Source organism: Actibacterium sp. MT2.3-13A, from assembly GCF_018139985.1.
Classification (GTDB): Bacteria; Pseudomonadota; Alphaproteobacteria; order Rhodobacterales; family Rhodobacteraceae; genus JAGSOU01.
Map to the genome: position 1 here is coordinate 1 of NZ_JAGSOU010000016.1, position 53,543 is coordinate 53,543.

58 protein-coding genes, 2 tRNA genes and 1 other RNA gene (1 of these 61 running past the window's edge) are annotated in these 53,543 nt (G+C 66.6%); 23 read left to right on the top strand and 38 right to left on the bottom strand.

The window, feature by feature from the left end:
• Nucleotides 1-3: 3 nt before the first annotated feature.
• On the top strand, nucleotides 4-222 hold the full coding sequence (locus KCI33_RS13790; protein ID WP_249139069.1) for a hypothetical protein: 219 nt from the start codon (nucleotides 4-6) through the stop codon (nucleotides 220-222).
• Between the two features lie 16 nt (nucleotides 223-238).
• On the opposite strand, the gene KCI33_RS13795 is transcribed toward KCI33_RS13790, so the two are convergent.
• The 15 genes from KCI33_RS13795 to hisD form a co-directional block, all read right to left on the bottom strand.
• Nucleotides 239-736 carry a very short patch repair endonuclease gene (locus KCI33_RS13795; protein ID WP_212525385.1) on the bottom strand — a complete coding sequence of 166 codons (498 nt, stop codon included), beginning with the start codon at nucleotides 734-736 and terminating at the stop codon, nucleotides 239-241.
• 18 nt (nucleotides 737-754) lie between these two features.
• The gene (locus KCI33_RS13800; protein WP_212525386.1) at nucleotides 755-1,801 is read right to left on the bottom strand and encodes a hypothetical protein; all 1,047 of its coding nucleotides are present in this window, start codon (nucleotides 1,799-1,801) and stop codon (nucleotides 755-757) included.
• A 2-nt stretch (nucleotides 1,802-1,803) separates the two neighbouring features.
• Entirely contained in the window at nucleotides 1,804-3,969 is a 2,166-nt protein-coding gene (locus KCI33_RS13805) for a sensor histidine kinase (protein ID WP_212525387.1), read from the bottom strand.
• Entirely contained in the window at nucleotides 3,966-5,249 is a 1,284-nt protein-coding gene (locus KCI33_RS13810) for a DNA cytosine methyltransferase (protein ID WP_212525388.1), read from the bottom strand. Before KCI33_RS13810 ends, KCI33_RS13805 begins: the two co-directional genes overlap by 4 nt.
• A 253-nt stretch (nucleotides 5,250-5,502) precedes the next feature.
• Nucleotides 5,503-5,577 (bottom strand) — tRNA-Phe (locus KCI33_RS13815).
• Between the two features lie 79 nt (nucleotides 5,578-5,656).
• Entirely contained in the window at nucleotides 5,657-5,839 is a 183-nt protein-coding gene (yacG, locus tag KCI33_RS13820; RefSeq protein ID WP_212525389.1) for a DNA gyrase inhibitor YacG, read from the bottom strand.
• On the bottom strand, nucleotides 5,836-6,876 hold the full coding sequence (locus KCI33_RS13825; protein WP_212525390.1) for a ribonuclease E/G: 1,041 nt from the start codon (nucleotides 6,874-6,876) through the stop codon (nucleotides 5,836-5,838). The genes yacG and KCI33_RS13825 overlap by 4 nt, the downstream gene beginning before the upstream one ends.
• Nucleotides 6,873-7,451 carry a nucleoside triphosphate pyrophosphatase gene (locus KCI33_RS13830; RefSeq protein ID WP_212525391.1) on the bottom strand — a complete coding sequence of 193 codons (579 nt, stop codon included), beginning with the start codon at nucleotides 7,449-7,451 and terminating at the stop codon, nucleotides 6,873-6,875. The genes KCI33_RS13825 and KCI33_RS13830 overlap by 4 nt, the downstream gene beginning before the upstream one ends.
• Nucleotides 7,452-7,660: 209 nt before the next feature.
• Nucleotides 7,661-7,879, bottom strand: coding sequence for a translation initiation factor IF-1 (gene infA / locus KCI33_RS13840; protein WP_037209844.1), 219 nt, complete (start codon nucleotides 7,877-7,879; stop codon nucleotides 7,661-7,663).
• A gap of 75 nt (nucleotides 7,880-7,954) precedes the next feature.
• A complete protein-coding gene (locus KCI33_RS13845; RefSeq protein ID WP_212525393.1) occupies nucleotides 7,955-8,842 on the bottom strand; it encodes a carbon-nitrogen hydrolase family protein in 888 nt (295 codons plus the stop codon).
• Nucleotides 8,839-9,435: a GNAT family N-acetyltransferase gene (locus tag KCI33_RS13850; RefSeq protein ID WP_212525394.1), complete on the bottom strand. Its 597-nt coding sequence runs from the start codon at nucleotides 9,433-9,435 to the stop codon at nucleotides 8,839-8,841. The genes KCI33_RS13845 and KCI33_RS13850 overlap by 4 nt, the downstream gene beginning before the upstream one ends.
• Nucleotides 9,426-9,827, bottom strand: coding sequence for a ketosteroid isomerase-related protein (locus KCI33_RS13855; protein ID WP_212525395.1), 402 nt, complete (start codon nucleotides 9,825-9,827; stop codon nucleotides 9,426-9,428). The genes KCI33_RS13850 and KCI33_RS13855 overlap by 10 nt, the downstream gene beginning before the upstream one ends.
• On the bottom strand, nucleotides 9,808-10,290 hold the full coding sequence (locus KCI33_RS13860; RefSeq protein WP_212525396.1) for a low molecular weight phosphatase family protein: 483 nt from the start codon (nucleotides 10,288-10,290) through the stop codon (nucleotides 9,808-9,810). Before KCI33_RS13860 ends, KCI33_RS13855 begins: the two co-directional genes overlap by 20 nt.
• Before the next feature lie 4 nt (nucleotides 10,291-10,294).
• On the bottom strand, nucleotides 10,295-10,780 hold the full coding sequence (locus KCI33_RS13865) for a UPF0262 family protein (protein WP_212525397.1): 486 nt from the start codon (nucleotides 10,778-10,780) through the stop codon (nucleotides 10,295-10,297).
• Nucleotides 10,777-12,087, bottom strand: coding sequence for a histidinol dehydrogenase (gene hisD, locus KCI33_RS13870; RefSeq protein ID WP_212525398.1), 1,311 nt, complete (start codon nucleotides 12,085-12,087; stop codon nucleotides 10,777-10,779). The genes KCI33_RS13865 and hisD overlap by 4 nt, the downstream gene beginning before the upstream one ends.
• Before the next feature lie 247 nt (nucleotides 12,088-12,334).
• Between hisD and KCI33_RS13875 the strand changes: the two genes are divergently transcribed.
• The gene (locus KCI33_RS13875; protein WP_212525399.1) at nucleotides 12,335-12,745 is read left to right on the top strand and encodes a c-type cytochrome; all 411 of its coding nucleotides are present in this window, start codon (nucleotides 12,335-12,337) and stop codon (nucleotides 12,743-12,745) included.
• 42 nt (nucleotides 12,746-12,787) lie between these two features.
• Here the strand turns inward: KCI33_RS13875 and KCI33_RS13880 are convergent, their stop codons facing one another.
• Genes KCI33_RS13880 through KCI33_RS13890 form a run of 3 tightly spaced genes read right to left on the bottom strand, consistent with a single transcriptional unit; the run spans nucleotide 12,788 to nucleotide 14,689 of the window.
• A complete protein-coding gene (locus KCI33_RS13880; RefSeq protein WP_212525400.1) occupies nucleotides 12,788-13,261 on the bottom strand; it encodes a DUF2948 family protein in 474 nt (157 codons plus the stop codon).
• Nucleotides 13,258-14,526, bottom strand: coding sequence for a UDP-N-acetylglucosamine 1-carboxyvinyltransferase (gene murA / locus KCI33_RS13885; RefSeq protein WP_212525401.1), 1,269 nt, complete (start codon nucleotides 14,524-14,526; stop codon nucleotides 13,258-13,260). Before murA ends, KCI33_RS13880 begins: the two co-directional genes overlap by 4 nt.
• A gap of 16 nt (nucleotides 14,527-14,542) precedes the next feature.
• A complete protein-coding gene (locus tag KCI33_RS13890; protein ID WP_212525402.1) occupies nucleotides 14,543-14,689 on the bottom strand; it encodes a hypothetical protein in 147 nt (48 codons plus the stop codon).
• Nucleotides 14,690-14,775: 86 nt separating this feature from the next.
• On the opposite strand from KCI33_RS13890, the gene KCI33_RS13895 reads away from it, so the two are divergent.
• Nucleotides 14,776-14,850: transfer RNA gene (locus tag KCI33_RS13895), tRNA-Thr, on the top strand.
• A gap of 219 nt (nucleotides 14,851-15,069) precedes the next feature.
• On the opposite strand, the gene KCI33_RS13900 is transcribed toward KCI33_RS13895, so the two are convergent.
• Entirely contained in the window at nucleotides 15,070-15,633 is a 564-nt protein-coding gene (locus KCI33_RS13900; protein WP_212525403.1) for a 5-formyltetrahydrofolate cyclo-ligase, read from the bottom strand.
• Complete coding sequence (mgtE, locus tag KCI33_RS13905; protein ID WP_212525404.1) at nucleotides 15,630-17,018, bottom strand: magnesium transporter; 1,389 nt, start codon at nucleotides 17,016-17,018, stop codon at nucleotides 15,630-15,632. Before mgtE ends, KCI33_RS13900 begins: the two co-directional genes overlap by 4 nt.
• A gap of 125 nt (nucleotides 17,019-17,143) precedes the next feature.
• Here mgtE and guaD point away from each other — a divergent pair, with 125 nt between their 5' ends.
• Nucleotides 17,144-18,433: a guanine deaminase gene (guaD, locus tag KCI33_RS13910; protein WP_212525405.1), complete on the top strand. Its 1,290-nt coding sequence runs from the start codon at nucleotides 17,144-17,146 to the stop codon at nucleotides 18,431-18,433.
• 161 nt (nucleotides 18,434-18,594) lie between these two features.
• Here guaD and KCI33_RS13915 read toward each other — a convergent pair whose 3' ends face one another.
• The 3 genes from KCI33_RS13915 to KCI33_RS13925 form a co-directional block, all read right to left on the bottom strand.
• Complete coding sequence (locus tag KCI33_RS13915; RefSeq protein ID WP_212525406.1) at nucleotides 18,595-19,929, bottom strand: 8-oxoguanine deaminase; 1,335 nt, start codon at nucleotides 19,927-19,929, stop codon at nucleotides 18,595-18,597.
• Between the two features lie 3 nt (nucleotides 19,930-19,932).
• Entirely contained in the window at nucleotides 19,933-20,733 is an 801-nt protein-coding gene (gene hisN, locus KCI33_RS13920; protein ID WP_212525407.1) for a histidinol-phosphatase, read from the bottom strand.
• An 80-nt stretch (nucleotides 20,734-20,813) separates the two neighbouring features.
• Nucleotides 20,814-21,185, bottom strand: coding sequence for a helix-turn-helix transcriptional regulator (locus tag KCI33_RS13925; protein WP_212525408.1), 372 nt, complete (start codon nucleotides 21,183-21,185; stop codon nucleotides 20,814-20,816).
• 318 nt (nucleotides 21,186-21,503) lie between these two features.
• Between KCI33_RS13925 and KCI33_RS13930 the strand changes: the two genes are divergently transcribed.
• Together KCI33_RS13930 and KCI33_RS13935 are read left to right on the top strand one after the other, a co-directional pair.
• Complete coding sequence (locus KCI33_RS13930; RefSeq protein ID WP_212525409.1) at nucleotides 21,504-22,466, top strand: NADPH:quinone oxidoreductase family protein; 963 nt, start codon at nucleotides 21,504-21,506, stop codon at nucleotides 22,464-22,466.
• A gap of 190 nt (nucleotides 22,467-22,656) precedes the next feature.
• Entirely contained in the window at nucleotides 22,657-23,397 is a 741-nt protein-coding gene (locus KCI33_RS13935; protein WP_212525410.1) for a Bax inhibitor-1/YccA family protein, read from the top strand.
• A 231-nt stretch (nucleotides 23,398-23,628) separates the two neighbouring features.
• On the opposite strand, the gene rpmG is transcribed toward KCI33_RS13935, so the two are convergent.
• The 7 genes from rpmG to KCI33_RS13970 all read right to left on the bottom strand — a co-directional run bounded on the left by rpmG (nucleotide 23,629) and on the right by KCI33_RS13970 (nucleotide 28,166).
• Nucleotides 23,629-23,796 carry a 50S ribosomal protein L33 gene (gene rpmG, locus KCI33_RS13940; protein WP_022707377.1) on the bottom strand — a complete coding sequence of 56 codons (168 nt, stop codon included), beginning with the start codon at nucleotides 23,794-23,796 and terminating at the stop codon, nucleotides 23,629-23,631.
• Nucleotides 23,797-23,890: 94 nt separating this feature from the next.
• Nucleotides 23,891-24,283: RNase P RNA component class A (gene rnpB / locus KCI33_RS13945), an RNA gene on the bottom strand.
• Nucleotides 24,284-24,296: 13 nt separating this feature from the next.
• Nucleotides 24,297-24,926 (bottom strand): N-acetylmuramoyl-L-alanine amidase, encoded by a 630-nt coding sequence (locus KCI33_RS13950; RefSeq protein WP_212525411.1) that lies wholly within the window; start codon nucleotides 24,924-24,926, stop codon nucleotides 24,297-24,299.
• A 69-nt stretch (nucleotides 24,927-24,995) separates the two neighbouring features.
• Nucleotides 24,996-25,664 carry a hypothetical protein gene (locus tag KCI33_RS13955; protein WP_349252211.1) on the bottom strand — a complete coding sequence of 223 codons (669 nt, stop codon included), beginning with the start codon at nucleotides 25,662-25,664 and terminating at the stop codon, nucleotides 24,996-24,998.
• Between the two features lie 35 nt (nucleotides 25,665-25,699).
• Nucleotides 25,700-27,181: an Asp-tRNA(Asn)/Glu-tRNA(Gln) amidotransferase subunit GatA gene (gene gatA, locus KCI33_RS13960; RefSeq protein ID WP_212525412.1), complete on the bottom strand. Its 1,482-nt coding sequence runs from the start codon at nucleotides 27,179-27,181 to the stop codon at nucleotides 25,700-25,702.
• 3 nt (nucleotides 27,182-27,184) lie between these two features.
• On the bottom strand, nucleotides 27,185-27,472 hold the full coding sequence (gene gatC, locus KCI33_RS13965; protein WP_212525413.1) for an Asp-tRNA(Asn)/Glu-tRNA(Gln) amidotransferase subunit GatC: 288 nt from the start codon (nucleotides 27,470-27,472) through the stop codon (nucleotides 27,185-27,187).
• A gap of 31 nt (nucleotides 27,473-27,503) precedes the next feature.
• Nucleotides 27,504-28,166 carry a ceramidase domain-containing protein gene (locus tag KCI33_RS13970; protein WP_212525414.1) on the bottom strand — a complete coding sequence of 221 codons (663 nt, stop codon included), beginning with the start codon at nucleotides 28,164-28,166 and terminating at the stop codon, nucleotides 27,504-27,506.
• 55 nt (nucleotides 28,167-28,221) lie between these two features.
• On the opposite strand from KCI33_RS13970, the gene KCI33_RS13975 reads away from it, so the two are divergent.
• Nucleotides 28,222-28,914 carry a metal-dependent hydrolase gene (locus KCI33_RS13975; RefSeq protein ID WP_212525415.1) on the top strand — a complete coding sequence of 231 codons (693 nt, stop codon included), beginning with the start codon at nucleotides 28,222-28,224 and terminating at the stop codon, nucleotides 28,912-28,914.
• 82 nt (nucleotides 28,915-28,996) lie between these two features.
• On the opposite strand, the gene KCI33_RS13980 is transcribed toward KCI33_RS13975, so the two are convergent.
• Both KCI33_RS13980 and KCI33_RS13985 read right to left on the bottom strand, forming a co-directional pair.
• Entirely contained in the window at nucleotides 28,997-29,449 is a 453-nt protein-coding gene (locus KCI33_RS13980) for a nucleoside deaminase (RefSeq protein ID WP_249139067.1), read from the bottom strand.
• A gap of 61 nt (nucleotides 29,450-29,510) precedes the next feature.
• A complete protein-coding gene (locus tag KCI33_RS13985; protein WP_249139068.1) occupies nucleotides 29,511-30,101 on the bottom strand; it encodes a hypothetical protein in 591 nt (196 codons plus the stop codon).
• A gap of 203 nt (nucleotides 30,102-30,304) precedes the next feature.
• Here KCI33_RS13985 and KCI33_RS13990 point away from each other — a divergent pair, with 203 nt between their 5' ends.
• From KCI33_RS13990 to KCI33_RS14010, 5 genes are all read left to right on the top strand, one after another.
• Nucleotides 30,305-31,108: a pseudouridine synthase gene (locus KCI33_RS13990; protein WP_212525416.1), complete on the top strand. Its 804-nt coding sequence runs from the start codon at nucleotides 30,305-30,307 to the stop codon at nucleotides 31,106-31,108.
• Between the two features lie 72 nt (nucleotides 31,109-31,180).
• Entirely contained in the window at nucleotides 31,181-32,005 is an 825-nt protein-coding gene (locus KCI33_RS13995; RefSeq protein WP_212525417.1) for a tellurium resistance protein TerC, read from the top strand.
• 153 nt (nucleotides 32,006-32,158) lie between these two features.
• On the top strand, nucleotides 32,159-33,052 hold the full coding sequence (locus tag KCI33_RS14000; RefSeq protein ID WP_212525418.1) for a 5-bromo-4-chloroindolyl phosphate hydrolysis family protein: 894 nt from the start codon (nucleotides 32,159-32,161) through the stop codon (nucleotides 33,050-33,052).
• A 14-nt stretch (nucleotides 33,053-33,066) separates the two neighbouring features.
• Nucleotides 33,067-34,257: a toxic anion resistance protein gene (locus KCI33_RS14005; RefSeq protein ID WP_212525419.1), complete on the top strand. Its 1,191-nt coding sequence runs from the start codon at nucleotides 33,067-33,069 to the stop codon at nucleotides 34,255-34,257.
• Between the two features lie 26 nt (nucleotides 34,258-34,283).
• Entirely contained in the window at nucleotides 34,284-35,216 is a 933-nt protein-coding gene (locus KCI33_RS14010; RefSeq protein WP_212525420.1) for a DUF2927 domain-containing protein, read from the top strand.
• 42 nt (nucleotides 35,217-35,258) lie between these two features.
• Here KCI33_RS14010 and KCI33_RS14015 read toward each other — a convergent pair whose 3' ends face one another.
• Nucleotides 35,259-35,555 carry a hypothetical protein gene (locus KCI33_RS14015; RefSeq protein ID WP_212525421.1) on the bottom strand — a complete coding sequence of 99 codons (297 nt, stop codon included), beginning with the start codon at nucleotides 35,553-35,555 and terminating at the stop codon, nucleotides 35,259-35,261.
• Nucleotides 35,556-35,696: 141 nt separating this feature from the next.
• On the opposite strand from KCI33_RS14015, the gene KCI33_RS14020 reads away from it, so the two are divergent.
• Both KCI33_RS14020 and KCI33_RS14025 read left to right on the top strand, forming a co-directional pair.
• Nucleotides 35,697-36,803, top strand: a complete 1,107-nt coding sequence (locus KCI33_RS14020) for an SPFH domain-containing protein (protein ID WP_212525422.1) — start codon at nucleotides 35,697-35,699, stop codon at nucleotides 36,801-36,803.
• Between the two features lie 49 nt (nucleotides 36,804-36,852).
• Entirely contained in the window at nucleotides 36,853-37,962 is a 1,110-nt protein-coding gene (locus KCI33_RS14025; RefSeq protein WP_212525461.1) for a TFIIB-type zinc finger domain-containing protein, read from the top strand.
• 21 nt (nucleotides 37,963-37,983) lie between these two features.
• On the opposite strand, the gene KCI33_RS14030 is transcribed toward KCI33_RS14025, so the two are convergent.
• Complete coding sequence (locus tag KCI33_RS14030) at nucleotides 37,984-38,400, bottom strand: Hsp20/alpha crystallin family protein (RefSeq protein ID WP_212525423.1); 417 nt, start codon at nucleotides 38,398-38,400, stop codon at nucleotides 37,984-37,986.
• A 135-nt stretch (nucleotides 38,401-38,535) separates the two neighbouring features.
• Between KCI33_RS14030 and dtd the strand changes: the two genes are divergently transcribed.
• The 5 genes from dtd to lpdA all read left to right on the top strand — a co-directional run bounded on the left by dtd (nucleotide 38,536) and on the right by lpdA (nucleotide 46,087).
• Nucleotides 38,536-38,973, top strand: a complete 438-nt coding sequence (gene dtd / locus KCI33_RS14035) for a D-aminoacyl-tRNA deacylase (protein WP_212525424.1) — start codon at nucleotides 38,536-38,538, stop codon at nucleotides 38,971-38,973.
• A 73-nt stretch (nucleotides 38,974-39,046) separates the two neighbouring features.
• Nucleotides 39,047-40,210, top strand: a complete 1,164-nt coding sequence (locus KCI33_RS14040) for a pyridoxal phosphate-dependent aminotransferase (protein WP_212525425.1) — start codon at nucleotides 39,047-39,049, stop codon at nucleotides 40,208-40,210.
• Nucleotides 40,211-40,410: 200 nt separating this feature from the next.
• Nucleotides 40,411-43,068: a pyruvate dehydrogenase (acetyl-transferring), homodimeric type gene (gene aceE, locus KCI33_RS14045; RefSeq protein WP_212525426.1), complete on the top strand. Its 2,658-nt coding sequence runs from the start codon at nucleotides 40,411-40,413 to the stop codon at nucleotides 43,066-43,068.
• On the top strand, nucleotides 43,026-44,345 hold the full coding sequence (aceF, locus tag KCI33_RS14050) for a dihydrolipoyllysine-residue acetyltransferase (RefSeq protein ID WP_212525462.1): 1,320 nt from the start codon (nucleotides 43,026-43,028) through the stop codon (nucleotides 44,343-44,345). Before aceE ends, aceF begins: the two co-directional genes overlap by 43 nt.
• Nucleotides 44,346-44,356: 11 nt before the next feature.
• Entirely contained in the window at nucleotides 44,357-46,087 is a 1,731-nt protein-coding gene (gene lpdA, locus KCI33_RS14055) for a dihydrolipoyl dehydrogenase (protein WP_212525427.1), read from the top strand.
• A gap of 106 nt (nucleotides 46,088-46,193) precedes the next feature.
• Here lpdA and KCI33_RS14060 read toward each other — a convergent pair whose 3' ends face one another.
• On the bottom strand, nucleotides 46,194-46,865 hold the full coding sequence (locus KCI33_RS14060) for an SOS response-associated peptidase (protein WP_212525428.1): 672 nt from the start codon (nucleotides 46,863-46,865) through the stop codon (nucleotides 46,194-46,196).
• 127 nt (nucleotides 46,866-46,992) lie between these two features.
• Here KCI33_RS14060 and KCI33_RS14065 point away from each other — a divergent pair, with 127 nt between their 5' ends.
• Nucleotides 46,993-48,168: a hypothetical protein gene (locus KCI33_RS14065; protein WP_212525429.1), complete on the top strand. Its 1,176-nt coding sequence runs from the start codon at nucleotides 46,993-46,995 to the stop codon at nucleotides 48,166-48,168.
• Nucleotides 48,169-48,276: 108 nt separating this feature from the next.
• On the opposite strand, the gene KCI33_RS14070 is transcribed toward KCI33_RS14065, so the two are convergent.
• Entirely contained in the window at nucleotides 48,277-49,848 is a 1,572-nt protein-coding gene (locus KCI33_RS14070; protein ID WP_212525430.1) for a 5'-nucleotidase C-terminal domain-containing protein, read from the bottom strand.
• A 142-nt stretch (nucleotides 49,849-49,990) separates the two neighbouring features.
• On the opposite strand from KCI33_RS14070, the gene KCI33_RS14075 reads away from it, so the two are divergent.
• From KCI33_RS14075 to arsC, 3 genes are read left to right on the top strand one after another with little or no spacing between them, the layout of a single operon-like run.
• Complete coding sequence (locus tag KCI33_RS14075) at nucleotides 49,991-50,329, top strand: DUF952 domain-containing protein (RefSeq protein ID WP_212525463.1); 339 nt, start codon at nucleotides 49,991-49,993, stop codon at nucleotides 50,327-50,329.
• Nucleotides 50,326-51,384 carry a quinone-dependent dihydroorotate dehydrogenase gene (locus tag KCI33_RS14080; RefSeq protein ID WP_212525431.1) on the top strand — a complete coding sequence of 353 codons (1,059 nt, stop codon included), beginning with the start codon at nucleotides 50,326-50,328 and terminating at the stop codon, nucleotides 51,382-51,384. The genes KCI33_RS14075 and KCI33_RS14080 overlap by 4 nt, the downstream gene beginning before the upstream one ends.
• Nucleotides 51,385-51,389: 5 nt before the next feature.
• Nucleotides 51,390-51,728 carry an arsenate reductase (glutaredoxin) gene (gene arsC / locus KCI33_RS14085; RefSeq protein ID WP_212525464.1) on the top strand — a complete coding sequence of 113 codons (339 nt, stop codon included), beginning with the start codon at nucleotides 51,390-51,392 and terminating at the stop codon, nucleotides 51,726-51,728.
• Between the two features lie 21 nt (nucleotides 51,729-51,749).
• Here arsC and KCI33_RS14090 read toward each other — a convergent pair whose 3' ends face one another.
• A complete protein-coding gene (locus KCI33_RS14090; RefSeq protein ID WP_212525432.1) occupies nucleotides 51,750-53,066 on the bottom strand; it encodes an MATE family efflux transporter in 1,317 nt (438 codons plus the stop codon).
• A protein-coding gene (locus tag KCI33_RS14095; protein WP_212525433.1) for a PaaI family thioesterase crosses the window boundary here: on the bottom strand, nucleotides 53,059-53,543 show its 3' portion. 28 nt of this gene lie beyond the right edge of the window; 485 of the gene's 513 nt are visible here — the last part of the coding sequence; the start codon falls outside the window, past its right edge; its stop codon occupies nucleotides 53,059-53,061. Before KCI33_RS14095 ends, KCI33_RS14090 begins: the two co-directional genes overlap by 8 nt.

The window sequence follows — 53,543 nt, forward strand, 5'->3', positions numbered from 1 at the left end:
AATCTGCGCCTCGGTGAAACGGCTCTTTCGCATTCGTCTGCTCCTTCAGGGTTGAGCAGACTCTACATCATGGTGCGGGACTTCGTGGGGGGCAGGTCACCCGAACTGGCGAAGGCGAGGAAGCCGCGCACTCCGTGGCAATGGGTGAAGGGATCGAAGGCACTCGGCGAAGCCAAGCGAGTTCTGGGAAAGTCAACGCCGCGCTCCACTGAGCAAGGTTAGGCCGCAGCCTAGGGACTCAATCAGTCAAAAATGCCGACAACCTACTGGCAAGGTGGTCGGCATCACTCGTTTCACATTCCCATACGACCAAACACGACCACCCCAAGTCCGAAAGCTGTTGATGCACCGCAAGATCACGCTGGACATTCTTCCTGAACTTTTCCTGCCAAAATTCTTGCCTAGTTTTCGGCGTAGTTGCTTTCGAGCAACTTGGGTGGCGATGCCAGAAGCAGCCATGAACGAAAATGACCTTCCTGCGAGGGCGAAACACAATGTCTGGCTTGCCAGGCAGATCTGGCGCGTGAAGTCGATAGCGGTAGCCCATCGAGTGCAGCATTCGCCTGACAATCAATTCCGGTTTTGTATCCTTTGCCCTGATCCGAGACATATTAAACGAACGTGCAGCCGACACGGCACCATGAACGTGGTCAGCTTTGCCTAGCTTGATCAATGATTGCAGCCTTCGCTCCCTTGGTGGACTCGTTTCGCCAAATTGTGCCGGATAGTCAGCCATAATGTGGTCCTCAACGCACTACTCATCGCCAAAAGTAAGTGTGGGTTGCCCTTGTCGGCCAAAATGCGATGAAAACCTTGCGATGATATCCTTGATAAATGCTGGCGAAATCTGAAGGAATGGGTCATTGAACTGTTCGTGAAACCCTGCCTTCGGCACCGACGTCAATGCTTCAAAATCCAAATAACCGCCATCGAAAAACTCGGTCTTAGGCAGAAAATGATAAGATCCTTTGTTGTTTCGTTCTAAATTTTCCTTGAGTGCTTTTCGACCTTTGCTGTTTTGTTTGGATTGTGGAAGCTCTGAAACGCAATCATCAAATGACGCAATCCTACACAGCATGAACTTTCTGGCATTGATCTCGCCGTCGGCCCGGGTTGTCAAATCGCACAGGGGTGTCAGAATAGCATAGTAGTCTTCGTTCTGCTTGGATTGAACCACGCTTCCAGTTCGTGTGATATTGTCGACAGGAGGGTGGATATAGAATTCCTCTGGAACACAGCTTTCTTCGTCCATGTCGACCATACTTATTAGATGGTTCATGACATGGCGCATCAATGCCTTTTCGGACTTTTCGGGGTCTTGCTGCCCATACCTCTTCCATGCCTCTTTTTGACTTAGTAGATTAGACCTAAACACCTGACTCAGCGACTGCTCAACAAGCCCGCGTCCACCCATCACCCTAGTCAAACCCGAGGCATATACCTGGCGAAAGTCTTCAAGAATTTCGATGTGATCTGCGTCACCCTTTTTCAGCACCTCTATGTGAACGAACCTATCATCGGCTTCGCCAGGTGTTCCGGTTAGAATTACAACTGGCATTCGAACATTCGCCTCGCTCAAAGCCTTAAGAACCTCATTACCTTCACCGCCTGCATCACCTAGTTTCATATCAATGACAGCGCAGTCAAAGCTGCTGTCCAACGCATTCAAAGTTTCGTTCAATGTGCCAAAAGGAACGACCTCAAATTCGACTCCGTTCTCATGGTTGAAACGCGCAACGCTTTGCACGAAGCCTTGACGGTCGCCTTCATCATCTTCCACCAACAACAGCTTAATAGCCAAATCTATTCTCCGTTTTCGGGTTGCAGTCTGAAATACGCACCTTCATCGGACTCCAAAACATTCAACTCAAGACCATTTCTTGACGCCGCTTCGCCAGCAATCGCAAGACCCAAACCAGTACCATCTCGTTTGGTTGAAAACTCAGGGTCGAAAATCACCTCTGATTCGATAAGCGATTTGTCTATCCCGGGACCGCTATCTCTATAATCAATGTATGCAAGACCACTTTCAGAAACTTCAAACCGTATCGTAATCGATGGGTTCTTCGTGCCTTTTTCCGCGAACCAATAAACACTGTTGTCAATCAAGTTGGTGAAAATCGCATAGAAATCTTGCTTCCAGCCCAGAAACTGGAAATTAATTGGACCCTCAACGACAGCATCAACTCCGACTTCTGTCAGCGTGTTAGCAAACACTTGTAGAGAGCCGTTCAGCACCTCAGACACCTTGAATGGGCGAGCTTCTGCACGTTTGCCCGCCGCCAGTGGGTCAAGTCTTTCAAAAAGACGCACAAACACCTCTGCGTTGTGCCCGAGTTCCTTTGCAATAGGAAGAACCTGATCCAAGTTTTGCGGTGTTGGACTGTCGCTAAATACACCAGCCCAATACTCGAGGTTCGGAACCTGATTCTTGAAAAAGTTCAGTGGCCGCCGCCCTTCATGCAGGACTACGTTCACGATTTTTCCGAGAGTGGCCTGACCCTGATAGACAGCAACCGTTTGCCTAATGCTCTCTGCCGCCTTGTTCTTTGCGGCCATGTCCCTTGCGAGGATGTCAGATATCTCTTTGGTAACAGCCTCTCCTATGCCTGCGCGCTCTAGCCTCGTAACCACATCCGCACGAATGTGGTCGTCTGAAAACAACTGCTGAATTTGTTTTTCGACGCGGGACTTCGGCTTGCCTAGGTCAAGCGATCTCCGCAGCGCGAATCTGCGGGTTTCGAGTTCTTCAATGACCTTGGTCGTTACTTCGATCAACCGTTCATAGGCAGCATTTTCTTTGAGTCCGTCCCGGGCACTTTTCTCAACCAGTCCCGACCTCTCTTCGGACTCAATGTGCACAAATCCGATGACTTGGTTTCCCCCAATTTTTCTGGAAGGATTCTGGATTCTCTTTTGGTTAAGCCTAAGCCAGTCGAACTGTGCATCCCCCAATGGCCGAACTCGAAAACCGTTTCTGTAAACACCAATACCATTGTTGAAGTTCAGTAGTTGTCGAGCGGCTAGGTTTCCAAGGTAATTACCGTCTTTGTCCTTCAGGCCCCTACGAATAATTTGGTCGATATCTGTTTTGTCGCGATCATAAACCCGAATGTCGAAGTTCAGAGGACCGCATGACTTCTCAAAGAATCCAGAAAAATCAACGGAAAACCGCTCCGCGCTTGCGTTGTCAATTTTCTGCGTGGAATAGGTGAGTTCGCCGATACCGTTTTCGTCCACATATCCAGAAATCATGTAATCGTAGAACTCTAGGATCGGGAATGAATCGATGGTTTCTTCTGTATCCTGAACTCCTTTGAAGCCAGACACTTTTAGTTTGATATCAAATTTCTCTGGCTTCAGTTCAACCCCAGAGACAGCCGCCGTCGGAGGCGTCAGCTTTCGCAACTCATACATAAGACGCCGAAATTGGGCTTCATTCCACTCCTCCAGCCCAGCTTTGCTACCCTTTATCGTAAGTACCGTTCCGGGTTTAGAGCCGGTTTTTCGAGTGTCAATCAGTAGTTCAACCTGATCCAGATAGCTTGCTTCTTCGAAGGTTGCCCATTCTACAAATACAGAGGTGGTTTCCCCATTCTCCGTAGTGGTTTCCAACAGAAGATCGTCACCTAGAATAGACGCCGCAAAGCGACCGACACCTTTTCGTCCTTGGAGAACTCGGCCTTTGGGGCTTATCTTTCGCTTCAGCTTGTCGTCGGTGGAAGGGACCATCCACCGCTCAACGACATCTGACCTCGACATTCCATGGCCACCATCCGAAATGGTGATTTTGTATTCTTGTGCCTCGGTATCCGCCTTAAATTCCACCTCGACAAACTCGGAATCTGCGTCGAAGGCGTTCTTAACCAGTTCAACAACGGCAGCATAAGGATCTTGGATTAAATCGCGACCGATAGTTAAGATGTGGCGACCTGCGGGTCGAATTGAGAATACACCGTCATCACTCATGACCAGTTCTCCACAAGTTTTTTGGAAATCTTTTCAGCTAGGAGGACCGGCACGGCATTCCCGATTTGCTTGAAGGCCGAAGTTCGGCTTGGCTTTCCACTTGTGCTCTCAAAATAAAAATCGTCAGGGAAGGTCTGTAGTCGCGCCGCCTCGCGCGGTGTAAGCGATCTGTTCTGCGCGTTGTCTGGATGGATGTAATAGTTCCCATCCTTGGCGATATGTGCAACCACTGTGTGTGAAGCTGGTAGGTCTGCCGCAACGACCTTAAAGCGATCAAGAAATGAGCTTCGGTTCTTATGCGTCTTAAGTGTCTCGGGTAGGTCGTTGTAACTCAACCGCTCGCCTCTCGTATTCCACTCGTTAACTACTTTCTTGAAGATTTTTAGGTCCCTCGGATTGTGCGGGCGCGCCTCGTGCCAAGTTGTACTCCTGTCCGCTGAAAGCAAGCCGGATTCTGCCAACCAACGGCTAGGCGGTTTTTCCAAAGACGTGACGAGCGCCCCCCCTTTGCCAGCACGCAAAGGCGGTAGGTCGCCGATTGCATCCTTAACCAAAAAATCAGTTGAGGTTTTGTCTAGTTCTGGGAAGAAGCCATCTTTCTTCCCTAGTCTTCCTACAAGAATAATTCTTTTTCGTTTCTGTGGGATGCCATGCTCATCAGCGGCGATGACTTGATATTCAACTGTATACCCGAGGTTTTTGAAGAGCGCCCACATCATGTCGAAGTAGCGTGTGCCATCGGATTCGCGTGCGGTCAAAAGTCCAACCACGTTTTCAAAGATGAAGAATCTTGGTCGATATCTCTTCAGAAATTCGGCATAGTAGACAAACAGGTAGTTCCGTTCGTCGCCGACCATCTTTAGTTCAGAGCGTGCACGACCAACGAGTGAATAAGCTTGGCATGGTGGGCCGCCGACAATTAGGTCTAGTTTCCTATTGCCAATCTGAAAATCCAATCGGTCAAAAATGCCTGACAAAGCCTTTGCTCCGATTTCGGCGTTGATGACAGAACTCGAGCGAGATCCGAACGCCAACGAATAGAGTTCTTTTCTGTTAATCTGCCCCGAAAGATATGCAAAATATCCGCTGAGGTCGCCTCGGCCACTCAGTATATGGTACGCTTCTCTAGTACGAAGAGTGTAAGCTGCCGCGGTATCAGCTTCGACGTGAGCGATGGGCTCACAGCCCGCGCGCACAAAGCCCTCGGACAAGCCACCAGCCCCTGCAAACAAGTCAATGAAATTTGGCTTATTGCCGCTTTTTGTTGTTGAATCGAACATGCAGGGCCAAGTGTTTACTTCATTTCTCGGTAGCGTTTCCCTTCCCGAAGGTGTCAACGACCACTGAGTTGATACCCTTTGCCTCTGTCAAGTGCCACTGTAGATTTCAGTTCATGCCCCCGCATGGTGAAGCACTGTCGCGCCGAGCGCAGAACTTCGTGCAAATTGATACCCCAGCGATACCCAAGCCTATCAACACAATGAAGCGCGCCAAGCCGCGCAATCTTAAGTAGCTGAAAAGATGTTGTAATTATGGTGCCCGGGGGCGGAATCGAACCACCGACACGAGGATTTTCAATCCACTGCTCTACCCCTGAGCTACCCGGGCACGGGTAAGCGCTCTGCGCTTGGGTTGCGGTGTTCTAATCGGCGCCCGGGGGACTGTCCAGAGGGTTTGGACAAAAAAATCAGTGCAGCTTCCTAGCCTGCTCGGCCAGCGCCTCGGCGGCCTCTTCCAGGTCCTCCGGGGCGTCGGCCGCAACCGCGTAGCGGCCCGACAGCCAGCGGCCCAGATCGACATCCGCACAGCGCTTCGAACAGAAGGGGCGGTACTTCGGATCGCTCGCCTTGGCGCAGATCGGGCAGGTCATCGGGGCAGGCTCTCGGTCAGGGGGCGACGTTCGCGTTTGCGTTGCAGTTCGAAATGGCCCAGCGGCGTCCAGCCGGCGAGGATGGTCTCCACCGGATCCGCCCGGAACGCCGCACGCAGCACCTGTTCCAGCTGGCGGCGGTCCTTCTTGGGCATCGGGGCAAAGTCGACGGTGATCTGGCCGCCGAGGCCGCGCAGGCGCAACTGGCGAGGCAGATCGCGGGCGGCGGCGATATTGGCCTTCAACCCGGCGGCGGGCGAGGTGTCGGCGCCGGTGTTGACGTCCACCGCCACCAGCGCGCGGGTCGGCTCGACAAAGACCGAGGCGCCGCCGGGCAATGGCTGCGCGCCCTCGAGCGCGTCGATCGCGTCGAGCACGCCGAGATCGGCGAAGGCGCCGTCGCGTTCGATGACCTCGTCGGGGGCGGGCTCGGCCCAGTCGCGCCAGGCCAGCGTATGCGCATCGGGCGCATCAAGCAGCAGCTCGGGCCCGCCGGCGGCATCGGCCAGCACCGCCTCGGCCAGGTCGCGCATGGCCGCGATATCCCCCGCAACCGCCTCGGCCTCCGCCCCGGCGCAGGCCGAGCGCAGGATCAGGCCGCGCCCCTCGGGGGCGTCGGCCATTTCCTCATGGGCGATTTCCAGCAGCCGGTCGCGCTCATCATCATCGCGGATCGCGCGCGAGACGTTGAGACCCGGCGCATCCGGTGTGACGATGGCATAGCGGCTCTTGAACAGCAGCCGCGTGGTCACCGGCACGGCCTTGCCCTGCTCGGCATGGCCCGTGACCTGCACCAGCAGCGCCTGCCCGGGCGCGAGCCCCTTGGCCTGGCGCAGGAAGGCGTTGCCGGAGGGCAGCCTCAGGAACACGCCGCCCTGCCCCTTGACCTGACGGTCCACCACGGCGCGCAGGATCGCGCCCGGCGCGGGCGCCTCGTCGGCGGGATCGATCAGCAGATCCTCCAGCCGGCCATCGACCATCAGCGCCGCGGCGATGCGGCCGCCGATGTGGTCGAGAATTACGGAACGGCCCTTCATGGCGCCTCCTTGAACAGCGGGTAGCCGGCGGCGCGCAACAGCGTCGCGGTCTCGGCCAGCGGCAGGCCGACGACGCCGGTGAACGAGCCGTTGATCCAGGGAACGAAGGCCCCGCCCATGCCCTGGATGGCATAGCCGCCGGCCTTGCCCCGCCACTCGCCCGAGGCGAGGTAGGCGTTCAGCTCTTCGTCTTCGATATGCTTGAACCGGACGGTGGTCACCACGTCGCGCTCCCACACCCGGTCGCCCAGGCGCAGGGCCACGGCGGTGATCACCTTGTGCCGGCGGCCCGAGAGCGCCAGCAGGAACGCAGCCGCCTGCCCCGCATCCGCCGGCTTGCCGAGGATGCGGCGGCCCATGGCCACGGTGGTGTCAGCGCAGAGCACCAGCTCGTCATCGGCGGCGGGCACGGCGCGGGCCTTTTCGATGGCCATGCGCGCGCAGTAGGGGCGCGGCAATTCGCCTTTGCGGGGGTCTTCGTCGATGTCGGGCGCGCGGATATCGTCGGGTACGACGCCGATCTGCGCCAGAAGCTCCTTCCGGCGCGGGCTGCCGGAGCCCAGAATCAGTTTCATTGTTTTCCAGAATCCTCTGGTTCCGAGTCGAGGCGCTTTCGATACTCACGCTTCAAGACGACACCCAGATAAAAGGCGGCGCCATCGAGCAGGCTCTGCGCGTGCCTGTCGTTCATGCCGGCGGCTTCCTCATGGAGAAGCCGGACAGCCTTCTTGGACGCCTCCCGAAATCCCTGAAGATATTCGGGTGAGCGTCCCATTGTTCAAGCTTACTTGAAGCGGTAATTGATCCGGCCCTTGGTCAGATCATAGGGGGTCATCTCGACCTGAACCCGGTCGCCTGCCAGAACACGGATGCGGTTCTTCCGCATCTTTCCTGCCGTGTGCGCGATGATCTCATGGCCGTTCTCAAGCTCGACCCGGAATGTCGCGTTCGGCAGGAGTTCCTTCACGACGCCGGGAAATTCGAGCATTTCTTCCTTGGCCATGGTCACTCCTAACTTATTCACCCACCAAGCTGCGGGCGTGCCATTAAATGCGCCCAGTCGGGCGGGTTTTCAAGGCTATTTTGCGCCGAAGGGCACCGTTTCGACGCGCGGAGGGCGGCTTTTCTGCTCGGACCAGTGGCGCAGGGTGCGCACCTCGCCGGTTTCGCGCAGGCGCGAAACGGCCCCCGGGGCGATCTCGGCACAGACCCAGCCGGGGGCGTTCATCGCGCCCTCGGCCAGCACGCCGGTGGCGCAGAACGCCATGTCGGGCGGGCCGTAGATGGCCGCCGCGCCGTGATTTTCATCGACCGTCGGCGACCAGGGCGCGGCGCCCACGGTCGGGGCGTGGATGGTGATGCACTGGCCCTCCAGCGCGCGGGCCATGGCGCCGACGCGCACGCGGGAGTAGCCCGACAGCGCGTCTGTGCAGGAGGGGACGAGAATGATCTCGGCCCCCGCCTCGACCAGCGCGCGGCCAAGCAGCGGAAATTCGCTGTCATAGCAGATCAGCACGCCGATCCGGCCCAGCGCGGTGTCGAAAACGCGCAGCGGGCCGCCGGGAACGACGCCCCAGGGATCGCGCTCGAACAGGGTCATGATCTGCTTGTCCTGATGGCCCTGCTGGCCCTCGGGGCCGAACAGGCAGGCGCGGTTGACCGGGCGCGCGCCCTCGAACGCGGGGCCGGAGGCGGCGAGGATATGCACCCCATGCGCCCCCGCCAGCCGGGCATGCAGCGCGCTCACGCGGTCGTTCAGCGCCGCCACCGCATGCAGCGACCGCTGCAGATCGCCCGCCACCTCCGCCCCGGCCAGCGAGGCAAGCTCCATCGCGCCGTATTCGGGAAAGACCAGCAGATCGGCCCCCTGCCCCGCGGCTTCGGCCACCCAGCGGGTCAGCTTCGCCTCGTAGCTGTCCCAGCTGTCGTGCCAGTCGATCGGATAGGCGGCAGCGGCGAGTTTCATCGGCTCTCCAGCTCCTTGATCCAGAATTGCAGGGGCTTCTCGGTCTGCTCCGGCTGGTCGATATCCTTCCACCGGAAATGCGCAACCGCCCCGTCCAGCGGCACATAGCCGCGCTTGCGCCAGAACGGATCGAGCGGGCGGTAACCGGCCGGGCGCAGCGGATGATCCCGGGGCCGGACCACGGCGCAGAAGGCGCTGTAGCGGCGGCCGAGCGCGCGGGCATGCGCCTCGCGCGCGTCGAAAAAGGCGTGCCCCGCCCCCTGCCCGCGATATTCGGGCAACAGCACGGATTCGGCGCAATAGAAGATGTCGCGCAGGTCATGGCCGGTGCCGGCGAAGGCTGCGGCGAAATCGCCGGCGTGATCCTCCATCGGCGTGCCCGTGGCCGCGCCCACCAGCCGCGCACCGTCGAAGGCGCCCACGAGGACCGCGTCGCGGCTGTCGCGGTAGCTGGCCATGTAGCGCCGTTCGTAATCCAGGTCGCCGTCGTAGAGATAGGGCCAGTCGCGGAACACCGCGATCCGCAGGCGCGCGAGATCGTCGAGCGCGGCGTCCACATCGGCGTCGGTCAGGATGCGGAAGCTCAGGCGCATGACACCTGCCTCAGCCAGTCGGCGAGATTGTAATAGGTGGTCACGCGGCAGATCTTGCCGTCGCGCAGGGTGAAGAAAGACCCGGCGGGCAGGACATAGGTCTGCCCCTTCGCGTCCGGCAGGCCGTCGTCGGTCTCCAGATAGGTGCCATTCACGGTGAATTCGGCCGCCGCGCGGGTGCCGTCGGGCGCGGTGAAGATCACCATGTCGGTCAGCCGCTCGCGGTAGCAGCGGTTCATATGCGCGCAGAAATCGCGGAACAGGTCCTTGCCGTGCCGCACCTTGCCCTCGTTGACGTGATGGGCCACGTCCTCGGTCAGTTCGGCCAGCATGGCCTCGATGTCGCCGGCGTTGAAGGCGGCGAAATAGCGTTCAATCGTCTGCCGTGCCATGATTCACTCCGTCGTCAGGGGGGCCGAAACGCTCGATCAGGCGGTCGACGATCTGGTCGCGCGTCTGGCGATAGGCCTTGAGCTTGGTCTCGCGGTCCTCGCCCAGCCCGGCGGGATCGAGGATCGGCCAGTATTCCACATCCAGGTGGAACAGCCGCGTCAGATCCAGCGCCCGGCGCTGGCTGGCCGGCGACAGCGCCACCACCAGGTCGAAGCCCGACAGGTCGTCGCCCCAGTCCTGCATCTCGTCGAAGGAGCGCGCGCGGTGGCGGTGCAGATCGACCCCGATCTCCTTGCACACGGCGATCGCGAAGCCGTCGATCTCCTGATCGTTGCCGACTCCGGCCGACTGCACATAGACCCGCTTGCCGTAGAATTTCTTCATGATCCCCTCGGCCATGGGCGAGCGGATCGCGTTGTGATCGCAGCAGAAGAGAACCGAATGCGGAAGGTCCCCAGCCACGCTCTCACCCCCCGAAATGCAGCACGCAGATCAGGGTGAACAGGCGTCGCGCGGTGTCGATATCGACCTCGGCCTTGCCCGTCAGGCGCTCCTGCAGCACCCGCGCGCCCTCATTGTGGATGCCGCGGCGGGCCATGTCGATGGCCTCGATCTGGCTGGGGGGCAGCTTCTTGACCGCATCGAAATAGCTTTCGCAGATCTGCCAGTAGTCCTTGACCACCTGCCGGAACGGGCTGAGCGAGAGGTGGAACTCGGCCACCGTGTCGCCGGCTTCGGTGCGCACGTCGAACACCAGCCGCTTGTCGCGGATCGCCAGGAACAGGTGATAGGGGCCCGGCGGCACCGGACGGTCGCCGCGTGGCGGCAAGGCGAAGCTGTTGTCCTCCAGCAGGTCGAAGATCGCGACGCGGCGCTCCTGCTCGATCTCGGGCGTGGGCGCCGGCAGGTTTGATTCGTCGATCTCGACATGGGCGAGGCGCGAGGCTGTCATTCCGCGCCCTCGTTCAGACGGTCGAGGCGGGCGCGCACCGACAGGCCGTGTGCCTCCAGGCTTTCCGACTTGGCCAGGCACTCGGCCGCCGGACCGATGGCGCGAAGCGCCGCGGGCGTCATCTTGGCCAGCGTGGTGCGTTTGATGAAATCCATCACCGACAGCCCCGACGAGAACCGCGCCGAGCGGGCGGTGGGCAGAACGTGGTTGGGGCCGCCGATATAGTCGCCGATCGCCTCGGGCGTCCACTGGCCGAGGAAGATCGCCCCGGCATGGGTGATCTTCTCGGACAGCGCCTCGGGGTCGGCGACGCAGAGCTCCAGGTGCTCGGGCGCCACGCGGTTCGACAGTTCAGCCGCCTCGTCGAGGTCGCGCACGGTGATCACCGCGCCGAAGTCGCGCCAGCTGGCGCCGGCGATGGCGCGGCGCTCCAGCGTCTCCAGCCGCTTCTCGACGGCGGCTGCCACCGCCTGGCCGAAACCCGCGTCGTCGGTGACCAGGATCGACTGCGCGCTTTCGTCGTGCTCGGCCTGGCTCAGCAGGTCCACCGCCACCCAGTCGGGATCGTTGTCGCGGTCGGCGATCACCAGGATCTCGGAGGGGCCAGCGATCATGTCGATCCCCACCTTGCCGAAAACCCGCCGCTTGGCCGCCGCCACGAAGGCGTTGCCGGGGCCGGTGATCTTGTCGACCGGCGTGATCGTCGCCGTGCCATAGGCCATGGCCGCGATCGCCTGCGCGCCGCCGATGCGATAGACCGTGTCCACACCCGACAGCTTCGCCGCCAGCAGAACCAGCGGGTTGACCTTGCCCCCGGGCGTGGGGGCGCAGATCACCAGCCGCTCGACGCCTGCCACATGCGCGGGAATGGCGTTCATCAGCACCGAGGACGGGTAGGAGGCCAGCCCTCCAGGCACATAGAGCCCCGCCGCCGAGACCGGCGTCCAGCGCCAGCCCAGCATGGCGCCCTCGGGGTCGGTCCAGCTGTGATCCTCGGGCATCTGGCGAACGTGGTAGGCGCGGATGCGCTCGGCCGCCAGTTCCAGCGCCGCGCGCTCGGCCGCGGGCACCTGGGCGCAGGCGGCCTCGATCTCCTCGGGGGTGAAGGCCAGCGTCTCGGGCGTCAGCTCCAGCCGGTCCAGCTTCGCCGTCAGCTCGATCACCGCGGCATCGCCGCGCGCGCGCACATCGGCGATGATGCCCGCCACGATGTCATCGACATCGGGGCTGTCCTCGCGCTTGGCCGACAGGAGCGCGGCAAATTCGGTTTCGAAATCGGCGTCGGTGGTTGTCAGGAAAACCGGCATGCGTGCCTCGCAGAAAAGCTGATGCGCCCGGTTTAGCCACATTTTCCTCGGGTTTGAACCGCTCAGTGCAGCCAATCGGGCCGGAAGGCCCGTCTCAAAGAAACATTGACCTGTGTCAAGGCGAATCTCCCCCGATGCCAGAAGCTGGAATGAGGGCATGCCCATGCCGCCCGCGAAACGAGGCGGCAGGCTGCCGGTTGTTCCGGTCCACGCGTCTGTCGTGGCAAATCCAATAGGGGAGAAGACAATGTCGATCAATGCCTTGAAAAAGCCCGCCGCAGTCCTCGCCGCGCTGTCGATGCTGGCCGGCGCGGCCCATGCCGACGACGCGGGCAAGGACGAATTCATGCAGGCCTGCGCCGCCTGCCACGGCGAGAGCGGCGTCGGCGACGGCCCGCTGGCCGAGCTGATGACCGTGCCCGTGCCCAACCTCACCACCCTGGCCCAGAGCAACGACGGCGTCTTCCCGATGCTGGAGGTGATCCATGTCATCGACGGGCGCACCGGGGTCCGCGGCCACGGCTATCCGATGCCGGTCTGGGGGTCGCGATTCAAGAGCGAGGTGGTGGAGTCCATGGGCGAATACGGCGCCGAGATGGTCGTGCGCGGCCGCGTGCTGTCGATCGCCTATTATCTGGAATCGATCCAGCAGAAGTGAGTTCCCGCCCCTGCCCCGCCGGGGGCCGGGGCGATGCTCGCCTCAGTCGTGCTTCGGCACGGCGCGCGAGGGCGCCGCATAGGGGCGGGTGACGTCCTTCAGCGTCACGTCGATGCATTCGACATCCAGCGCGATCACGCCATCGCCCGCAAGCGTCAGCAGAACACGCCCCGCGCCGTCGTCGCCGGGCTCGAAGCCCACCGACAGCAGCGACAGCACCAGGTCCTTGTCGGCCCGGTCGATTCCCTGCGAACTGACCTTCAGCACGTCGCCGAAATCGAGCACGGTCTGCACCCGCTCGTAGGGCCGGCCGCGCGCCTCGGCGGCGGCGCGGTCCTCCCAGCGGAATCGGTTCACCAGCAGCGCAAAGAGCCGCGACCGCGGCCGCCACGCGATCTCGGTGATCGGAAAGACGGCATCCTGCACCAGGCTCGAAATCACCTCGAGATCCTCGACCGTGACGGCCTGCAGGTAGAGCGGGCGCTCGGCGCCGTCCTCGAATCGCGCGTCGGTCATCGGTCCTTGATCCTTTCGATCCTGGCGCCACAGGCACCCAGCTTCTCCTCGACTTTCTCATAACCGCGGTCGAGGTGATAGACCCGGCTGACCACGGTCTCGCCCTCGGCGGCCAGACCCGCCAGGATCAGCGACACGCTGGCGCGCAGATCGGTAGCCATCACCGGCGCGCCCTTCAGCCGCTCAACCCCGGACACCGAGGCGGTGCCGCCCTGCACGTCGATCCGGGCGCCCATGCGCATCAGTTCGGGCGCATGCATGAAGCGGTTCTCGAAAATGGTCTCCTCCAGAACGCTGGTGCCCTCGGCGGTGCACAGCAACGCCATCATCTGCGCCTGCAGATCGGTGGGGAAGCCGGGGAAGGGTTCGGTGGTGACGTCGACGGCCCTCACCCGGCCGTTGCGGCGCGCGACCCTCAGCCCGCGCGGGGTTTCCTCGACGCTGATGCCGGCCTCGTCCAGCTTCTCGACGAAGGCGGCGACGAGATCCAGGCGGCCGCCCAGGCATTCGACTTCGCCGCCGGCGATGGCGGGCGCCAGCATGTAGGTGCCCAGCTCGATCCGGTCGACGACGACCGGATGCGTGGCGCCGTGCAGGCTGTCGACGCCCTGCACGGTGATGGTGTTGGTCCCCTCGCCCTCGATCTGGGCGCCCATCTGGCGCAGGCATTGCGCCAGATCCACGATCTCGGGCTCGCGCGCGGCGTTCTTCAGAACCGTCGTGCCCTTGGCCAGGGTCGCCGCCATCAGCACGTTCTCGGTCGCGCCGACCGAGACGAAGGGAAACGCGACCACCGCGCCCTTCAGCCCGCCCGGGGCCTGCGCGTGGACATAGCCGTCCTTCAGCTCCAGTTCGGCGCCCAGCGCCTCCAGCCCCTTGAGGTGCAGGTCGACCGGCCGCGCGCCAATGGCGCAGCCGCCGGGAAGCGAGACCACCGCGTGCCCGTGCCGTGCCAGCATCGGCCCCAGCACCAGGATCGAGGCGCGCATCTTGCGCACGATGTCATAGTCGGCGGTCAGGTTGTTGATGTCATGGCTCGACATCGCCAGCACCTGGCCGTGCTGCAGGCTGGTCACCTCGGCGCCCAGCGATTGCAGCAGCGTGGTCATGGTGCGGATATCGGAGAGCCGCGGGGCGTTGGTCAGCGTCAGCGGCTCATCGCTGAGCAGCGTGGCCGGCATCAGCGTCAGGCAGGCGTTCTTTGCGCCGGCGATGGGGATTTCCCCATGCAGCGCCCCGCCCCCGTTGATCACGATCGAATCCATCTGCTCTTCCTCTTGCTTATTTGTCGTCGGCGGCGGGCTTGCGCGCGCGGGCCTGCGCCTTGCGCCGGGCCAGATTGGCCTTCAGCGCCGCTTTCAGCCGGTCTTCGCGGCTGTCGCCCGGCTTGCGGCCGGGGGCTTTGGGGCGACTGGGTTTGTCCTTCATGGCCCTTCTCTATCGCGGATGCAAAAAACCGTCCAGATAGCGCTTGCGTCCCCCGCCGAATGCGTCTAATCAGCCCCCCACGCCAGGCCGCAGTAGCTCAGTGGTAGAGCGCACCCTTGGTAAGGGTGAGGTCGGGAGTTCAATCCTCCCCTGCGGCACCATTGCTTTCCCTGCGAAAAATCGAACATCAGCGAAAGCAGTGCGCCGCATCAACCGGCCATTGGGGCTCCGCCCCAAACCCCGGAGTATTTTCGCCAAGAAGAAAGTCCCAGGGGTCTTCTGGCCCCAAGTATCCCCGCCGGAGGCACCCCGAGCATCCGGCCGCAGGCCGGGTGCGAGACAAGAGCCTTGCGCCGCAGGCGCGCAATTCGGCGGGCGGCTCAGCCGAAGCGCAGCACGCCCTCCTCCGTCACGATCCGGTCGAGCGGCTGGTCGGTGGGCTCGGTGGGCAGGGTTCCGGCCTCCTGCCCGGCATAGGCGAAGCCGATGGCCAGGACCGGGCGGCGGGCGCGCAGCGCCGCCAGCGTGCGGTCGTAGAACCCCCCGCCATAGCCCAGCCGCGCACCCAGCCGGTCGAAGGCCAGCAGCGGCACGATCAGAACGTCGGGTTCCACGAACGCGCCCTCAGCGGGCACCAGCGCGCCGAAGGGACCGTCGATCATGGCGCAGCCGGGGTGCCATTCGCGGAAGATCAGCGGCAGCCCCTCGCCCTGGATGACCGGCACGCAGAGCGTGGCCTCGCGCGCCATCGCCGCCATCGCGGACAGCGGGTCGGCCTCGGTGCGGATCGGCATGTAGCCCGCGATCACGGCGCCGGCATGGGGGCGCAACTCCTCCAGCAGTCGCGCGGCGGCCCGGGCGGCCCGGTCGGGGTCATGCGCGGCGCGCCGCCGGGCGCGCGCGGCGCGCCGCGCCGCCGCCTTCGGCTCGGCCGCGCGGCTCACAGCAGCACCGCCCCCGCGAGCCCGAGGAAGGCGAAGAAGCCCACCACGTCGGTCACCGTGGTCACGAAGGCGCCCGAGGCCAGCGCCGGGTCGATGCCCATCTTGTCCAGCCCCACCGGGATCAGGATCCCCGCCAGCCCCGCGATCACCAGGTTGATCACCATCGCCGCGGCGATCACGCCGCCCAGCGCCGGCGTGCCGAACCAGACCAGCCCGACGACCCCCATCACCGTGGCGAAGACCAGCCCGTTGGCGAGCCCCACCAGCGCCTCGCGCCGGACGACCCGCCACACGTTCGATCCCGTGAGGTCCTTGGTGGCGATGGCGCGCACCGCCACGGTCAGGCTCTGGGTGCCGGCATTGCCGCCCATCGAGGCCACGATCGGCATCAGGACCGCCAGCGCGACGAACTGGGTGATCGTGTCCTCGAACTGCGCGATCACCAGCGACGCCAGGATCGCGGTGACCAGGTTCACCCCCAGCCAGGGCAGGCGCTGGCGGGTGGTCTCGATCACCCTGTCGGAGAGCGAGCTTTCGCCCACGCCGGCCAGGCGCAGGATGTCCTCCTCGTGCTCCTCGTCGAGGACGGTCATGGCGTCGTCGATGGTGATCACGCCGACCAGGCGGCCGTCCTCGTCGACCACCGGGGCCGAGATCAGGTGATACTGGTTGAACACATAGGCGACGTCGGACTCGCGCTCGGTGACGCAGATGGTGCGGAAACTGTCCTCGAACACCTCGCGCAGCGGCACCGCGCGCGAGGTCGACAGGATCTTGCCCAGCGTGACATATCCCACCGGCTTCATCCTCGGGTCGACCACGATCACATGGTAGAACTGGTCCGGCATCTCGGCCTTGTATTCGCGGATATGGTCGATCGCCTCGCCCACGCTCCAGTGCTCGGGCGCGGTGACCACCTCGCGCTGCATCAGGCGGCCGGCGGAGAATTCCGGGTAGGCCAGCGACTGCTCCACCGCGACCCGGTCGGCATCCTCCAGCGCCTCCAGGATCGCCGTCTGCTGCGGCTCCTCCAGATCCTCGACCAGATCGACGACGTCGTCCGATTCGAGGTCGCGCACGGCCTCGGCCAGCACCTCGCGCGGCAGGAAGGAGATCACTTCCTCGCGCAGGCCCTCGTCCAGTTCCGACAGGATGTCACCGTCGAAGAAGCGCGCGCCGAGAAACAGGATCTCGCGCCGGAAATGGCTGTCCACCTGCTCCAGAAGGTCGGCGATGTCGGCGGCGTGCAGCGGTTCGAGGAGTTCGCCCAGCCGCTCCGTATCGCCCGCGGCGACGGCCATTCGGATCGCGTCCACGGTGCGGTTGCCCAGCCCGTAAGTGGTCTCTGCCGGCTCGGCGGCCTCGCTGATCAGGTCGTCGGTCATGCTCTGCCCCCCGGGGTTTTGCCGCAGCATAGCGAAACCATTTTCCCGGCGACAGGGCAAGATCGGCGATTGTCGCGCACGCGCCCGCCGCCTAGGCTTCGGACGCGAGCGATCCGAGGAGCGCCATGAGCCAACCGCATCTTCTGCTCGGCCAGACCCTGGCCTTCACCGCCGACCCCTTCGCCGAGGGGCTTTCGGCCGCGCGGCATGAGCACCGCGGCGCAGTGCTTGTCGAGGGCGGCAAGATTGCTGAGACCGGCCCGGCGGCGGCGCTGCGCGCGCGCCACCCCGACGTGCCCGTCACCGATTACGGAGAGGGGCTGATCACCGCGGGCTTCATCGACGCGCATGCCCATTACCCCCAGACCGCAATCATCGCCAGCTGGGGCAAGCGGCTGATCGACTGGCTGAACAGCTACACCTTCCCAGAGGAGATGCGCTTCGCCGACCCTGCCTATGCCGCCGGGATCGCCGCGCGCTATTTCGACCTGACGCTGACCAACGGCACCACCACCGCCTGCAGCTTCTGCACCATCCACCCCGAAAGCGTGGACGCCTATTTCGCCGAGGCGCAGCGGCGGGGCCTGCGCGCGCTGGCGGGCAAGACCTGCATGGACCGCAACGCACCCGACGGCCTGCGCGACACGCCGCGCTCCGCCTATGACGACAGCCTCGCGCTGCTGAAACGCTGGAACGGCCACGACCGGCTGACCTATGTCATCTCCCCGCGCTTTTCGCCCACGTCGACGCCGGAGCAACTGGAGGCGATGGGCGCGCTCTGGGCCGAGCATCCGACCTGCCGGATGCAGACCCATCTGAGCGAGCAGGTGGATGAGGTCGAATGGGTGCACGACCTCTTCCCCGAGGCACGCGACTACCTCGACACCTACGAACGCTACGGCCTGCTGGGCCCCGGCGCGCTGTTCGGCCACGCGATCCACCTGACGGGGCGCGAACGGCGGGTGCTGAAGGAAAGCGGGGCGTCGCTGATCCACTGCCCGACCTCGAACACCTTCATCGGCTCCGGCCTCTTCGACATGGAGGGGCTGGTGGACGAGGGGCAGCGGATTGGCCTTGCCACCGACACCGGTGGCGGCTCGTCCTTCTCGATGCTGCGCACCATGGCCGCAGCCTATGAGATCGCCCAGCTGCGCCACCGCGCCCTGCACCCGGCCGAACTCTACTGGCTGGCGACCGAAGGCTCGGCGCGCGCGCTGCAACTGGAGGACAGGATCGGCAATCTGAAACCGGGGCTGGAGGCCGACCTGGTGGTGCTCGACCTGGCCTCCACCCCCGCCATCGCCCAGCGTGCCGACCGGGCGGAGGATTTCTGGGAGGCGCTGTTCCCCACCATCATGATGGGCGACGACCGCGCGGTGCAGGCGGTCTGGGTGAACGGGAAACTGGCGACGTAGCCACCGAGGCCCACTCCGGCCCCGACGGGTGGGCGCGGGCCGGAACGCAAGCGCCCGGGGCGGAATTCCTTAACCGCGCGCTTCCACCCGCCGTTCATACCCGGGTCATGTGGAATTCATATGCAGGTCGTATCGCCCTCAGCGCGCCGAGCCCCGGCAGGTCAAGCCAGCGCCCGCGCCATCCGGTTCTGCACCTCGATGACCCGCGGCAGGTCGATCGTCATCATCTGACCGCCCTTCACCACCTGCCGCCCCTCGACGAACAGGTCACGCACCCGGGTCGGCCCCGCCAGCAGCAGCGCAGCCTTGTCCCAACTCCCCGCGGCCTCGATGCCCGAGACGTCCCAGATCGCGATATCCGCCCGTTTCCCCGGGGAAATTTGCCCGCAATCGTCGCGCCCCAGGACCTGCGCCCCGCCCCGCGTTGCGATCTCCAGCGCCTCGCGCGCGCTCATCGCGTCGGCCCCGCTTACCACCCGCTGCAACAGCATCGCCTGCCGCGCCTCGGCCACCAGGTTGCCGGCGTCGTTGCTGGCCGAGCCGTCCACGCCCAGCCCCACCTTCACGCCCGCATCCCGCATCTGCCGCACCGGCGCCACGCCTGACCCCAGCCGGCAGTTCGAGCACGGGCAATGCGCCACCCCCGTCCCGGTTCTGGCAAAGAGATCGATCTCCTGCCCGTCCAGCTTGACGCAATGGGCATGCCAGACATCCGCGCCCGTCCAGCCCAGATCCTCGGCATATTGGCCGGGGCGGCAGCCGAATTGCGCCTCGCTGTAAGCGATGTCTTCATCATTTTCCGCCAGGTGGGTGTGCAGCATCACCCCCTTGTCGCGCGCCAGAACCGCCGCGTCGCGCATCAGCTCGCGGCTGACCGAGAAGGGCGAACAGGGCGCCACGCCCACCCGCACCATCGCGCCGGGGTGGGGATCGTGGAAGGCGTCGATGACGCGGATGCAGTCGTCCAGGATGGCCGCCTCGCGCTCCACCAGCACGTCGGGCGGCAGGCCGCCCGCGCTCTCGCCGATGCTCATCGCGCCGCGGGTGGGGTGGAAGCGCAGCCCGATCTCTCCCGCCGCGGCGATGGTGTCGTCCAGCCGCGCGCCGTTTGGAAACAGATACAGGTGGTCCGAGCTGAGCGTGCAGCCCGACAGCGCCAGCTCCGCCAGCCCCACCAGCGCCGAGACGCGCATCTCCTCGGGCCCGAACCGGCCCCAGATGGGGTAGAGCGTCTTGAGCCAACCGAAGAGCAGCGCGTCCTGCCCGCCCGGCACGGCGCGGGTCAGCGTCTGGTAGAGATGGTGATGGGTGTTCACCAGCCCCGGCGTCACGATGCACCCCGCGGCCTCGACGATCTCGGCGCCGTTCGGCTCCAGCCCCGGGCCGATCTCGGCCACCTGCCCGCCGCGCAGCCGCAGGTCGGCGCCGGCCAGTTCGCGCCGCGCGTCATCCATGGTGACGATCATCTCGGCGCCACGGATCAGCGTGTGGCGCATGGCCTAAGCCTCTGCGCGAGAAAGGATTTCCAGAGCGGCAGCGTGGATCTCGGCATTGGCCGCGGCCAGCACCCGGCCGCCATCCGCGGCCGAGCCGCCCTGCCAGTCGGTCACGATCCCGCCCGCGGCCTCGATCACCGCGATGGGGGCGTGGATGTCATAGGGGTTGAGCCCGGCCTCGACCACCAGCTCGATCTGGCCCAGCGCCAGCAGCGCATAGGCGTAGCAATCCATGCCGTAGCGGGTCAGTCGCACATGACCGGCCAGCTCGTGAAAGGCGCGGCCCTCTTCGGCCGTGCCGACCTCTGGGAAGGTGGTGAACAGCACCGCCTGATCCAGCGTCGCGGTGGTGCGGGTCTTCAGCGGGCGCGAACCATGCGGCCCGTCGAGCCGCGCCTCGCCGAGGCCCCCGATGAAGCGCTCGCCGATATAGGGCTGGTCGATGATGCCCAGGCGCGGACCGGTCGCGTCCGACAGGGCGATCAGCACCCCCCAGGTCGGCGCGCCCGACAGATAGGCGCGGGTTCCGTCGATCGGGTCGATCACCCAGGTCAGGCCGCTTGTCCCCGCGATTTGGCCCAGCTCCTCGCCATGGATTCCATCCTCGGGGCGGCGCTCGGCCAGGATGGCGCGCATCGCCTCTTCGGCGGCGTGGTCGGCCACGGTCACCGGGTCGAAACCCGCCTCGGCCTTGTTGGCGATCCCGAGATCGCCGTCGCGGAAATGGCGCAACGTCTCCACCCGGGCGGCATCGGCCAGGGCATGGGCGGTGGCGATCAACGCGTCGCGGTTCTGGTCAGGCATGTGCGGCTCCGGCTGCGGGGGCGTGAAAAGGCCCCCGCAGCGGCGGTAGAGCCTTGCCCGCCGCAGGTCAACCCGCGGGGTCAGCTCGCGTCGCTGAGCACGCGGGCCAGTTCGAACAGGCGGCGGCGCTGAGTTTCCGGGATCGAGTAATAGGAGCGGACCAACTCCAGCGCCTCCTTGTCCGACAGGATGTCGGCGGGAACGGCGCCCGCGACCTCGGGCTTCTGCCTTTTCTGGTCCAGCCCCTCGAAGAAGAAGCTCACCGGCACCTCCAGCGCGTCGGCGATGTCCCACAGGCGGGAGGCGCTGACGCGGTTCATGCCGGTCTCGTATTTCTGGATCTGCTGGAACTTGATGCCCACGCGCTCGGCAAGCTGCTGCTGGGTCATGCCCACCATCCAGCGACGGTGGCGGATGCGCTTGCCGACATGGACGTCAACGGGATGTTTCATAACTGCACTCCTGTTTTGCCCTTAATTAAGCAATTTCCGTGCCAAATACGTCATGACTTTTCGAAAAATGCTCCATTTCACACCAACCATTTGATATTTATGGATAGATTATCCATCGAGGGCGGAGATTGATCGCCCGCGCAACCAAACGACCCCGACGAAGGGCACGTCAGCGGGCCGCGGATTCTGTTTTTGCGTTTTGCGATGCAAAATGCAAAAGTCACTCGCCCTATGCTTGTGCGTTTTGCATCAGCTTCCTGTGGCCAACCCTCGGCCGACTGGGTAACCTCGCCCTGCCGGAACAGGTGGGAGGACCGGATGCGCGCGCTGAAAATCAAACACTACGGCGATCCGCCCGGCCTGGTCGAGTGCGACATTCCCGAACCCGCGCAAGGCGAGGTCCTGGTCCGCATCGCCGCCTGCGGCCTGAATTTCGCCGATCTCCTGATGATCGAGGGCCGCTACCAGGAGCGCCCGCCCTTGCCGGTGACCCTGGGCATGGAACTGGCCGGCACGGTCGAGGCCGCGGGCCCCGGCACCGACGCGGCGCTGGTGGGCCAGCGCGTCGCCGTCTTCGCCGGGTCCGGCGGGCTCGCCGAATACGGCTGTTTCCCAGCCGGGCGCTGCGTGCCCCTGCCCGATTCCATGAGCTTCGAGGATGCCGCCGCCTTCCAGGTCGCCTATGGCACCAGCCACGTCGCGCTGGAGCACAAGGCCCGGTTGCAGGCCGGCGAGACCCTGCTGGTCACCGGCGCGGCCGGCGGCGTCGGGATGACGGCGGTCGAGATCGGCAGGCTGATGGGCGCCCGCGTGATCGCCTGCGCCCGCGGCCCCGAAAAGCTCGCGGCGGCGCGGCAGGCCGGGGCCGACCACCTGATCGACAGCCAGACCCAGGACCTGCGCGAAGAGGTCAAGGCGCTGGGCGGCGCCGATGTCGTCTACGAAACCATCGGCGGCGAGACGTTCACCGCCGCCTTCCGCGCCTGCAACCCCGAGGCGCGCCTTCTGGTCATCGGCTTTGCCAGCGGCGACGTGCCCGAGATCCCGGCCAACCACCTGCTGGTCAAGAATCTGTCCGTCCTGGGCCTCTACTGGGGCGGCTACCTGGAATTCCGCGCCGAGGTTCTGACCAGATCCATGGCGCGGCTGTTCAGCTGGTATGCGGAGGGTAAGCTGCACCCCCATGTCAGCCACAGCCTGCCGCTGGACCGCGCGGCCGAGGCGCTGGAACTGCTGCGCAACCGCAAATCCACCGGCAAGGTCGTGGTGACAATGCCCTGAAACGCCCGGACCGCCCGCCGACCCGCGTCAAGCCCCGCCGCCGGCCGCGGAAACCGCCGCATAGCCGCGCCGCAATCGCTGGAAATCGAACGCGGAAACCTTGAAAACGCGCCACCCCTTGCCGATATTCAGCGGCAAGTGCGGCGTGTTCCAACGCGACCGCGCCACAGGTTTCAACTCGGAGGCTTCAATGGCTGACTACAACACGATCCGCGCGACCCAGGCCGGCGTGCAGACCGCGCAGATTGACGAGGGGCTCCGCGCCCACATGAACAAGGTCTACGGCACCATGTCGGTGGGCCTGCTGGTGACCGCCGGCGTGGCCTGGGCGATCGGCTCCAGCGACGCGCTGCTCGGCATCTTCCGCGACCCGGTGACGCTGTCGCCGAACATCCTCGGCTGGATCGCGATGTTCCTGCCGCTGATCATGGTCTTCGGCTTCGGCGCCGCGATCAACCGGCTGTCGGCCGCCGGCGCACAGCTGTTCTTCTACGCCTTCGCCGCGGCCATGGGTCTGTCCATGGCGTGGATCTTCAAGGCCTTCACCGATCTGTCGATCGCGCAAACCTTCCTGGTCACCTCGATCTCCTTTGCCGGGCTGTCGCTCTGGGGTTACACGACCAAGAAGGACATCTCGGGCTGGGGCTCGTTCCTGATCATGGGCGTGATCGGCCTCGTCGTCGCCTCGATCGTGAACATCTTCCTCGGCTCCCCCGCGATCATGTTCGCGATCTCGGTGCTGGGCGTCCTGATCTTCGCCGCGCTCACCGCCTATGACACCCAGCGCATCAAGACCGACTACCTCCAGCACGCCCAGGCGATGGACAGCGAATGGCTGGGCAAGTCGGCGATCATGGGGGCGCTCAACCTCTATCTCGACTTCATCAACCTGTTCATGTTCCTGCTGAACTTCCTCGGCAATCGCGAGTGACGCGCGGAACATCCCGAACCGAGAGGGCCGGCCCAGCGCCGGCCCTTTTCTTTTTGAGTATTTGAACCAAGAAGAAGGGTCGGGGCTTCTTCTTGGTTCAAATACTCGCACCGCGGCGCGCCGAAGGCGCGGCGCAAAAAAAGAAGTGGCGCCGAAGGCGCCGCAATCCGACAAACGAAAAAGGCCGCGCTCTCGGCGCGGCCCTTGTCACGGGATCAGCAAGCGCGTGGCTTACTTGATCTTGCCTTCCTTGTACTCGACATGCTGGCGCACGACGGGGTCGTATTTGCGCACGGTCATCTTCTCGGTCATGGTGCGGGCGTTTTTCTTGGTCACATAGAAATGCCCGGTGCCCGCGGTCGAGTTCAGGCGGATCTTGATGGTGGTCGGCTTCGCCATGGTTCTTCTCCGTCGCGCGGGCCGCACATGCCGCCCGTGAAAATCCTTGAAGCCCGCCTTTTAATGGTCCCGGGCCCCGAGTCAACAGCAATTCGCGCGCGGATGGCCTGTAAGCCGGATTCTGTCCAGGAGGTTGCCCTCCCTGGATGACCATTCCTCTGCGCCCGCCATTGCTGACGGGCTCCAGCTGCCTACCCGAACCTCTGGGCCGAAGCCGCCCTGGGGTCTGCGCCCCGCGAGGTCCCTATTCGGCATTGCTCCCGGTGGGGCTTGCCGTGCCACGGCTGTTGCCAGCCATGCGGTGGGCTCTTACCCCACCGTTTCACCTTGACCACCGACGGTATCGGACGAGCCGACCTGTGCGGTGGCAGTCTGTTCTCTGTGGCGCTTTCCCTCGGGTTTCCCCGGCCGGGCGTTACCCGGCACCGTTGCTTCGTGGAGTCCGGACTTTCCTCGAGGTCGCCCCCGCGGTCACCCGGCCATCCGCACGCGCTGTGTATCTAGGGACTGGCGCCGCCCCGGTCAACGGGGAAGCGCCGCGCGAGGTCCAGCGCCACGGCCATGTCCGCGGGCGCCAGCGGCCCGGCCGCCCAGGGGCGGAAGCGCTGGCGCAGCGCATCGAGCAGCAGATCGGTCGGATGCGTCCCGCCATAGCCGAAGGCCCGCAGCGCGGCGCGGAAGGCCGCCTCGTCGGGCGCGGGGGCCGCGACGGCCGCGGCGGGCCAGATCGACAGCCCCGCCCGCGCCAGCCGGCGCCAGTCGAAGCGGCGGCCAGGATCGGACTTTCGCGCCGGCGCCATGTCGGAATGGCCGATCACCCGCTCGGGCGGGATCGACCAGCGCGCCAGGATCTCCCGCAACAGCCGCTCCAGCGTGGCCATCTGCGGTTCGGGAAAGGGCGCGGCGCCGCTGTTGGCAAGCTCGATCCCGATGGAGCGGGAATTGACATCGGTCACATCGCCCCAGCATCCCGCGCCCGCGTGCCAGGCGCGCAGGCGTTCATCGACCATGCGGAACAGCCGCCCGTCCTCGGCGATCAGGTAATGCGCCGAGACCTCGGCCGCGGCATCGCAGAGCCGCTCAAGCGCGGCCTCGGCGCTGGACATGGCGGTGTAGTGCACAACGACCATGTCCGGCCGCGCCCCGCCGCGGCGGGGGCCGCAATTGGGCGAGGGACAGATCTGCGCGGTCACGCGGCCTCAGTGCCGGGCCAGGCGGAACGGCGCGGGATCCCAGGCGCAGGCAAAGCCGTCGCCATCGGGATCGAGGTTCTTGCGGTCGCGTTGCGGGCCGCCGGCCTCCAGAAACGCCAACTGCGCCAGATCGGGCGAGGCGTATCGGGCGCAGGCGCGCTGGCTGGAAATCATTTTCAACCCCGAGCGGCGGTACAACGGCTCCCCCACCCGGTTGCTGGTGTTCAGCGCGAATTCCACGATGTTCGGCCCGGTGGAGGGGGCGCGTTCGGGCAGCTCCGTGGGCGCGATGAATTCGTATTGCTGGCGCAGCGCTGCGAGACGCTCGCGGTCGCTTTCGATGGTCTCGCGCGCGGCGACGGCCTTGAAGTCCTGCTCGTCGGAGAGACCGGGATTGTCGGGAATCACCTCTGGCGCCGCCGCATCCTCGGTGCCGGCGATCCCGGCTTGCGCCTCGGCCGCGGGCAGGTCGGGCAGGTCCGAGGCCACGGTGGCCATCGGCGCGCCCGCGCCCAGCGGCTGCACGCTGACCGGCGCGCCCTGCAACTGCTGCTCGCGCGCGCTCTGATAGGTGGCGTAATCGCCAAACCCCACCCCCGCCGCCGAATCCGGCACCTCGGGGGAACACGCCGCGAGAGACGCCAGAACCAGCGCCGAAAACCCATACCGCATCATGATGAACCCTGCTCTTCGCTCTTCGGCGAAAGACGTTACCACCATTTCTCCGGCTTGGAAACAAAGCCCGCCGCCTGCTCCAGCGCATAGGCGGAGTTCAGCAGATCGCCCTCTTCCCAGGGACGGCCAATCAGCTGCAGACCCAGCGGCAGGCCCTCGGCGCTCAACCCCGCGGGGACCGAGATGCCCGGAAGGCCGGCGAGGTTCACCGTGACGGTAAAGACGTCGTTGAGATACATCTGCACCGGATCGGCCTCGGCCATCTCGCCCAGGCCGAAGGCGGCCGAGGGGGTGGCGGGGGTCAGGATCGCGTCGATGCCTTTCGCGAAGACCTCGTCGAAGTCGCGCTTGATCAGGGCCCGCACCTTGCGGGCGCGGTTGTAATAGGCGTCGTAGAAGCCCGCCGACAGCACATAGGTCCCGATCATCACCCGGCGCTGCACCTCGTGGCCGAAGCCCTCGGCGCGGGTTTTCTCGTACATCTCGGTGATGCCGTCGCCCTGCGCCAGCTTGGCGCGGTGGCCGTAGCGAACCCCGTCATAGCGGGCGAGGTTCGAGGATGCCTCGGCCGGGGCGATCACATAATAGGCCGGCAGCGCGTATTTGGTGTGGGGCAGCGAGATGTCCACGATCTCGGCGCCCGCGGCGCGCAGCATCTCGGCGCCGTCGTGCCAGAGCTTCTCGATCTCCGCGGGCATGCCCTCCATGCGGTATTCCGCGGGGATGCCGATCTTCTTGCCCTTGATGTCGCCGGTCAGCAGCGCCTCGAAATCCGGCACGGCCAGGTCGGCCGAGGTCGAATCCTTGGGGTCGTGCCCGGCCATCGCGCCCAGCATGATCGCGGCGTCACGCACGCTCTTGGTCATCGGGCCGGCCTGGTCGAGCGAGCTGGCGAAGGCCACCACGCCCCAGCGCGAGCAGCGCCCGTAGGTGGGCTTCAATCCCACGATGCCGGTGAAGGCCGCGGGCTGGCGGATCGAGCCGCCGGTGTCGGTGCCGGTCGCGGCAAGGCACAGGTCGGCGGCCACCGCCGCGGCCGAGCCGCCCGAGCTGCCGCCCGGGGTGAGCTGGCGGTCGTCCACCTTCCACGGGTTCACGGCATTGCCGTAGACCGAGGTCTCGTTGGACGAGCCCATGGCGAATTCGTCCATGTTCAGCTTGCCCAGCATCACCGAGCCCGCGTCGAACAGGTTCTGGGTGACGGTCGATTCGTATTCCGGCTTGAATCCCTCGAGGATGCCGGAGGCCGCCTGGCTGGGCACGCCCTTGGTGCAGAACAGGTCCTTGATGCCCAGCGGGATGCCGCACATGGCGGGGGCGTCGCCCGATTTGATGCGCGCGTCGGCGGCACGCGCCTGCTCCAGCGCGATCTCGGGGGTCTTGTGCACGAAGGCGCCCAGCGCGCCCGCGCCTTCGATCTGCGTGAGGCAGGCCTCGGTCAGTTCGACCGACGTGGTGTCGCCCTTGCGCAGCGCGTCGCGGGCCTCGGCGATAGTGAGTTTGTTAAGATCGCTCATGGCTTACTCCACCACTTTCGGCACGGCGAAGAAGCCCTCGCGCGCGTCGGGGGCATTGGACAGGATCTTTTCGGGATAGCCGCCATCGGTGACCACGTCCTCGCGCCGCTTCAGCCGCATCGGCGTGACCGAGGTCATGGGCTCCACGCCTTCCACATCCACCTCGTTGAGCTGCTCCATGAAGGTCAGGATGTTCGAAAGCTCTCCGGCCAGGGCCGGCAGGTCGTCTTCTTTCACGGCGATGCGCGCCAGATGCGCCACGCGCCGCGCGGTATCGATGTCAATGGACATGTCCGTCTCCGTCTGGATGTCGGGACCGGGTTTAGCCCTGCGCGCGCGGCGCTGCAAGCATGTGGCGGCGATAGGTCTCGATCATCCAGCCCAGCATCAGCGCATTCAGGACGTGCCACAGGAAATGCGTGCCCGGCGGCCAGAGAGCGCAGAGCGGCCCGTCCAGCGTGCGGAAGGCAAGCGAGACGATCAGGATGCCCGCCCCCGCGGCCAGCCCGCGTGCCGTGGCGGGCGCCCGGCGGCGCAGCAGCGCGGCGTAGATCAGGATCAGCAGCGGCACCGGCGCATAGCCCGCCGAGGAGCCCAGCCCCGGGACCCGGGAAAAGAGCGGCACCGCGGCCGCCGCATAGGGTAAGAACAGCGCCGTCAGCGCCAGCGCGGGCCAGAGCCGCAAGCCCCAGAAAAGCCGGTTGGCAGCATAGAGATAGAGCAGGATGAAACCGGCGATCGGCAGCACGTCGGCCAGCCCCGCCCAGGCCGTGGCATGGGTGTGGAACAGCCAGGACCCGACCCCGATCGCGGCCAGAACCGCCACCATCGCCCTTCCCAGCGGCAGGCGTTGGCCGCGCAGCCGACGCCACAGCACGAAGGCCGCCAGCAGGAAGGCGAGATTGGTCAACGCGTTCACCGGCTCGGCCCAGTAGCCGGGCCCGAGGCGCTCGCAATAAGTGTCAACCGGGCGTGTCCAATCCATAGGCGGCGGCCTTTCGCTTTGCTAAGGTTGCCGCAACACAAGATAGGAGATCGAGATGAAAATCACATGGCTGGGCCACTCCGGCTTTCGCATCGAAATCGCCGACCAGATCCTGCTGGTCGACCCGTGGATGAGCGGCAACCCGATGTTCCCCGATTCCCGCCGCGACGAGGCGATCGAGGGCGCCACCCATATCCTGGTTTCCCACGGCCACAGCGACCATTCCGGCGACGCCGTGGGCCTCGCGCATGAGCTGGGCGTGCCGGTGGTGGGCATCTACGACCTGATGAGCTGGTGGGCCGAGCGTGAGGGGATCAAGACCATCGGCTTCAACAAGGGCGGCACGATCGCGCTGGGCGAGGTGCGGGTGACGCTGGTGAACGCGCTGCATTCCTCGTCGGTCAACGGCGCGCATGAGCCGATCTATACCGGCGGCGAGGCCGGGTTCATCATCGCGGGCGAAGGCCACACGATCTATTTCTCGGGCGACACCGACGTGATGTCGGACATGAAGATCTTCAACGACCTGCACGCGCCCGATATCGGCATCCTCTGCGCCGGCGGCCATTTCACCATGGACATGAAGCGCGCGGCCTACGCGGCCAGGACCTTCTTCGATTTCAAGACCATCATCCCCTGCCACTACCGAACCTTCCCGCTGCTCGAACAATCGGCGGCGGTGCTGAAGGACAGCCTGCCCGGCGTCGACGTGATCGAGCCCGAGGTGCTGGAGCCGATCCGGCTGTGACGCCGCCCGCGCCCTGCCCGGCGGCGGGGCGCAACATCCCGCGCAAGGATTTCGCCGGGAACTCTCGGGAAACCACTGGCGTCTAGCGTCGGTCGGCGAAGAACATCTTCAGCAGCCGCTCGGCCTCGGCGGCGGCGATCCCGTCATAGACCTCGGGCACATGATGGCTCTGCGGGTGCTCGAACACCCTCGGGCCATGCGCCACGCCGCCGGATTTCGGGTCTGCCGCGCCGTAATAGAGCCGCGCGATCCGCGCCTGGCTGATCGCGGAGGCGCACATCGGGCAGGGCTCCAGCGTGACATAGAGGTCATGGCCGGGCAGCCGCTCGCTGCCCGCCGCGGCACAGGCCGCGCGCAGCGCCAGGATCTCGGCATGGGCGGTCGGGTCGCTCAATTCGCGCGTGCGGTTGCCCGCGCGGGCCACGATCCGGCCGGAGGGCGCGACGACCACCGCGCCCACCGGCACCTCGCCGCGTTCGGCGGCGGCGCGGGCCTCGTCGAGGGCGGCGTCCATGTAGCTGGTGAAGGGGCTCATGCCCCTTCAATGCCGCGTGCCCCTGCCCCGCGCAAGCCGCTTTCGCGCAGGTCCCGGCCGCTTAACCGCGGTGGTGTTCGCAGGTGACGTTCGGGTTGAACGGCTCCAGCGGCCCGGCGGGGTTGTCGCGGTAGAGCCAGACATGCTGGTCGTAATGCGGCATGAAGCCATGCGCCTCGTCGCCCGGCGTGTCGTGCATGTCCGCCATATGGTCCCAGGACCGCCCGTTCAGCATCGGCGGCCCGTCATGGCCCATCCCGCGCCATGCCGCTTCGAAGACCAGGTTCTCGATTCCCACCAGCACCAGCGACCCGTCGGCCTGCGGCTCGTAGAGCAGGATCGCGGGCTTCATGAAATCGGTGTGGGTGCTCATGCCGTCGACGCGCGGCTCGCCGGCCGTGATCTGCAGCATCGCGGGGTGGATATAGTGGATCCCCATCCCGCCCCATTCGGGCGGCAGCCCCTCGGCGGCGGCCGACACGCAGGCCCCCGAGGGGTCGGGGATATAGCCCTCGGCCAGGGCCACGTTCACGTCCTGGTATTTATCGGCGGCCGCGCGCAGCGCCTCGAGGTCGTAATCCTCGGCACGGGCGGCGCCGGAAAAGGCCACCGCGGCGGCCAGCGCAATCGAAGAGATAAATGCAGGTTTCATGGAAATTCTCCCTGTGGATTTCCCGCCGGTCTCTGCCGGTGGAAAAGCGCATGATACCACGAGTCGCGCGCCGAGCCGGCATCCTGCTTTGCCTTGGCGCGCAAAGGGTTGCCCCGCCACGGGTCGCGGCCGGCGCCGCGCGGATGACAGGGCGGCCACGAGACCGTCTTCCGCTCCGCCCCGCAAAGGCGTAGAGAGGGCGCATGAGCACTGATACCCCCAAAGGCGACCGCATCGCCAAGGTCCTGGCCCGCGCCGGCGTCGCCTCGCGCCGCGAGGCCGAACGCATGATCGAGGCCGGCCGCGTCAGCGTGAACGGCAAGAAGATCACCAGCCCCGCGCTGAACGTGACCGAGTCCGACAAGATCAGCGTCGACGGCCAGCCGCTGGCCGAGGCCGAGCCGCCACGGCTGTGGCTCTATCACAAGCCCGCCGGGCTGGTGACCACGGCGCGCGACGAGAAGGGCCGCCCGACGGTGTTCGACAATCTGCCCGAGGGCATGCCGCGGGTGATGTCGGTGGGCCGGCTCGACCTCAATTCCGAGGGGCTCCTGCTGCTGACCAATGACGGCGAGATCAAGCGCCGGCTGGAGCTGCCCACCACCGGCTGGCTGCGCAAATACCGCGTGCGCGTGAAGGGCGCCCCCACCGACGAGATGCTGGAGCCGCTGCGCAAGGGCCTCACCGTCGATGGCGAGAGGTTCCAGCCGATGGAGGTCACGCTCGACCGCCAGCAGGGCGCGAACGCCTGGCTGACCATCGGCCTGCGCGAGGGCCGCAACCGCGAGATCCGCCGCGCCGCCGAGGCGGTGGGGCTGACCGTGAACCGGTTGATCCGGGTCAGCTACGGCCCGTTCCGGCTGGGCGATCTGAAGGAAGGCGAGGTCGAGGAGATCAAGGGCCGCGTGCTGCGCGACCAGCTTGGCCTCGACAAGGAGTTCAAGCCGACGGCCAAGCCGCACCCCAAGCGCCGCCGCCCGGCCGGCCCGCCGCGGCGCAGGAGCTAGGCGCGGAAACCTTGCCCCGCGCCGCCGTCTGTGCGTTCCTTCCACCAAGGCTTTTTTCAGGGAGTGCACAGGATGGCGGATCTTTTCACGATCGAGAATCTCGGCAACCTGCTGATGCTGTGCTTCCTGCAGGCGGTGCTGGGCTTCGACAACCTGCTCTACATCAGCATCGAAAGCCAGCGCGCGCCGGTCGCCCAGCAGCGCGCGGTGCGCTTCTGGGGCATCATCATCGCGGTGGCGCTGCGGATCGTGCTGCTTTTCGTGATGATCCGCCTGCTGGAGGGGCTGTCGGAGCCCTTCTTCGTGATGGGCTGGACCGGGGTGCTGGAGGGCGCGGTGAATTTCGCCACGCTGGTGTTCATCCTCGGCGGCGTGTTCATCATCTACACCGCGGTCAAGGAGATCAGCCACATGCTGTCCGTCGATCACCTCGGGCACGATGTCGAGGGCAAGGCCGGCAGGTCCGGGCTGCGGGTGATCGGGCTGATCGTGACCATGAACCTGGTGTTCAGCTTCGATTCGATCCTCTCGGCGCTGGCGATCACCGATGTCTTTCCGGTGCTGGCCGCCGCGATCCTGATCTCGGGCGCGGCGATGCTGCTGATGGCCGACGGGGTGACGGCGTTTCTGGAAAAGAACCGCATGTACGAGGTGCTGGGCCTGTTCATCCTGCTGATCGTGGGCGTGGTGCTGCTGGGCGAGGCCGGCGTGGCCGCCGCCCATGCCATGCATGACGAGACGCTGGGGCTGAAATTCTTCGGCCACGCGGTGGTGCCGATGTCCAAGACCACCTTCTATTTCGCGGTGGTGGTGCTGTTCGCGGTGGAGTTCCTGCAATCGGGCTACAAGCGCAAGCTGGAGGCCGAGCGCCACGCCGAACAGAGCCGCCGCGCCTGACGCCGCGTTCTTTCCCGCGACCGCCCGATCGCGTATATAACGGGGGCGGCAAACCGAAAGGCGGCAAATGTCAGAGACCGGGTTGCAGAAACTGGCCTTCTTCCTGCTGGTGGCGCTGATGCTCTATGTCTCCCTCACCGGCGGGGGCGCGTGATGGCGCAGCGCTACGGCGGCAAATACAGCCCCGAGGGCGGCCCGGCGGGCGCGCCCGAGCCGCGCAACCCGTTCCGTGGCCGCCGGCGCACCCGCGCGGGCGGGCGGGTAAACCTGCTGTTCATCGCCCCCTTCCCGCTGGTCTGGCGCGCCTTTGCCTCTGATCCGGTCGGCATGGCCACCTATCTCGGCGGCTTCGGCGCGCTGATCCTCGCCGCGTGGCTGACGCGAGAGGGAATCCTTGCGCAGGAAGCCTACGAGGCGCGCAAGGTCGCGCGCCGCCCGGCCATTCCGCGCAAGATCTTTGCGTCCGCGCTGACCGGCGCGGGGCTGGCGCTGGCCGGCATCGCCGGGCACGGCCCGGTGGCGGCCGCGGTCTTCGCCGTGCTGGGCGCGGTCCTCCACAGCTTCGCCTTCGGGCTCGACCCGCTGAAGGACAAGGGGATGGCGGGGATCGACAGCTTCCAGCAGGACCGCGTGGCACGCGCCGTGGACGAGGCCGAGAAGCATCTCAAGGCCATGACCGACGCCATCCGCCGCGCCGAGGACCGCAAGCTGGAGGCCCGCGTCGAACGCTTCCAGTCCACCGCGCGCGAGATGTTCCGCACCGTCGAGGAAGACCCGCGCGACCTGACCGCGGCGCGGAAATACCTGGGCGTCTACCTGCTGGGCGCGCGCGACGCGACGATCAAGTTCGCCGATCTCTACAGCCGGACCCGCGACGCCAGGGCGCGCGCGGATTACGAGGCCCTGCTGACCGATCTGGAACAGAATTTCACCGCCAGGACCGAGACATTGCTGCTCGACGACCGCTCGGCCCTGGATGTCGAGATTGAAGTGCTGCGCGAAAGACTGCAGCGTGAAGGCGTGCGCCCCAACGGGGGGCAGGCGTAATTGGAGATGAAGTCATGTCAGAGACCGTTCGTCAGAAAGCCGCCCAAGACCTTGCCGAGGTCGAAGAGGTGACCGCCGCGATCCTGCCCGAACCGGTGGGAGAGATCGTGCCGCTGGAGGCCGCCGAGGCCCCGGTGGCCGAGGGCATCCGCAGGCGGATGGACGAGATCGACATCGGCAACACGCAGTCGATCATCTCTTTCGGCTCCTCCGCGCAGGGAGAGTTGCAGCAGATCAGCCAGGCCATGCTGACCGACGTGCGCAACAAGGACGTGGGCCCGGCCGGCGACAGCCTGCAGAACATCGTGACCACGATCCGCGGCTTCTCGGTGTCCGAGCTCGACGTGCGGCGCAGGCTGAGCTGGTGGGAAAAGCTGCTGGGCCGCACCGCGCCCTTCGCCCGGTTCCTCGCCCGCTACGAGGATGTGCAGCTCCAGATCGACAAGATCACCGACGACCTGCTGGGCCATGAGCACAAGCTGCTCAAGGACATCCGCTCGCTGGACAAGCTCTACGGCAAGACGCTGGATTTCTACGACGAGCTGGCGCTCTACATCGTCGCAGGCGAGGAGAAGCTGAAAGAGCTGGACGCGCAGACCATCCCCGCCAAGGCGGCCGAGGCGGAGGCCGCGGACGAGGCGCACAAGGTGCTCAAGGCGCAGGAACTGCGCGACCTGCGCGCCGCCCGCGACGACCTGGAGCGCCGGGTGCACGACCTCAAGCTCACCCGCCAGGTCACCATGCAGTCGCTGCCCTCGATCCGGCTGGTGCAGGAGAACGACAAGTCGCTGGTCACCAAGATCAACTCGACCCTCGTCAACACCGTGCCGCTGTGGGAGACCCAGCTCGCCCAGGCCGTGACCATCCAACGCTCCCGCGAGGCGGCGGCGGCGGTGCGCGGCGCGGCGGACCTGACCAACGAGCTGCTGACGGCGAATGCCGAGAACCTGCAGCAGGCCAACCGCGCCGTGCGCGAGGAGATGGAGCGTGGCGTCTTCGACATCGAGGCGGTGAAATCGGCCAACGCCACGCTGATCGCCACCATCGAGGAAAGCCTCAAGATCGCCGACGAGGGCAAGGCCAAACGTGCCGCCGCCGAGGAGGAGCTGAAGAAGATGGAGGCCGAGCTGCGCGACGCCCTTGCCGCGGCCAGGGCGCGGGGCGATAAAACCGGGGACATGGCCGGCACCGCCGTGCCGTCCTGACCCTGAGCCCGGAGGCCGCCATCCGCATGCGCGCATCCCCTATCGCGGCCCTTGCCCTGCTCGGGCTGGCCTCCTGCGGCCTGCTCGCGCCGGTCGAGCCGGTCCCGATCCCGCCCGCGCGCCCCGCCGCGCTGGGCCCGGCCGAGCAGTCGGAGGAAAGCAAGGCCATCGCCCGCCATTTCGCCCGGGTGCAGGCCGACCTCGTGTCGCGCGGGCTGATGCGGCGCGACGGCGGCGGGCCGGACGTGCCCTTCTCGACGCGCAACCTGGCCGAAAATTTCGTGCAGATCGCGCTCTACGACGAATATGTCAGCCAGGGCGGCATGCTGATCGCGCGCTCCACCCCCAGCCGGCTGCGGCGCTGGGAACAGCCTATCCGCATGAGCCTGATCTTCGGCGACAGCATCCCGCAGGCCCAGCGCCGCAAGGATGCCGCCAGCATCGCCGCCTACGCGCGGCGCCTGTCGCGTCTGACCGGGCTGCCCATCACCATGAGCCGCCCCGAGGAGGCCAATTTCCACGTCCTGATGCTGCACGAGGACGAGCGCCGCGCCTTCGGCCCGCGGCTGCGCCAGCTCGAACCGGGAATCGACGCCACCGCGCTCAACGCCATCGTGAACATGCCGCGCTCGACCTTCTGCCTGGTCTTCGCCTTTTCGCGCGGCGCCTCCTCCAGCTATTCACGCGCGGTTGCGGTGATCCGCGGCGAACACCCCGACCTGATGCGCCAGTCCTGCATCCATGAGGAGCTGGCCCAGGGTATGGGGCTGGCCAATGACAGCCCCGCCGCGCGCCCCTCGGTGTTCAACGACGACGAGGAATTCGCGCTGCTGACCAGCCACGACGAGTTGCTTCTGGAAATTCTCTACGATCCGCGCCTGAGGCCGGGCATGACCCCCGGCGAGGCCCGACCGATCGTGCAGACCATCGCCGCCGAACTGACCGGCGGCGCCGGCTAACCCCCGGGCGCCCAGGATCGGGCGGTCCGAGCCCGTCGGATGCTAGTTCGCCTCCTCGCCCTGCTCCGCGCCGTCCTCCGCCTCGCGGGCGGCGCGGATGTGCAGATCGAACATCAGGCTCCGGGCGCGCGCCCGGGTGATGCCGAGATCGCCCATCAGATGTTCGAGCGACGCCGGGCTTTCCAGAACGCCCGCCTCGCGCATGGTCTCAAGCAGAAAGAGATTCAGCTCGCGTTGGGGCAGCGCGCAAAAGGCCGGCTCCATCACCTTGCTGAAGATCGATTTAAGAATAGTCCGCACCTGTCCCTCGGACAGCCCGTCAACGGCATCCAGATTCATGTGATTCCCCACAGTCCGTCATCCCCAATGCCGGAAAACTTACACGCAACGCGCGAGCATGCAAAATGCTTGTCTGCGGCGTGGCGTCGCGAGGCTCGAACGGATATATTCGCCACAGGTTGACAGATTTGGGGGCTCCCGATGGGCATTTTCGATTTCCTCTCAGGCGAATTCATCGATGTCATCCACTGGGTGGACGACACCCGCGACACCATGGTCTGGCGGTTCGAGCGCGAGGGCCACGAGATCAAATACGGCGCCAAGCTGACGGTTCGCGAGGGCCAGGCGGCGATCTTCGTCCACGAGGGCCAGCTCGCCGATGTCTTCACCCCGGGCCTCTACATGCTCGAGACCAACAACATGCCGGTGATGACGACGCTGCAGCACTGGCATCACGGCTTTAAATCGCCCTTCAAGTCCGAGATCTATTTCGTCAACACCACGCGCTTCAACGACCTGAAATGGGGCACCAAGAACCCCATCATGCTGCGCGACCCCGAATTCGGCCCTACCCGCATCCGCGCCTTCGGCACCTACAGCGTGCGGGTGACCGACCCGGCCCGCTTCCTGACCGAGATCGTGGGCACCGACGGCGAATTCACGATGGACGAGATCAGCTTCCAGATCCGCAACATCATCGTGCAGGAATTCTCCCGCGTGATCGCCGGCGCGGGCATCCCGGTGCTGGACATGGCCGCCAATACCGACGACCTGGGCAAGCTGGTCGCGACCGAGGTGTCCAAGACGCTGCAGAATTACGGGCTGACCATGCCCGAATTCTACATCGAGAACATCTCGCTGCCGCCCGCGGTCGAGGCGGCGCTGGACAAGCGCACCTCGATGGGGCTGGCGGGCGACCTGGGCAAGTTCACCCAGTATTCGGCGGCCGAGGCGATGACCGCGGCCGCCCAGAACCCCGCCGGCGGCGGCATGGCCGCGGGCCTGGGTGCCGGGATGGGCATGGCCATGGCCGGCCAGATGACGCAGCAGGGCCCCTGGGGGCCCGCGCCCGCCGCACCCGCCGCGCCGCCGCCCCCGCCGGTCGAACATGTCTGGCACATCGCCGAAAAAGGCGCGACGAAGGGTCCCTTCTCCAAGGCCGACATGGGCCGCATGGCCGGCGCGGGCGAGCTGACCCGCGAGACCTATGTCTGGACGCCTGGCCAGGACGGCTGGATGCGCGCCGAGGACGTGGCCGAGCTCGCCCAGCTCTTCACGATCCTGCCGCCGCCCCCGCCCGGGGCCTGACCGCCCCCTTCTTCTTGGTCCAAATACTCCCGCCGGAGGCATGAAACTCATGGCCGAGACCCAGCCGCCCGCACCGACTGCCGAGCACCGTTTCCCCTGCGCGCAATGCGGCGCCGACCTGCGGTTCGAGCCCGCCGCCGGGCAGCTCGTCTGCGACCATTGCGGCCACAAGGAGCCGGTCGAGACCGCCCGCGCGCCCGGCGCCATCCGCGAGCTCGATTTCCGCGCCGCGCTGATGGCCCAGCTCCCCGAGGCGGAGATCGAGGAGACCCGGGTGCTGAAATGCCCCAATTGCGGAGCGCAGGTCGAGATCGACACCGACACCCACGCCACCGAATGCCCGTTCTGCGCCACGCCGGTGGTCACCGACACCGGCACGCACCGCCATATCAAGCCCAAGGGCCTGCTGCCCTTCGCGCTGGACGAACGCGCCGCGCGCGCGGCGATGACGCAATGGCTGGGCCGGCTGTGGTTCGCGCCCAACGGGTTGCAGGACTACGCCCGCAAGGGCCGCCGGATGCAGGGCATCTACGTCCCCTACTGGACCTTCGACGCCGATACCGAGACCGACTACCGCGGCGAGCGCGGCACCGTCTATTACGTCACCCGCACCGTCACCCGCAACGGCAAGACCCAGACCGTCCAGGAACCCCGCATCCGCTGGCGCCCGGCCTCGGGCCATGTGGCGCGGTTCTTCGACGACGTGCTGGTGCTGGCCTCGCGCGCGCTGCCCAAGCGCTACACCGACGCGCTGGAGCCCTGGGACCTCGCCGCGCTGGAACCCTACCGCCCCGAATTCCTCGCCGGGTTCCGCGCCGAGGGCTACATGGTGGAGTTGGAGGAGGGCTATACCCAGGCGCGCGCGCACATGGACCGGGTGATCGAACGCGACGTGAAATTCGACATCGGTGGCGACCGCCAGCGCATCCATCACCTCGACACGCGGATCTCGGACGTGACCTTCAAGCATATCCTGCTGCCGGTGTGGCTGGCCGCCTACAAATACCGCGGCAAGACCTACCGTTTCGTGGTCAACGGCCGCACCGGGCGGGTGCAGGGCGAACGGCCCTGGTCGGCCTGGAAGATCGCGCTCGCGGTGGTCCTGGGCGCCATCGTGGCGGCGGGCGTCGGCTATCTGGTCGCGCAGAACCAGCAGTGACGCCGCGCCGCGCGGGGCGCCTCAGCCCCTTCCCACGGGGATGCGCGCGCCGCCCGCTGTCGCGGGGCCCCGCTTGCCGACCGTGATCACCAGCACGCCGTCCCGCAGATCGGCCCGGATGGCCTCCGGATCGGCCTCCGGCGGCAGCCGGAAACTGCGCGCGAAGGCGCCGTATTGCAGCTCGCTGAAATACCAGCTGTCGCCCTCCTCCTCGCGTTCGACGCGCTTCTCGCCCTTCACGGTGACCACCCCGTCATGGAGCGAGACCTCGATATCGTCCTCGGCCACGCCCGGCAGCTCGATCCGGATCACATAGCCCGCCTCGTTCACCTTCGCCTCCGAGGGCGGGGCGAAGAAATCGGCCAGCCGCCCGGCGGCACTGCGCAGCGGTTCGTAGAAGGACGGCCAGAAGCCGCCGGTGTGGGATTTCTCGACCATGTCAGACCTCCTGTTGCCTTCGCGGGCAGCCTGAGGTGCGGGCCGGCGCCCGTCCTTGACGCAGGTCAAGGCGCCGATTGCCCCGCCGCCGCGCGGGCGCTAGGACTTGGCCGGGCCACGAGGAAAGGATCGGGGATGAGAGCAGTGCTGCAACGGGTGAGCGAGGCCGCCGTGCGGGTGGAGGGCGAGGTGATCGGCCAGACTGGCCCGGGCCTGCTGATCCTCGTCTGCGCCATGCAGGACGACACCGAGGCCGAGGCCGACCAGCTGGCCGCCAAGATCGCCAAGCTGCGGATCTTTCCCGACGCGGCGGGCAAGATGAACCTCTCGATCCGAGATATCGGCGGCGCGGCGCTGGTGGTCAGCCAGTTCACGCTGGCCGCCGACACCTCGCGCGGCAACCGGCCCGGTTTTTCCACCGCCGCGCCCCCGGCCGAGGGCGAGCGGCTGTATGACTGTTTCGCCGAGAGGATGCGCGCTCAGGGGATCGCGACCGAGACCGGCCGATTCGGCGCCGACATGAAGGTCTCGCTGGTCAATGACGGGCCGGTGACGATCTGGATGGAGGTCTGAGAGCCGCCCCTCGGGCCCAGTTCCCAGCGCTGCGCGTTTCTGTTACGCGGGGGCAAGATTCAGGGAGGTCCACATGCTGAAATTCGCCCCATCCATCCACCGGCTCGGTACCGAATCCGCCTTCGAGGTTCTGGCCCGCGCCAACAAGCTGTCCGCCCAGGGCCGCGACATCATCAATCTCGGCATCGGCCAGCCCGATTTCCGCACGCCCGAGCACATCGTCGAGGCCGGCATCCAGGCGCTGCGCGACGGCGCGCATGGCTACACGCCCGCCAACGGCCTGCCCGCGCTGCGCGAGGCGGTGGCCGCCGACCTGGAGGCCCGGCACGGCGCGCCGGTCAACCCCGACAACGTGGTGGTGGTGCCCGGCGGCAAGCCCACGATGTTCTTTGCCGTGCTGATGTTCGGCGAGCCCGGCGCCGAGATCATGTATCCCAACCCCGGCTTCCCGATCTACGAATCGGTGATCCGCTATTCCGGCGCGACGCCGGTGCCGATCGCCCTGTCCGAGGAAAGCGGCTTCGCCTTCGACGCCGAGGCGGTGCTGGCGCAGATCACCCCAAATACCCGGCTGATCATCCTCAACAGCCCCGCCAACCCCACCGGCGGCGTGACGCCCAAGGCGGAGATCGACAAGCTGGTGAAGGGGCTTGAGGCACACCCGGACGTGGCGATCCTGTCCGACGAGATCTATTCGCGGATGCTCTACGGCGGGCGCAGCCATGTCAGCCTGCTGCAATATCCCGAGATCCGCGACCGGCTGATCGTGCTCGACGGCTGGTCCAAGACCTATGCCATGACCGGCTGGCGGCTGGGCTACGCGGTCTGGCCCGACGCGATGGTCGATCACGCCATCCGGCTGTGCATCAACGACCATTCCTGCGTCAACGCCGCCACCCAATATGCAGGCATCGCCGCGCTGACCGGGCCGCAGGACGCGGTGGAGGCGATGGTGGCCGAGTTCGACCAGCGCCGCGCCTTTATCGTTCAGGCATTGAACGACCTGCCCGGCGTGCGCTGCGCCGATCCGGCCGGCGCCTTCTACGCCTTTCCCAACATCTCGGAAACCGGGCTGGGCGCGCGCGAGGCGCAGGACCGTTTCCTGAACGAGGCGGGCGTGGCGACCATCGCCGGCACCTCCTTCGGCGCCTGGGGCGAGGGGTATCTGCGGTTTTCCTATGCCAACAGCCTGGAAAACATCGAAAAGGCGATCGAGCGCATCCGCGCCTGCCTGTAACACCCAGGCGCCAACAATAGTTTAACGGAAAGCATTTCGGCACCTCCCGCGGGATCGTCCCGTGGGAGGTGCTGCATTTCGCGACCCCGCCGGCAGGTATTTCCCACCGATCATGGCAGCCATGTCATTTGCGCCCTAGCATTATAGTTCAGCATTAAACTATAAGCCCGGCAACCGATGCACCCGAGGAGGAGGTGAGGATGCCGGAATTGCCGGAAGATATCGACCCGATCGAATCCCAGGAATGGCAGGATGCCATCGCCGATGTGATCGAACGCGACGGCCCCAACCGCGCGCATTTCCTGCTCGACAAGGCCGTGCAGCAGGCCCGCGCCGCCGGCGCCACCCTGCCCTTCTCGGCGACCACGCCCTACCAGAACACCATCCCCGTCGACGACCAGCTCGACATGCCCGGCGACATGGAGATGGAATGGCGCATCCGCACCATCAACCGCTGGAACGCCATGGCGACCGTGGTGCGGCGCAACAAGGAAAGCAGCGAATACGGCGGGCATATCGCCTCCTTCGCCTCATCGGCCTGCATGTATGACGTCGGGCTCAACCATTTCTGGCGCGCCAAATCGGCGATCCACGGCGGCGACCTGGTGTTCTTCCAGGGCCATGTGGTGCCCGGCATCTACGCCCGCAGCTTCATGGAGGGCCGGATCAGCGAGGCGCAGCTGGAAAACTTCCGCTCCGAGGTGGCGGGCGACGGCCTGTCCTCGTATCCGCACCCCTGGCTGATGCCCGATTACTGGCAGTTTCCGACCGTCTCCATGGGCCTCGGTCCGCTGATGGCGATCTACCAGGCGCGGTTCATGAAATACATGCACAACCGCGGCCATATCGACATGGCCGACCGCAAGGTCTGGTGCTTCCTCGGCGACGGCGAGATGGACGAGCCGGAATCGCTCGGCGCCATCGGCCTGGCGGCGCGCGAGGGGCTCGACAACCTGATCTTCGTCATCAACTGCAACCTTCAGCGCCTCGACGGGCCGGTGCGCGGCAACGGCAAGATCGTGCAGGAGCTGGAGGGCACCTTCCGCGGCTCGGGCTGGAACGTGATCAAGCTGCTGTGGGGCAAGGGCTGGGACGAACTGCTGGAAAAAGACAGCAGCGGCCGGCTGCGCCAACTGATGGACGAGACGGTGGACGGCGACTACCAGACCTTCAAGTCGAAGGACGGCGCCTATATCCGCAAGCATTTCTTCGGAAAATACCCCGAAACCGCCGCACTGGTCGAGGACTGGAGCGATGAGCAGATCTGGGCCCTGCGGCGCGGCGGGCACGACCCGCAGAAGGTCTACACCGCCTTCAAGCGCGCCACCGAGACCGAAGGCCAGCCCACCTGCATCCTGGTGAAAACCGTCAAGGGCTACGGCATGGGCACCGCCGGCGAGGGCCAGAACACCACCCACCAGCAGAAGAAGATGGCCGAGGACCAGCTGCGCGCCTTCCGCGACCGCTTCCAGATCCCCGTGTCGGACGAGGACCTGCCCAAGGCCCCCTTCGTGGCGCTGAACAACGCGCAGAAATCCTACCTGCTGGAGCGCCGCAAGGAGCTGGGCGGCGAGTTCCCCAAGCGCCACTGGCGCGATGCGCCGAAGCTGGAAATCCCGCCGCTGGAGCGGTTCGAGGCGCAGCTCAAGGGCACGGGGGAGCGTGAGATCTCAACCACCATGGCCTTCGTCCGCATCCTGACCACGCTGTTGCGCGACAAGCAGATCGGCAAGCAGGTGGTCCCGATCGTGCCGGACGAAAGCCGCACCTTCGGCATGGAGGGGCTGTTCCGCTCGGTCGGGATCTACAACCCGCTGGGGCAGAACTACACCCCGGAGGATGCCGACCAGATGATGTATTACAGGGAGGCCAAATCCGGCCAGGTCCTTCAGGAAGGCATCAACGAGGCCGGCGCCATGGCCGACTGGATCGCCGCCGCCACGTCCTATTCGACCCACGGCGTGCCGATGATCCCCTTCTTCATCTACTACTCGATGTTCGGCTTCCAGCGGATCGGCGATCTGGCCTGGGCCGCCGGCGACAGCCGCGCGCGCGGCTTCATGCTGGGCGGCACCGCCGGGCGCACCACGCTGAACGGCGAGGGGCTGCAGCACGAGGACGGGCACAGCCATATCCTGGCCGGCACCATCCCGAACTGCATCAGCTACGACCCGACTTTCAGCTACGAGGTGGCGGTGATCGTGCATCACGGGCTGCAGCGGATGTATGTCGATCAGGAGGACGTGTTCTTCTACCTCACCCTGATGAACGAGAACTACGCTCACCCCGACATGCCCATGGGCGCCGAGGAGGGCATCATCCGCGGCATGTACCGGCTGCAAAAGACGGCGCGGCCGGGCAAGAAGCACGTCAACCTGATCGGCTCGGGCACCATCCTGGTGCAGGCGATCAAGGCCGCCGAGATGCTGAAGGCCGATTTCGGCGTGACCGCGGACATCTGGTCGGCGACCTCGTTCAACGAACTGGCCCGCGACTGCCAGGACGCGCAGCGCTGGAACCGGCTGAACCCGCTGGCCGAGCAGCGCACGCCGTATGTGGCCGCGCTGCTGGAGGGCGCCAAGGGGCCGTTCATCGCCGCCACCGACTACATGAAGAACTACGCCGAGCAGATCCGCCCCTGCGTGCCGGGCCGCTACACGGTGCTGGGCACCGACGGGTTCGGGCGCTCGGACAGCCGGGTGAACCTGCGCCGCTTCTTCGAGGTGGACGCGAACCACATCGCGGCGGCCGCGATGGTCGATCTCCACCGCGAGGGGGTGATCGACGAGGCCACGCTGAAGCAGGCGCTCGGAAAATACGAAATCGACGGCGGCAAGCCGAACCCGCGGCTGGTCTAAGCGGCGCAGGAGAGGAGACAGTTTCCATGAGCATTGAAGTCAAGGTTCCCGACATCGGCGATTTCTCGGACGTCCCCGTCGTCAGCATCCTGGTCTCGGTCGGCGACGTGATCGCCGAGGAAGACCCGGTGGTCGAGCTGGAAAGCGACAAGGCCACGCTGGAGGTGCCCAGCCCCGTGGCCGGCAAGGTGGCCGAGATCCGGGTCGCGGCGGGCGACAAGGTGTCCGAAGGATCGCTGCTGCTGATCCTCGAGGGCGAGGGGGGGGCGGAGGTGCCGGCCGTCGAGGCCGCCGCGCCCGCGGCCGCCCCGGCGGCCCCCGCCCCTGCCCCGGCGGCCGCGCCCGCCCCGGTGACCGACGCGGGGTTCGGCAAGGCCCATGCCTCGCCCTCCGTGCGCGCCTTTGCCCGCAGCCTGGGGGTCGACCTGGCGCAGGTGAACGGCAGCGGCCGCAAGGGCCGCATCCTGCGCGAGGACGTGACCGCCCATTTCAAGGCGGCGAGCGCGCCTGCCGCCGCGGCCGGATCGGCGCAGGGCGGCATGGGCATCCCGCCCATCCCCGCCGTCGATTTCTCGAAATTCGGCCCCGTGGAAGAGGTCGAGATGCCCCGGATCAAGAAGATCTCGGGCCCCGCGCTGCACCGTTCCTGGCTGAACATCCCGCATGTCACCCATAACGAGGAGGCCGATATCACCGATCTCGACGCCTACCGCCGCGAGCTCGATGCGGAGGCCAAGCAGCAGGGCTACCGCGTCACGCTGCTGAGCTTCGTGACCAAGGCCAGCGTCAGCGCGCTGAAGGCGCATTGGGAGGTGAACAGTTCGCTCCATCCCGACGGCGACAGGCTGATCCGCAAGGCGTTCTACAACATCGGCTTCGCCGCCGACACGCCGAACGGGCTGGTGGTGCCGGTGATCCGCGACGCCGACCGCAAGGGCATCGTCGAGATCAGCAGGGAGCTGGGCGAGCTGTCGGCCAAGGCCCGCGAGGGCAAGCTGAAGGGCGAGGAGATGCAGGGGGCGACATTCACCATCTCCAGCCTCGGCGGCATCGGCGGCACCTCCTTCACCCCGATCGTGAACGCGCCGGAGGTGGCGATCCTGGGCCTGACGCGGGCCAAGATGGCGCCGGTCTGGGACGGCGAGCAGTTCGTGCCGCGGCTGATGCAGCCGCTGAGCCTCAGCTATGACCACCGCGCCATCGACGGGGCGCTGGCGGCCCGCTTCTGCGCGACGCTGAAATACCTGCTCGGCGACGTGCGCCGGCTGATGCTGTGAAGGGGGCGGTGATGGAGGTCAGAGTTCCCGATATCGGCGATTTCGCGGATGTTCCGGTGATCGGCATCCTGGTTTCGGTGGGCGACACCGTGGCCGCCGAGGATCCGCTGATCGAGCTGGAAAGCGACAAGGCGACGATGGAGGTCCCCTCCCCCGCCGCGGGTGTGATCCGGGAGATCCGGGTCGCCGAGGGCGACAGGGTCTCCGCAGGCGCGGTGATCGTGGTGCTTGAGGGGGCGGCGTCCGCGCCGGCCGTCGAGGCCGCCCCGGCCGCAGGCGCGCCCGCAGCCCCCGCGGCCGCCGCCGGCGCCGCGACCGGAAAGGGCGACATCCACGGCGAGGTGGTGGTGCTGGGCTCCGGCCCGGGCGGCTACACAGCCGCCTTCCGCGCCGCAGACCTGGGCAAGCGGGTCGTGCTGATCGAGAAGGACGCCACGCTCGGCGGGGTCTGCCTGAACGTGGGCTGCATCCCGTCGAAGGCGCTGCTGCACGCCGCCAAGGTGATCACCGAGGCCGAGGAGATCGGCGCGCACGGCGTCGCCTTCGCCAGACCGGAGGTCGATCTCGACAAGCTGCGCGGCTGGAAGGACAGCGTGGTGCGGCAGCTGACCGGGGGCCTTTCCGGCCTTGCCAAGGGCCGCAAGGTACAGGTGGTCAAGGGTTACGGCACCTTCGTCGGGCCGAGCATGATCGAGGTGAGGGGCGACGAGGGCGTGACCACGGTCAGCTTCGAGCAATGCATCATCGCCGCCGGGTCCGAGCCCGTCACCCTGCCCTTCATCCCGCATGACGACCCGCGGGTGATCGATTCCACCGGCGCGCTGGCGCTCGAGGACGTGCCGGGCCGCCTGCTGGTGCTGGGCGGCGGCATCATCGGGCTGGAGATGGCCACGGTCTACGACGCGCTCGGCGCGCAGGTGACCATCGTCGAGCTGATGGACCAGATCATCCCCGGCGCCGACAAGGACATCGTCAAGCCGCTGCACAAGCGGATCGAGGCGCGCTACGAGAAGATCCTGCTCAAGACCAAGGTCACCGCGATCGAGGCGCTGGACGAGGGATTGAAAGTCACGTTCGAGGATGCCGCGGGCGCGCGCAGCACCGATGTCTACGACAAGGTGCTGGTCGCGGTCGGCCGCCGGCCCAACGGCAGGCTGATCGGCGCCGAGAAGGCCGGCGTCGCGGTGGACGAGCGCGGCTTCATCCCCGTCGACGGCCAGCAACGCACCGGGGTGCCGCATATCTTCGCCATCGGCGACGTGGTGGGCCAGCCGATGCTCGCGCACAAGGCGGTGCACGAGGGCAAGGTCGCGGCAGAGGTGGCCTGCGGGCAGAACCGCCATTTCGACGCGCGGGTGATCCCCTCGGTCGCCTATACCGACCCCGAGGTCGCCTGGGTCGGCATGACCGAGGCGCAGGCCAAGGCCGAAGGCATCAAGATCGGCAAGGGGGTGTTCCCCTGGGCCGCCTCGGGCCGGTCGCTGAGCCTCGGCCGGTCGGAGGGGCTGACCAAGCTGATCTTCGACGAAAGCGACGACCGGGTGATCGGCGCGGGGATCGTCGGCCCCAACGCGGGCGACCTGATCGCCGAGGTGGCGCTGGCGATCGAGATGGGCGCCGACGCGGTGGACCTGGGCCACACCATCCACCCGCACCCGACGCTGAGCGAGACGGTGAACTTCGCCGCCGAGATGTTCGAGGGCACGATCACCGACCTGATGCCGCCGAAAAAGCGGAGGTGATCCTCGGGAAGGACTTGCAGACGCCCCGCCTCCGCGCGGGGCGTTTCGCGTTTTGGCAGAGGGCAGCAGCCATTCGCCCCGGCATGCCCTGCGGGAAGGTTGATCGTTAATCCGCCTCCGCCAGCGGCTCGATCAGCTCCGGCCCGCTGGCGCGGTTGGAATTGACCCGCGGATCGACCCGGTGGAACGCCAGCACCTCATCGGCGGCGGCCTGCATCAGCCGCGCCGCGCCCTTGCCCGCCTCGCCCAGCCAGACCGCCCAGTCGCCCTCCTCCACGATCACGGGCATCCGGTGGTGGACGGCGCACATCGGCGCGTTCGCCGCGGTGGTGACGATGGCGCAGGTGGTCAGACGCTCACCCTCGCGCTCCCAGTCCTGCCAGACCCCGGCGAAGGCCAGCGGCGCGCCGTCGGCGCGGTGGATGTACCAGGGCAGGCGCGCGCCGCCCGCGCCCTTGGACCATTCGTAGAAGCCGCTGGCCGGGATCAGGCAGCGACGCTCGCGGCAAGCGGCGCGAAAGGCCGGCTTCTCGGCGATGGTCTCGGCCCGGGCGTTGATCAGCAGCGGGCCATCGGCGGGCGTCTTGTACCACTGCGGGATAAAGCCCCAGCGCATCGGCCGCAGGTGGCGCTGGCCCGCGTCGCTGGTAACCGCGGCCACCGGGTTGGTGGGGCAGACGTTGTAGTTGGGGTTGGGCGGCAGATCGTTGGCCGGCACGGCCTGGAACAGCCGGGCCATGGCGTCATCGGGCAGGGTGATCGCGAAGCGTCCGCACATGGCTGTCAGCCTAGGGCGCGCCGGGCCGCTTGGCCAGATACCGGTTTGACCGGGATCAAGGCGCCGCGGCGCCGCGCGGCTAGGCTCGTCGCATCCTGCGGAAAGACCGGACGACCAGAGGGGCCCCATGCGCCTGATGCCACTTGCCGGACTCCTTGTGCTGCTGCTCGGCGCCCTGCGCCCGGGGTTGGCGCCGGCGCAGGAGGTGACCGCGCATGTGTTCTGGCAGGAGGGCTGCCCCTATTGCGCCTCGGCCAAGGCCGCGCTGGCGGAACTGGCCGCGGCCGACCCGGAGCTTCGCATCGAGCTGTTGGAACTGGGGCCCACGCGGGAAACCAATGCGCTGTTCCGCGCCACGGTCAGGGCGCTGGAGCTGCGCACGCCCGCGGTGCCCCTTGTCGTGATCGGCGCCGCGCATGAGCTGGGCTTCGCCGCGGCGACCAGCCCGGGGCGCTATGCCGGAATGATCGCGCTCTGCCGCGCCGCCCCCTGCCGCGACCTGGTGGCCGAACTGCGCGCCGCGCGCGCGCCGCCGCCACCCGCCGCCGGATCCTCGCCCCGCGAAACCGTCGCCCTGCCCGGGCTGGGCGAGGTCGGCCTGCGGGACCTGTCGCTGCCGGTCCTGACCGTCGTTCTGGCCGGCGTCGACGGGTTCAACCCCTGCGCCATGTGGGTGCTGGCGCTGTTGATCGGGATGCTGCTGGGCGTGCAGGACAGCCGCCGGATGTGGGTGCTCGGCCTCGTGTTCCTCGCCGCCACGGGGGCGATGTATTTCGCGGTGATGAGCGCCTGGCTGAACGTCGTGCTGTGGCTCGGCGCGGTGAGCTGGCTGCGGCTGGCCATCGGGGCGCTGGCGCTCGGCGCGGGCGCCTATTACCTGCGCGAGGCCTGGGCCAACCCCGAGGGCGTCTGCCGCGTCACGCCGGGCGGCCAGCGCCGGCGCATCCGGGACGCCTTCGGCCGGATGGTGGCGCGGCCCAGCCTCCCGGTGGCGGCCCTTGGCGTGGCGGCGCTGGCCGTTGCGGTGAACCTGGTGGAGTTGGTCTGCTCGGCCGGCGTGCCGGCGATCTATACGCAGATGCTGGCCATGCACGACCTGCCACGGGCGGCCTATTACGGCTACCTGGCTTTCTATCTCGTGGTGTTCCTGCTCGACGACGCGGCGATCTTCGTGATCGCCATGATCACCCTGCGCGCAGTCGCGGCCAGCGGGCGCTACGCGCGCCTGTCGCGCCTGATCGGCGGCCTGGTGCTGCTGGCGCTGGGGGCGGTCATGATGCTGCGCCCCGACCTGCTGGGATAAAGCCCTCCCGGGGCGTGTCAGCCCCGCCGCCTCGGTCCGCAGGTGGAACGCCGGAAAATGGAAAGGGCGCGCCGAATTCCGCCGCGCCCCTGTTCTTCGCGCTGAGCGCTACTGCGAAATACGCCCGTCGGTATAGGGCTTGTAGGGCGCGTTCGCGGCCAGGAATTCCGCCGCCACATCGGCCAGGTCCGGGCCGAAATCATAGACGTTGGTCGCATCGCTGACGAACATCGAATAGCCGTCGCCGCCATTGCGGACGAAGTTGTTCGACACCACGCCATAGGTCTTGTCCAGATCGAGCGGCACGAAGGCGTCGCCCTCCTGCACCATCACGCCGGTGATGCGCGCGCCGGGCGATCCCGCCGGATCCCAGGTGAATTTCAGCCCGGCGACCTGCGGGAAGCGGCCGGCGCCCTCCTCGACCTGGCTGACGCCGTTCTCCAGCGCCGCGAGGATGGACTTGCCGGTGGTCTGGAAGGTCGAGAGCGTGTTCTGGAAGGGCAGCACGGTCAGCACCTCGCCCATGGTCACCGGCCCCGCGTCGATCGAGGCGCGCAGGCCGCCGCCGTTCTGGATGGCGATCTGGATGCCCTGATCCCTGACCCGGTCGAGCATCGCGTCGGCCACCAGGTTGCCCATCGCGCATTCCATCGCGCGGCAGACGGCGCGGTCACCGTCGATCGGCGCGGAGGTCTCGGCCACCACGCGGTTGCGGATCTCTTCCAGCGGCTGCGCCAACTCGGCGATGCGCGCCTTGGTGGCGCCGTCCTCGGTCACGGCGGCGTCCATGATGATCGGCTCGCCGGTGGCCGCGGTGATGACGCCGGCGTCGTCGAAGGTCACGCTCAGCTCGCCCAGGAACTTGCCATAGGCATAGGCCTGCACGATGGCGGTGTCGCCCACCATGGTCGGATAGGGGCCCTTGGCGCTGTCCGAGCTGTTGGAGAGATAGGTGTTGTCATGGCCGCCGACGATGACATCGACGCCGGTGGTGCCGGCGGCGATGCGCTTGTCCACCTCATAGCCGGAGTGCGACAGCACGATGATCTTGTTCACCCCCTCGGCGGTCAGCCTGTCCACCTCGGCCTGAACCGCCCCCGCCGGATCGGTGAAGACGATGTTCTTGCCGGGGCTCGACAGTTCGGGCGTGTCGAGCGGCGTCAGGCCGATCAGGCCCAGCTTTTCACCGGCGCGCTCGATCACCACCGATTTCCGCAGCTTGTCCTTCAGCAGGGGCTCGCCGGAGACGTCGGCGTTCGACATCAGCACCGGGAAGCTCACCGCATCCATGAAGCCGCGCAGGACCTCGGGGCCGTCGTCGAATTCGTGGTTGCCCACGGTCATCGCGTCATAGCCCATCTTGTTCATCATCTCGGCCGCCGCCTTGCCCTTGTAATAGGTGTAGAACAGCGTGCCCTGAAACTGGTCGCCGCCATCCACGAGGATCGCGTTGTCGGCCCGGCCGCGCGCCGCCTCGACGGCCGTAACCAGGCGGGCCGAGCCGCCGAAGCACTTGCCCTCGGCGTTGTCCTCGGCCGAGCAGCCCGAGTCGTATTTCGAGATCGGTTCGAACCGCGCGTGGAAATCATTGGTGTGCAGGATGGTCAGCGTGTAATCGGCAGAAGCCACGCCCGAGGTCAGGGCCAGGGCAGCGGCAGAGGTGAGCAATCTGATAAGCATGGAAATGCCTCCTGTTAGCCTATGCCATCAGCTTTGCGCGCGCCGCACGTTCTGTCAAAGCTTATGCGCGCGCCCCCGGGGGGCCTGACGAAGGGTCATGCGACGGCTTGACCGCACGCCGGTCAGCGGGCATTTCAGCGCCATGCTGATTTTCAAGATCCTCCGCCGCCCCGAATGGGATGCCTTCCGCGCCGCGGGCCAGACCGCCGGCGCGCCGGTGGACCTGGCCGACGGCTATATCCATTTCTCGACCGCCGCGCAGGTGGCCGAGACCGCTGCCAAACATTTCGCCGAGGAAAGCGATCTGGTGCTGCTGGCCGTCGAGGCCGACGCCCTGGGCGATGCCCTGAAATGGGAGCCCTCGCGCGGCGGCGCGCTGTTCCCGCATCTCTACCGCGAGCTGCGGATGGCGGACGTGACCTGGGACAAGTCGCTGCCGCTGGGCGCCACCGGCCATATCTTCCCGGAGGGCGTGCTGTGAGCGGGCTTGAGAAGCTGGGCCTCGCCCTGTTCCACCGGATGGACCCCGAGCGCGCCCATGCGCTGTCGCTGAGCGCGCTGAAATCGGGCCTCGCCCCCCTGCCCGGCCGCATCACCAGCCGGCGCCTGGCGACCCGGCTGGCGGGGCTTGATCTGCCCAATCCGCTGGGGCTGGCGGCGGGCTATGACAAGAACGCCGTGGCGCTGGGGGCGCTCGCGCGCGCGGGCTTCGGCTTCGTCGAGGTCGGCGCGGCCACGCCGCGCCCGCAGCCCGGCAACCCGCGCCCGCGCCTGTTCCGCCTGACCGAGGACCGCGCCGCGATCAACCGCTTCGGCTTCAACAACGACGGGATGGAGGCGATCGCCGGGCGGCTGGCCCAACGCCCGCGCGGCGCGGTGATCGGGCTGAACCTGGGCGCCAACAAGGACAGCGCCGACCGCGCGGGCGACTATGCCCGGGTGCTGGAGCGCTGCGGCCCGCATCTGGATTTCGCCACCGTCAACGTCTCCTCCCCCAACACCGAGAAGCTGCGCGACCTGCAGGGCCGCGCCGCGCTGTCGGCGCTGCTCGCCGGCGTGATGGAGGCGCGCGCGGGGCTTGAGCGCCCGATCCCGGTCTTCCTGAAGATCGCCCCCGACCTGACCGGCGACGAGCTGGCCGAGATCGCCGAGGTGGCCGAGGAGGCCGGCGTCGCCGCGATCATCGCCACCAACACCACGCTGTCGCGCGAGGGGCTGCAAAGCCCCCATCGCGACGAGGCCGGCGGGCTGTCCGGCGCGCCGCTGTTCGAGAAATCGACGCGCGTCCTGGCGCAGCTGTCGAAGCTGACCGATGGGCGCATGCCGCTGATCGGCGTGGGCGGCGTGGGGTCCGCCGAGCAGGCCTACGAGAAGATCCGCGCCGGCGCCTCGGCCGTGCAGATCTACACCGCGATGGTCTACGAGGGGCTGTCGCTGGTACCGCGCATCCTGACCGGGCTTGAGGCGCTGCTGGCGCGCGACGGGTTCGATACCGTGGAACAGGCCGTGGGCTGCGGCCGGGAGGACTGGCTGTGAGCGATGTGATCATCTGGCACAACCCGCGCTGTTCGAAATCGCGCGAGACCCTGAAACTGCTGCAGGAGCGCGGCGTGACGCCGGTGGAGCGCCGCTATCTCGAGGACGCGCCCAGCCTCGACGAGTTGCGCGCGGCGCGCGACGCGCTGGGGGTGAGCGCGGTGCAGATGATGCGGATCAAGGAAAACCGCTTTGCCGAGCTGGGCCTGTCCAAGGACGACGAAGACGAGACGCTGCTCTGCGCCATGGCCGAAAACCCGGTCCTGATCGAGCGGCCCATTGTCTTTGCGGCTGGCCGCGCCGCGATCGGGCGCCCGCCCGAGGCCGTTCTGGCCATCCTGTAAGCGGTTTCTCCGGACGGTTTCCTAACCCGCTGCCCGCGCCTCCAGCGCCGGGTAGCGCAGTCCCAGCGTCACGCCCCGCGCGATAAAGGAAATCAGCAGCGACACCCAGAGCCCGTGATTGCCGAAGGCCGGCATCAGGATCGCCAGCGCTAGCGCGTAGATGGCCGCGGACACCACCATCATGTTGCGCATGTCGGCGGTCCGGGTGGCGCCGATGAAGACCCCGTCCAGCATCCAAGGCGCCAGCCCCGCCAGCGGCGCGATCACCATGTAGGGCAGGTAGATGCGCGCCACCTCCCGCACCTCGGGCGCGGTGGTCATGACATCGATGATCTGCCCGCCCGCCAGCGCGAAGGCGGCGGCCAGCGCCAGGCTGCTGCCCAGCCCCCAGAGGCTGGTCAGGATCGCCGCCCTTCGCAGCCGCGCCCGCGCCTTGGCGCCCAGCGCCTGACCGACCAGCGTCTCTGCCGCGAACGCGAAACCGTCCAGCGCATAGGCCGTGATATGCAGGAATTGCAGCAGGATCTGGTTGGCCGCCAGCGGCACGTCGCCGAAATCGGCGCCGAAGAACAGGAAGGAGACGAAGATCGCCTGCAGCAGCACCGAGCGGATCAGGATATCGCCGTTCACCCGCGCCATGTGCTTCAGCCGCAGGGCGTCGAAGACCCGGGCCGCGTCGCGCCAGCCGGGCCCGGCAAAGGCGTCGCGGCAGAGCCACAGACCGACCGCCAGCCCCGACCACTCGGCGATAAAGGTCGCCAGCGCCACGCCCTCCACCCCCCAACCCAGGCCCAGCACGAACAGCAGGTCCAGCGCGATGTTCAGCCCGTTCATCACCACCTGGATCACCAGCACTCCGCGGGTGCGCTCCAGCGCGATCAGCCAGCCGGTGATGCCGTAGAGCGAGATCGCCGCGGGGGCGGAGAACACGCGGATCCCCATGTAGTCGCGCGCCATCGCCTCGACCTCGGCGCTGGCCGGCGAGACCTGGAACGCGCCCCAGAAGATCGGCACCTGCAGCACGATCATCGCCAGCCCCGCCGCGCCGCCGATCAGCAGCGCGCGCGACAGCATCGCCTCGACCTCGGCCCGGTCGCCGGCGCCGTGGGCCTGGCTGGCCAGCCCCGTCACCCCCATCCGCAAAAAGCCGAAGATCCAGTAGACCGCGGTCAGGATGATCGCCCCGATGCCCACCGCGCCGATCGGCGCGGCCTCGCCCAGCTGCCCCACGACGCCGGTGTCCACCGCGCCCAGGATGGGAACGGTGGCATTCGACAGCACGATGGGAAGGGCTATGGCCAGAACCCGGCGATGGCCCAGCGCGGGCGCCTCAGCCATTGCGCGGCGGCGGCATCAGGAAATGTCCGGTTGCCTGCGCGAACAGCCGGTTGCGGTTGTCCTGCCAGCCCTCGACATGCACCGAGGCATAGCGCCGGCCCGAGCGGTTGACCCTTGCCCGCGCATAGGCGTCGCGCGGCAGGCCGGAGCGCAGGTAATCGACGGTGAAATCAATGGTCTTGGGCAGGCGCGGCAGGTGCTGGGCATCGACGGCCAGCGGGTCGAGTTTGCCGTTCTCCATCTCTTCCCACAGCATCGACCAGCCCAGCCCGATGATCGCCGTGACCTCCAGGAAGGCCGCCGTGGCCCCGCCATGCAGCGCCGGCAGCATCGGGTTGCCGATCAGCTTTTCGTCGAAGGGCATGATCGCGGTCAACTCGTCGCCGCGGCGGTCGAACTCGATCCCGAGGAAGCGGATGTAGGGCACGCCGTGCACCAGCGCCGAGAGCGCCGCGTCGCGGCGCTGTTTCACCACCT

What these genes read in the sequence shown, in the direction of transcription:
- KCI33_RS13795 (WP_212525385.1), bottom strand. Translation starts at nt 736, where the DNA reads ATGGCTGACTATCCGGCACAATTTGGCGAAACGAGTCCACCAAGGGAG.
- KCI33_RS13805 (WP_212525387.1), bottom strand. Translation starts at nt 3,969, where the DNA reads ATGAGTGATGACGGTGTATTCTCAATTCGACCCGCAGGTCGCCACATC.
- KCI33_RS13810 (WP_212525388.1), bottom strand. Translation starts at nt 5,249, where the DNA reads ATGTTCGATTCAACAACAAAAAGCGGCAATAAGCCAAATTTCATTGAC.
- yacG (WP_212525389.1), bottom strand. Translation starts at nt 5,839, where the DNA reads ATGACCTGCCCGATCTGCGCCAAGGCGAGCGATCCGAAGTACCGCCCC.
- KCI33_RS13825 (WP_212525390.1), bottom strand. Translation starts at nt 6,876, where the DNA reads ATGAAGGGCCGTTCCGTAATTCTCGACCACATCGGCGGCCGCATCGCC.
- KCI33_RS13830 (WP_212525391.1), bottom strand. Translation starts at nt 7,451, where the DNA reads ATGAAACTGATTCTGGGCTCCGGCAGCCCGCGCCGGAAGGAGCTTCTG.
- infA (WP_037209844.1), bottom strand. Translation starts at nt 7,879, where the DNA reads ATGGCCAAGGAAGAAATGCTCGAATTTCCCGGCGTCGTGAAGGAACTC.
- KCI33_RS13845 (WP_212525393.1), bottom strand. Translation starts at nt 8,842, where the DNA reads ATGAAACTCGCCGCTGCCGCCTATCCGATCGACTGGCACGACAGCTGG.
- KCI33_RS13850 (WP_212525394.1), bottom strand. Translation starts at nt 9,435, where the DNA reads ATGCGCCTGAGCTTCCGCATCCTGACCGACGCCGATGTGGACGCCGCG.
- KCI33_RS13855 (WP_212525395.1), bottom strand. Translation starts at nt 9,827, where the DNA reads ATGGCACGGCAGACGATTGAACGCTATTTCGCCGCCTTCAACGCCGGC.
- KCI33_RS13865 (WP_212525397.1), bottom strand. Translation starts at nt 10,780, where the DNA reads ATGACAGCCTCGCGCCTCGCCCATGTCGAGATCGACGAATCAAACCTG.
- hisD (WP_212525398.1), bottom strand. Translation starts at nt 12,087, where the DNA reads ATGCCGGTTTTCCTGACAACCACCGACGCCGATTTCGAAACCGAATTT.
- KCI33_RS13875 (WP_212525399.1), top strand. Translation starts at nt 12,335, where the DNA reads ATGTCGATCAATGCCTTGAAAAAGCCCGCCGCAGTCCTCGCCGCGCTG.
- KCI33_RS13880 (WP_212525400.1), bottom strand. Translation starts at nt 13,261, where the DNA reads ATGACCGACGCGCGATTCGAGGACGGCGCCGAGCGCCCGCTCTACCTG.
- murA (WP_212525401.1), bottom strand. Translation starts at nt 14,526, where the DNA reads ATGGATTCGATCGTGATCAACGGGGGCGGGGCGCTGCATGGGGAAATC.
- KCI33_RS13890 (WP_212525402.1), bottom strand. Translation starts at nt 14,689, where the DNA reads ATGAAGGACAAACCCAGTCGCCCCAAAGCCCCCGGCCGCAAGCCGGGC.
- mgtE (WP_212525404.1), bottom strand. Translation starts at nt 17,018, where the DNA reads ATGACCGACGACCTGATCAGCGAGGCCGCCGAGCCGGCAGAGACCACT.
- guaD (WP_212525405.1), top strand. Translation starts at nt 17,144, where the DNA reads ATGAGCCAACCGCATCTTCTGCTCGGCCAGACCCTGGCCTTCACCGCC.
- KCI33_RS13915 (WP_212525406.1), bottom strand. Translation starts at nt 19,929, where the DNA reads ATGCGCCACACGCTGATCCGTGGCGCCGAGATGATCGTCACCATGGAT.
- hisN (WP_212525407.1), bottom strand. Translation starts at nt 20,733, where the DNA reads ATGCCTGACCAGAACCGCGACGCGTTGATCGCCACCGCCCATGCCCTG.
- KCI33_RS13925 (WP_212525408.1), bottom strand. Translation starts at nt 21,185, where the DNA reads ATGAAACATCCCGTTGACGTCCATGTCGGCAAGCGCATCCGCCACCGT.
- KCI33_RS13930 (WP_212525409.1), top strand. Translation starts at nt 21,504, where the DNA reads ATGCGCGCGCTGAAAATCAAACACTACGGCGATCCGCCCGGCCTGGTC.
- KCI33_RS13935 (WP_212525410.1), top strand. Translation starts at nt 22,657, where the DNA reads ATGGCTGACTACAACACGATCCGCGCGACCCAGGCCGGCGTGCAGACC.
- rpmG (WP_022707377.1), bottom strand. Translation starts at nt 23,796, where the DNA reads ATGGCGAAGCCGACCACCATCAAGATCCGCCTGAACTCGACCGCGGGC.
- KCI33_RS13950 (WP_212525411.1), bottom strand. Translation starts at nt 24,926, where the DNA reads ATGGTCGTTGTGCACTACACCGCCATGTCCAGCGCCGAGGCCGCGCTT.
- KCI33_RS13955 (WP_349252211.1), bottom strand. Translation starts at nt 25,664, where the DNA reads ATGATGCGGTATGGGTTTTCGGCGCTGGTTCTGGCGTCTCTCGCGGCG.
- gatA (WP_212525412.1), bottom strand. Translation starts at nt 27,181, where the DNA reads ATGAGCGATCTTAACAAACTCACTATCGCCGAGGCCCGCGACGCGCTG.
- gatC (WP_212525413.1), bottom strand. Translation starts at nt 27,472, where the DNA reads ATGTCCATTGACATCGATACCGCGCGGCGCGTGGCGCATCTGGCGCGC.
- KCI33_RS13970 (WP_212525414.1), bottom strand. Translation starts at nt 28,166, where the DNA reads ATGGATTGGACACGCCCGGTTGACACTTATTGCGAGCGCCTCGGGCCC.
- KCI33_RS13975 (WP_212525415.1), top strand. Translation starts at nt 28,222, where the DNA reads ATGAAAATCACATGGCTGGGCCACTCCGGCTTTCGCATCGAAATCGCC.
- KCI33_RS13980 (WP_249139067.1), bottom strand. Translation starts at nt 29,449, where the DNA reads ATGAGCCCCTTCACCAGCTACATGGACGCCGCCCTCGACGAGGCCCGC.
- KCI33_RS13985 (WP_249139068.1), bottom strand. Translation starts at nt 30,101, where the DNA reads ATGAAACCTGCATTTATCTCTTCGATTGCGCTGGCCGCCGCGGTGGCC.
- KCI33_RS13990 (WP_212525416.1), top strand. Translation starts at nt 30,305, where the DNA reads ATGAGCACTGATACCCCCAAAGGCGACCGCATCGCCAAGGTCCTGGCC.
- KCI33_RS13995 (WP_212525417.1), top strand. Translation starts at nt 31,181, where the DNA reads ATGGCGGATCTTTTCACGATCGAGAATCTCGGCAACCTGCTGATGCTG.
- KCI33_RS14000 (WP_212525418.1), top strand. Translation starts at nt 32,159, where the DNA reads ATGGCGCAGCGCTACGGCGGCAAATACAGCCCCGAGGGCGGCCCGGCG.
- KCI33_RS14005 (WP_212525419.1), top strand. Translation starts at nt 33,067, where the DNA reads ATGTCAGAGACCGTTCGTCAGAAAGCCGCCCAAGACCTTGCCGAGGTC.
- KCI33_RS14010 (WP_212525420.1), top strand. Translation starts at nt 34,284, where the DNA reads ATGCGCGCATCCCCTATCGCGGCCCTTGCCCTGCTCGGGCTGGCCTCC.
- KCI33_RS14015 (WP_212525421.1), bottom strand. Translation starts at nt 35,555, where the DNA reads ATGAATCTGGATGCCGTTGACGGGCTGTCCGAGGGACAGGTGCGGACT.
- KCI33_RS14020 (WP_212525422.1), top strand. Translation starts at nt 35,697, where the DNA reads ATGGGCATTTTCGATTTCCTCTCAGGCGAATTCATCGATGTCATCCAC.
- KCI33_RS14025 (WP_212525461.1), top strand. Translation starts at nt 36,853, where the DNA reads ATGGCCGAGACCCAGCCGCCCGCACCGACTGCCGAGCACCGTTTCCCC.
- KCI33_RS14030 (WP_212525423.1), bottom strand. Translation starts at nt 38,400, where the DNA reads ATGGTCGAGAAATCCCACACCGGCGGCTTCTGGCCGTCCTTCTACGAA.
- dtd (WP_212525424.1), top strand. Translation starts at nt 38,536, where the DNA reads ATGAGAGCAGTGCTGCAACGGGTGAGCGAGGCCGCCGTGCGGGTGGAG.
- KCI33_RS14040 (WP_212525425.1), top strand. Translation starts at nt 39,047, where the DNA reads ATGCTGAAATTCGCCCCATCCATCCACCGGCTCGGTACCGAATCCGCC.
- aceE (WP_212525426.1), top strand. Translation starts at nt 40,411, where the DNA reads ATGCCGGAATTGCCGGAAGATATCGACCCGATCGAATCCCAGGAATGG.
- lpdA (WP_212525427.1), top strand. Translation starts at nt 44,357, where the DNA reads ATGGAGGTCAGAGTTCCCGATATCGGCGATTTCGCGGATGTTCCGGTG.
- KCI33_RS14060 (WP_212525428.1), bottom strand. Translation starts at nt 46,865, where the DNA reads ATGTGCGGACGCTTCGCGATCACCCTGCCCGATGACGCCATGGCCCGG.
- KCI33_RS14065 (WP_212525429.1), top strand. Translation starts at nt 46,993, where the DNA reads ATGCGCCTGATGCCACTTGCCGGACTCCTTGTGCTGCTGCTCGGCGCC.
- KCI33_RS14070 (WP_212525430.1), bottom strand. Translation starts at nt 49,848, where the DNA reads ATGCTTATCAGATTGCTCACCTCTGCCGCTGCCCTGGCCCTGACCTCG.
- KCI33_RS14075 (WP_212525463.1), top strand. Translation starts at nt 49,991, where the DNA reads ATGCTGATTTTCAAGATCCTCCGCCGCCCCGAATGGGATGCCTTCCGC.
- KCI33_RS14090 (WP_212525432.1), bottom strand. Translation starts at nt 53,066, where the DNA reads ATGGCTGAGGCGCCCGCGCTGGGCCATCGCCGGGTTCTGGCCATAGCC.